Source organism: Micromonospora sp. NPDC049102, from assembly GCF_043197485.1.
GTDB lineage: Bacteria > Actinomycetota > Actinomycetes > Mycobacteriales > Micromonosporaceae > Micromonospora.
This window is the reverse complement of sequence record NZ_JBICTE010000015.1, coordinates 55,244-112,914: the sequence shown is the minus strand read 5'-3', so window position 1 is coordinate 112,914 and position 57,671 is coordinate 55,244. Positions and strand designations below refer to the sequence as shown.

The window sequence follows — 57,671 nt, the reverse complement described above, 5'->3', positions numbered from 1 at the left end:
ATGATCGCCGCCGAGCGGCCGACCCTGGCTGGCGCGGTGCCGACCATCTGGACCGACCTGCTGGCCTACCTGGACGGCCACGACGTGGACACCTCGTCGCTCACCGAGGTGATCGTCGGCGGGTCGGCCTGTCCGCCGGCGCTGATGCACGCGTTCGACGAGCGGCACGGGATCGACGTCATCCACGCCTGGGGGATGACGGAGATGTCGCCGCTGGGGTCGGTTTCGCGTCCGCCCGCCGGGGTGTCCGGCGACGAGGCGTGGCGCTACCGCTACACGCAGGGCCGCGTGCCGGCCGGCGTGCAGGCGCGGATCGTCGGCCCGTCGGGCGAGCCGTTGCCCGCCGACGGCACGGCCGTGGGCGAGCTGGAGGTCCGTGGGCCGTGGGTGACCGCCCGGTACGTCGGTGAGGACGCCCCTGATCCGGAGAAGTTCCGCGACGGCTGGCTGCGTACCGGTGACGTGGGCACGCTCTCCCCGGACGGGTACATCACGCTGACCGACCGCGCGAAGGACGTGATCAAGTCCGGCGGGGAGTGGATCTCGTCGGTGGAGCTGGAGAACGCGCTGATGGGTCACCCGGCCGTACTGGAGGCCTGTGTGGTGGGCGTACCGGACGAGCGGTGGGACGAGCGGCCACTGGCGACCGTGGTGGTCCGGGGGGGTGCCTCGGTGACCGCCGAGGAGCTGCGGGACTTCCTGGCCGGCTCGGTGGCACGCTGGCAGTTGCCCGAGCGGTGGGCGTTCATCGACACGGTGCCGAAGACCAGCGTGGGCAAGTTCGACAAGAAAGTCGTCCGTTCGCGGTACGCCGAAGGCGAGCTCAGTGTCCGGGAGCTGACAGCACCGTAACGTTTCAACGGGCACCGTCGCCTTTGGGCAGAGGAGTACTCCTGACATTCCTCCCCAGAGGGCGGCCCCGGCGTTCGCACCGCGCCGGGGCCGCCCGCTCCACGCGGGTGACCCCGCACCGTCATTGTTGCGAAAATTGTTCGCCTCTGTCCCGGTGACGGGGAAATCGGGTGTCCGTCGACCCGTTCAGGCGTCGCTGGTGGAGATCAGCACCTTGCCGACCGCCGAGTCCTCGACCGCCTGGTGCGCCGCAGCGGTGTCGGCGAGCGGGTAGCGGTGCAGCGGCAGGCCGGCGTCCGCGCCCACCCGGATGCCGCCCTGGTTGGCGGCCGCCGCCACGTCGACCACGCCCTGCGCCTTGGCCGCCTTCGGCTCGGTGTAGACCAGCACGAACTGCCACCGGGCGTTCACCACGTACAGCGGTCGGATCGGGAGCGTCATCTCGGTTCCGCCGTTGTCGGCGTACACGCAGACCGCCCCGCCGTTGCGGATCATCTGCGCGTCCATCGCCGAGTTCTTCGCCGGAGCGACCTCCACGATCGTGTGGACCCCGTCGGGGGCGATCTTGCCGACCTCCTCGACCACGTCCTGCTCGCGATAGTTGATCACATACGAGGCGCCGGCCGCCGCCGCGAGCTGCGCCTTCTCGGCACTGCTCACCGTGGCGATCACGGTGGCGTCGGCCCAGCGGGCGAGCTGGATCGCCGCGTTGCCGACCGCGCCGGCACCGCCCTGCACCAGCACGACGTGGTCGGCCAGCGCGCCGGCGCGCAACGCGTCCGGCATGAACTCGCCGGCCGTCAGACAGCGGTGTGCGGTGAGGAACGGAATGCCCAGGCTGGCACCCAGCTCGAACGAGGCGTCGCCCAGCGGCACCGCCTGCCGGACCGGCACCAGCGTGTACTCCGCGCTGGTGCCCCACTGCCGCTGCCAGGCCGCCTCCCAGATCCAGACCCGCTCACCGATCAGCTCACGGTCGACGCCCTCGCCGACCGCCTCGACGACGCCCGCGCCGTCCTGCCCCGGGATCTGCCACCCGTCCGGCGGGAAGGCCCGCCGCGACTTCCAGTCCGTCGGGTTCACGCCCGACACCGCCATCCGGACCAGCACCTCGCCCGCGCCCGGCTCGGGCACCGGCCGATCCACCAGCTCCAGCACCGACGGGTCGCCGGTGCGCTCGTACACGATGGCCTTCATCAGTGATCCCCTCGCTGGCCGGCGCGGCACGCCGCCGGCGTGCCGTCTGCTGCGGTACCCCGCACCGTTCCCGTCATGCCAAACCGTCCACCAGCTCGGGGGTCAACTCACCGACCGACCCGAGCGTCACGGCCGCGAGCCCGGCGGCGTCCGGATCGAGGGGGTACGACCCGTGCGGCACCGCCACCACCCGCATTCCCGCCGCCGCGGCGGAACGCACGCCGTTGGACGAGTCCTCCACGGCCGCGCAGCGGGCCGGGTCGACGCCGAGGCGCTGCGCCACGCTCAGGTACACGTCCGGTGCCGGCTTTCCCCGCTCGGTCTCCTCGGTGGACAGGGTCGCGCCGAACGCGTCGGTCAGGCCGGTGGCGTCCAGCGCCGCCGCGATCAGCCGCGTCGGCGACGAACTGGCCAACCCGAGCGGCCACCGCGCGGCCAACCGGCGCACCACGTCGTCGGCGCCGTCGATCAGCGGCACGTGCTCCCGGTAGCGCTGCGCCATCTCCCGTACCACCTCGTGGGCGACCTGCTCGGCGGTGCGCCGCACGCCCAACTCGCCGCTGAGGTAGTGCGCCCACTCGCCGGTGCTCATGCCCATCAACCGGCGCTGGGTGTCGGGCTGCCACGTGCCACCGTGTGCCGCCACGTACGCCCGCCGGACCTCCTCCCACACCGGTTCGGAATCCACGATCACGCCGTCCAGGTCGAAGACCACCGCATCCACCACGCGCCCATCCTGCCCGACGGAGGGGCCGACGGTCAGGTGGCCAGCGCAGGCAGCCCGATCGGGCTGTCGGGCGGGATCACCCCGTGACAGGCCCGGGCCATCGGCTCCAGCAGGTCACGCAGGCGTCCGGTGTCGTCCGGGCCGAGCGCCCGCCACGGATGCTCGGCGGCCAGGTCGGTGGCGTCCTCGATCGCCCGGAACCCGGCACGCCCGGTATCGGTGGGCGTGCCGTCGCCGGCCAGCCAGCCGCGCCGCGTCAGCCGCTCCCGGGCGGCCCGCCACTGCTCCTCGGACCAGCCCCGCCCGAGCAGGCTCTGGGCCGACATGTCCACGGCCACGCGCCAGGCCAGCGTCTCCACCGGGTCCAGGCCGGCGGCCACCAGCGCGGCGATGTGCCCGTCACCCCGTAGTTCGCGCAGCGTGGTGGCGGCCTGCCAGAGCCGGGCCAGGGGGTACTCCCCGACCGGCAGCGCCGCGTTGGCCGCGCCGAGCACCCGACCGGCGGTCTGCGCTGCCGAGGCGGCCCGCTCCAACAGGTCGGCGGCCTCGGCCAGGTGCCCCTCGGGCAGTTCGTAGGTCAGCTCCGCGAGGGCCTGCACCGCGCCGGTGAGCCGGGCGCGCAGCGCCTCCTGCGGGGTGGCGAGCTGCCAGATCGCCGGCAGCGCCCGGCTCACCATCGGCGGTGCGAAGCTGAAGAACGCGGCGATCACCGGAGGTGCCTCGGCGGCGCCCAGCGGCGCGGTACGGCCGGCGAAGTAGCCCCGCCAGTAGCCGCGCAATCCGACAGCCTCGTACGCGGCGCGGGCCCGGGGGTGGAAGTAGGTGACCGCGTGCACCGGCTCGAAGTACGTCCACATCACCCGGGCGGTCCGCCCCGGCTCGTCCAGCGCCGTCACACGCACCTCCGCCGTTCCGCGTCCGCATGGTCACCCCGGACGGCGGGCCGCCCGGGGTGACGCCGAACCTACTGCCGGAGGGTGACGGGCAGGAAGCCCCATGTGAACAACTCCATCGCGCCGCGGCGACAACCGGGACGATCCGGGCGGGTCACTGGGCGGCGAGCACGTCCACCACGAAGCGCAGCGGACCCTCCGGCTGACCCTTGGCGGCGGCATCCTTGCCAAACGCCAACTCCGTTGGGATGTCGAGCTGCACGCGGCTGCCCACTGTCACACCGACCAGGCCCTGGTCCCAGCCGGGGATGACCTGGCCCACGCCGATCGGGAAGGTGGCCGGCTGCCCACCCTTCCAGGACGAGTCGAACTCCTTGCCGTCCTTGTAGAAGACGCCCACGTAGTTGGTGGTGATGTTCTGCCCCTTCTTGACCGCCGGGCCGGTGCCCTTGATCACCGGGGTGACCGTGAGCTTCTTGAGCTCGCCGGTGCCCGCCTTCACCGTCGGCTTGGTGCCCAGCGCCGGGTCGGAGCCCTCGGGCAGCTGCGGTGCGGGCGGCGCGGTGGGGGCGTCCGGGGCCGCGGCGGAGGCGGACGGGCTGGCGCCGGAGGCGGTGGAGGGCTTGTCGTCCCGGTTGCTGTCGATCCAGACGAAACCGCCGATCAGCAGCGCCATCACGGCGACACCGGCGAGCCCACCGGCCCACGCCTGGCGGCGGCGCTTGGCCTCGGCCGCCTTCTGCGCCGCCAGTTGGGCGGCCAGCCGCCGCCCCGCCTTCGTCGCCGGGCTCTGGCCCTCCGACCGGTTCTCCTGCGTGCGCTCGCTCACGTCGTCGACTCCCTGCTGCGAAGGTGTGGCCGGCACCCGGTGCCGGGGGGAAAGCCGACGCACACGGTACCCGCCCAGCGGCCCGCCGTGCCCGCCCCGGACGTCTCGGATCGCCCAGGAGCACCTTCGCCGGGGCGTTACTCCGGGATGACCATGAAGTCGGTAACGAACGAGGTGGGCCGCCCGTCGGCGGTCCGGCCGATCCAGGTGCCGTAGCAGCCGTCCCCCCAACCCGTGGACACGGTGACGACGTTCGCGCCGGTGGCCTCGTCGACGACGGCCGTGATCAGCCCCGGAACCGGTGACGACGGCAGCTCGGCGGGGATGAAGACGTCCTCGATCCGCTCCTCGTCCCAGTTCTCCAGGGCGGCGAGCGCGGTCGGGTCGGCCAGGGTGCCGGCGCCGGCGTCCACGCCGTACCCGAAGTAGTCGTCGACACCGAGCGCGGCGACGTCCTGGTCGCCCACGATGGCGGGCTCCCAGCGGGTCGTCGGCTCGTCGGAGATCACCAGTTCCAGCGCGGCGACCCGCCGGTCCACCTCGGCGTCCTCCCGCAGCACCACGGCCACCCAGGCACGGGCGCGGTACCGCCCCGGCGTCACCTCGACCGTGTACGGCTCGGCCTCCGGGCAGACCAGCGGATCGCATCCGACGACCCGCCCGGTCGGCAGGACGACGTCGCCCACCGGGTGGGGCTCGACGAGGTACGCGCCGTGCTGGTCGGTGAAGCGCGCCCCGGGCGTCAACAACCGGTCCAGGTCAGGGGTGTACGGCATGGGTCTCCTCCGGTGGCCGACGGCCGGCGGAGCGTACCCGGTGCGGCGGACACCGGCGGTGCCGCGTACCTCAGGCGCTCTTGCGGGGTGTGGTCTTGCGCGCTGCGGTCTTCTTCGCGGGCTCGGCCTTCTTCGCGGGGGTCTTCTTGGCGGCGGTCTTCTTCGCCGGCTCGGCCGCCTTCTTCTCGGCGGTCTTCTTCGTCGCGGTCTGCTTCGCGGGCGCCTTGGCGGCCTCCTTCTCGGCGGCCTTCTGCGCCGAGCGGGCCGACGAGATGGGCGTCGGTTCGCCGCCGCCCCCTCGGGAGGGCTGCTCGCCGCGGGCCGCCCGGGCCCGGTCCACCGACGCCTTCAGCGCGGCCATCAGGTCCACCGCCGCGGCCGGGGCCTCCTCGGCCTCCTCCGGCTGTACGACCTCCCGACCCTCCACCTTGGCGTCGATGACCTCCTGCAACGCGGCCCGGTAGTCGTCGGTGAAGACGTCCGGCTCGAACTCGCCGGTCATCGAGTCGATCAGGGAGCTGGCCATCGCCAGCTCCGGAGGACGGACCTTCAGGTCCTCGTCGAGGAAACCGAAGTCGGGGTTACGAATCTCGTCCGGCCAGAGCATGGTGTTGAGCAGCAGCACACCCTCGCGGACCCGCAGCGTGGCGAGTTGCTCGCGCTGGCGCAGCGCCACCTTGACGATGGCCACCCGCTCCGAGTCGAGAAGCGCGTCGCGCAGCAGCACGTACGGCTTGGTGGCGGTGCCCTCCGGCTCCAGGAAGTACGCCTTGTTGTAGAGGATCGGGTCGACCTGCTCGGCGGGGACGAACTCCAGCACGTCGATCGCCCGGGAGCTGGTCAGTGGCAGGTCGGCGAAGTCCTCGTCGGTGAGGATCACCATCTCGCCGCCGCCGATGTCGTAGCCCTTGGCGATGTCGTCGTAGGTGACCTCCTCGCCGCAGACCGAGCAGGTGCGCTTGTAGCGGATGCGCCCGCCGTCCTCGCGGTGCACCTGGTGGAACCGGATGTCCTTCTCCTCGGTGGCGGAGTAGAGCTTCACCCCGATCGAGACGAGCCCGAACGACACGGCTCCCTTCCAGATGGCACGCATCCTGCGCTCCCTTCCCCGGTATCGACCATGCTCGCATCCGGAAGAACCTGACGCGAGGTGTTCGGCCTGCTACTACAGTCGGGTCGTGCCCGGCGCGCCGCTCAAGCCGATGCTCGCGATGACCGGGCCGCTCCCGGCGGGTGACGGCTGGGCGTACGAGTTCAAGTGGGACGGCGTCCGTGCGCTCGCCGACATCTCCGGCGGAGCCCAGCACCTGTATGCCCGCTCCGGCGTGGAGATCACCGCCGCGTACCCGGAGTTGGCCACCCTGCCCGAGCAGGTCGACGACGCGCTGCTCGACGGCGAGGTGGTGCTGCTCGGCGAGGGTGGGCAGCCGTCGTTCACGGCGCTGGCCGAGCGGATGCACGTGCGGGACCGCACCAAGGCGGCCCGGCTGGCGGCGGTCATGCCGGTCACGTACATGATCTTCGACCTGCTGCGGCTGAACGGCGACGACCTGACGGGTTGGCCGTACGAGCGCCGCCGGGAGGCCCTGGACGCGCTCGCGCTCGGCGGCGCGCGGTGGGCGGTGCCGCCGATGTTCGCCGACGGTCCGGCGACGTACGAGGCGGCCGGCGAGCACGGCCTGGAGGGGGTGATGGCCAAGCGGGTCGGCGCGGTCTACCGCCCCGGGGTGCGTTCCCCCGACTGGGTGAAGGTCAAGCTGGAGGTGACCGGCGACTTCGTGATCGGAGGCTGGCGGCCGGGCGCGCGGCGCATCGGCGGGCTGCTGGTCGGGGTGCCCGGCCCGGACGGCCGGTTGATCTACCGGGGTCGGGTCGGTGGCGGGATCGGGGCGGCCATCGAACGGCAGCTCCTCGCCGAGTTGGAGCCGCTGCGCTCGGGCGCGTCACCGTTCGCGCCCGGGGTGCCGCGCGAGGATGCCCGGGGCGCCATCTGGGTAGAACCACGGGTGGTGGTGGAGGTGAAGTACGGCCAGCGCACTCCCGACGGCCGGCTGCGCTTCCCCCGGGTGCTGCGCCTGCGCCCGGACAAGCCGCCGGAGGAGGTCGACGATGCCGGCTGAGAAGCTGCGGGTGGACGTCGAGGGCCGCGCGCTTGAGCTGTCCAACCTGGACAAGGTGCTCTATCCGGCGGTCGGCTTCACCAAGGGCGAGGTGATCGACTACTACACCCGGATCTCGCCGGTGCTGCTGCCGCACCTGGCCGACCGGCCGGTCACCCGCATCCGCCTCCCCAACGGGGTCGACGACAAGTCCTTCTTCGAGAAGAACAAACCGGCCGCGACCCCGGACTGGGTACGCGTCGAGACGCTGCCCGCGCCCGGGTCGACCAAGGGCCGGGAGACCATCGACTACGTGGTGGCCGACGACCTGCCCACCCTGGTCTGGCTGGCCAACCTCGCCGCGCTGGAACTGCACACGCCCCAGTGGAAGGTCGACCAGCACCCGGACATGATGGTGGTCGACCTGGACCCGGGGCCGCCGGCCGGGCTCGCCGAGTGCTGCCCGGTCGCCGTGCTGATGCGTGACCGGCTCGCCGACGACGGCATCGAGTCGTACCCGAAGACGTCCGGCAAGAAGGGCATGCAGCTCTGCTGCCCGATCGCCGGCACCCAGTCCGCCGACGACGTGTCCGCCTACGCGCGTCGGGTCGCCCAGGAGTTGGAGAAGGCCCACCCGAAGCTGATCGTGTCGAAGATGGCGAAGAACCTACGCCCCGGCAAGGTCTTCATCGACTGGAGCCAGAACAACGCGGCGAAGACCACCGTCGCGCCGTACTCCCTGCGCGCCCAGCGGACGCCGTCGGTCTCGACGCCGCTGACCTGGGATGAGGTCGAGGCCGGCGCGCGCGGCCGGAAGCCGGCCGTCCGCCAGTTCACCGCCGCCGAGGTTCTGGACCGGGTCGAGGAGTACGGCGACCTGCTGGCCGGGCTCCTCGACGGCGGCCCGGAACTGCCGTTGGGCTGACGGGACAGGTCCTCATGCCGCTGTGGTACGGGTAGCCGGGGATCGTGCAGGTAACGGCCTACCTCACATTCGGGGGGGGGTAGCAGGGCGTGGCGGTCCACTCCGGCTGTTAATTCGACGGACCCGATTTCGGCGGGCAGTCGAGGAGGCCTTCAACTAGCAGTTCGAGTTGTTGGTGGTGGTCGGGCATGACGGCTGCCAGTTCGGCGACAGAGTCGGCCAAGAGCAGCTTCTCGTTGACGTGCAGTTTGCGGGCGTTGTTGGTTTTGAACAGTTCAGCAGTGTTAAATTTGCCGGCTTTGATGTCGTCGAGAGCGGCGAGTAGTGATTGTGATACAGAGGTCAGGTCAGCGTTGCCGCCGACCACGGTGACCATCTTTCCGAGGATGGTGGTGGGGTCGGCGTCGGGCGATGCACCGGGAAGGTTGGCCTCTTCGAGGCGGTGTACCGCGCTGAGTAGTGCTCGGGGACGGTCGGTCTCTGGGGTGTTGGCGTAGTCGAAGAAGGTGTTGGCCTCGCCGCGTACGCCGAGTTCCAGTATGGGTTCGAGGGCTATCAGGTGAGGGTGTTCGCCGGCTCGTTCGATGATCTGTTTGACGTGGGTCAGACCGCTCGTCAGTTGTTGCGGAGACCATTGCGTGTTGAGCCTGTCGAAGGCCGTGCGAGCTTGAGTGAGGTCGGCGGCCCAGACGAGCGCGCCGAAGGTGTCGTCGATACGGGTGACGATTTTAGTGGGCTCGGCGAGTTTGGCCGCGGCGTGCAGGACGCCGGCCGTGATGCGGGGCCAGAGCTCGTCAGAGGTGCCGGTTGAAGCGCGCTGCCCGGTGCGGGTGGCTTTCCACAGGGCTGCAAGGTGAGCGGTGCTGTTGTTCTGGGATTTCCCGAGAGTTTGATGCACGGTGACAGCGCCGTACTCCTTTGTCACGACGAGCACATCATCGGCGGCGGCGGGAGTGACCACGACGGGCAGTTGTGGTAGGCCGCGTTGGGCGAGTTGTTCGAGTAGGTATCTCAGTGTGGCGAGGTGCGACGCAAGCGGCGGCCGACCGGCTTTCGCGTCCAGGAGGATTACGGAATGCCGGTGGTCAGCGGCGGCGATCAGATCACTGCGTAGCGGCCACTGTTCGCGCTCGCCGTTGTCGGAAATCACGTAGACGTGACCATGTTTGGTGACGGCGTCAGTCAGCCGCAGCGGCCAACTCGGCTCACCGAGCGCCTCGACCTTGACACCCGCCTGGGATGGATCCGCATGGGAGTGGATCAGCGTAGTAGGAGCCAAACCTCCGATTTCACCGTCGTTGCCCACGACCTCAGTCTTGGGCTGCGGGCGGGATACTACGGAGCGTATTCGATCGCCCAATTCCGCGCCGCCGCGTAGGCGGATCGGATGTTGCGCGTCACGAAAATACGCGACAGTCTTTGAGACCTGATTGCTCAGGTTCGTGTCCCGATGCTTGTTAGCTACCTCGAGGATGGTGGCCGGGGTCTGTGGAATTCCGTGTTCCGACAACCTGTTGTTGACCTCGGTGACCATGTCCTGATCAGCGCGACTGAGAGGCGCGAGCGGCTGCAGACGTGCGCGGATCAGCACCGTGTCGCTGGGCAGCGTGGCAGGTGGCCCGAGCTCCGCGACGGTCACGGCCTTCGCGCGTTGGTGATCCGGGAGGTTGTTGATCACCTCCGGCATCAGTTGCTTCAGCACTCCCCGCACCTGTTCGCGGGTCCTGGCGGCTACCTGCAGTTCCAGCGCGCCGTCGGCCGCGCTCTCCACGACGGCGGAGGCCAGGGCTCGCAGAGCCGACTTGGCCGGTTCCAAGAGTCCGCCGTCGGGGTCGACCTTAACCTGCACCGGGTCGATGAGCGGTGGCAGCCGGCGCGACCACCAGACGGCAACCCGGCGTCGACCCTGCTCGGAAGCATTGATAACCGCTGGCCCGGCCGACTCCCCAGCGCCTCGAGAGAAAGGAGTGTGAAGAACCACTTGGCCCGGCACGTTCCGGAAATGGTCGCTGAGCTGACGGTGCACGGTGGTTGCGCGAGCCAATCCGACTTTCTCCGCTCCTCGGCTCATGCCATAAAAGCCGCCGTTCCCGCCGCCCTCGATGAAGACATCGACCTGGAATCCGCGACGCTGGTCAGCGGCCACCGAATCGACCATCTGTCCAAGTTTTCTCAAAGAGATGTCGTCCAGAGTGGTGTGCTTCTCGCCGAAGTCGATCGTCAGCCAGGGCCGGTAGCGCAGCTTGACCGGCACCTGAAATGCGCCCCGCCACATGTGGGTGCCGGGCAATCCGTGGGGCTGCGCCGGGATTCCGAGGGCCTTCCCAACTGACTGTGGAAGTTCAATGGTGTGGCGCTCAATCTTGGCCGCCTCACCCGATCTGTCATTCAGGTTGACAAAGTGTGAGTAGGTGGCTGTCCGGATCCTGTCCGGGAAGTCGGGTGACGTGAGAAGGAATCCGACGACTGCCTCCCAAGCAGCGGTAGGATTCGGAAGATCCTTGATCAGCGGCTCGACAGCCAGCAGGTGAAGGTCACCCTTACGGTTTGCCAGCTCGCGAATGAGATATGTGACGGCCCGCTGCAGAGCCGGCAACACGCGGGCTTGCGCCGCCCCGTTGTTCACGTTACCTAAAACTTCCGGTTCCCTGTGCTGCTCAGGCAGCCAGGTGTGCGCTCTGCCCATCTTGAAATGGCGTGTGTCGATAGCTGGTATGCTATCGAAGTGGTGTCCGGTTGGTGGTCCCAGGAGTAGCGTTATATTGTCCGGCCCACTGCGTTCCATGATAGACCGTGCTCGGTATCTGGAAGACCTATCTTTGGCGTAAAACTTGCTCTGATCGGCTTCATTGTCGGCGATCCGGTGGAAACTCGGACTTAGTTGGTCGACGTGCAGAGTGTAGTTCTTCCGCAGCAATTCGATCAGCTTAACGGTGACCGGATGCCACCGCGCGGACATCATCGCCGAGTTACCTACGCCGCCCAAAGTAGATAGGGCTTCGAGGGCGAATCCGTAGTGGCTGAACGCCGCGCGCAACCCCCTCGTGTTGTGCAGAACGTTGTCACCGTCCATGCCGATGCCACCGAAACGGTGGAGGATCTCCGGGAGGGAAATGTCTTTGCCCTCGGCGTACCCACCGGATGTTCCCTTCGACAGTGCGAGCTGGAACTCATCCATCAGGTGCATCGGCGTGGCGACATTGAAGACCTCGTGCACGTTGATCAGTATGATCTCGTTGCGCTTTGCCCAGTCACGCATATTTGCGACCGATGAATCAGGGAAGCGGAACTGCTCGCGGGTCACCGTCGTCCACAGCACCGTGGCGAATCCTAGATTCTTGGCGTTCTGCGCCGACTTTGAAATTGTCTGCTGAAAAGCCGAGGTTGTTCTGTGTAAATCGTCCAGTACGCTTCCGTACCAGAACGTGTGCACGATCCTGGGCATCTCTGCCTCGTCTAGAGTGCTGCTGTCCGATTCGGCGGGATCGGCCAGCGGACCCATCCACGTCACATCCGACTCCCGCCAGACCTTTCCGTCTTCTCGCTTCAGCGATCTGAGGTTCACAGGCAAATCTGCGACGGTCAGGTCGAGCCGGTGAAACATGTCGAGCAATTTATTTGTGGGGACGGCGTCGAAGGAGTTGAAAGACGGCGGCAGGAAGTCTGGCTTGGGTGGTAGGTCACGCAGCCCAAACGGATCACGACCCCACAATCGGAGGCGGTCCAGCCGCTGCCCCTGCCAATCTGGACGCCGCCGCCGCTGCCGGTGCTCCTGCCACAGCCGATCCAACAGCAGCTGTCCGGGCCCCGACCACTCCGTGCTGAGCACAGCGGACGCGTTGTCGAGCGACCTGCCTGCCGGCGCGTCTGACTGGCTTGTGACAAAGGCGCTACCGACGGCACCGTGAACCCGCTCCATGAACGAGGAGCCGCCGCGTAGACGCAGCAATGCGGCAGTCGGGGTGGCGGTTGGCGGTTTAGCTTCAGTCGCTTTCTGGGCCGGGGCAGGTGCGTGGAGATCGGCGGACATCTTGACGACCACGCTCTCGTGCTGCAAACCCCCGAACTCGCCGAGCCTCGACGCATCCGATTTGACCCGATGCGGGTCGCCGGCGGGGCCCGCGGTGGCAGCGGCGCGTTCAGCGACCAAATGGCTAGCCGGCAGCACGAGCCCATAGTCCGCGTTATCTGGGGAGACGCGACGCCCCAGAGCATCGATCGGGCGGACTCGGACGTGATCCGTGCCCGTAGCATTTGCAGAAAGAAGGACCGGCAGACGCAGCATGTCGGCGCGGGCGATCGCCCCGGCCAGATCGAGTTCGGCGCCTACCGAAGCCGGCGGGACGTCCACCATTCGCTCGATCACACTCGACGGCTGCGCCAACAGGGCCTTCACCGCCAGCGCAGATCCGGCCGTTCCCGGCGTCGTATGGACCAGAAGCAAAGTGGGCATCCGGGCAGCCGAATGCACCTCGGGTGGAACCGGCGTCCGCGTCAGACTTAGAAACACGCCGGACGGAACGAACGTGATGAGGTCTTCGGGGCAGCCCGCGTCCACGATCTCCGGCATCCGTACCGCTGCCCCTCTTGACGTTCCAAACCGGGACGCACCCCACGAACGAGAGATCACGCGGGGTGCGTCCCGGTCATCACCCGCGTCAAGCATTCAGACTGGGGCTGGACAATGAGCGGATCACAGCCCGCGTGGCGGCTGGCTTCGGCGCGGACGACGAGGACGGCCTACACGATCGCGGTGCGCTGCAGGGACAGTAGCGCAGCGAATAGGTGACGAGGTCCGGAGGTTTCGAAGAGTGTGTGTCAGCTCCCAGCTCAAGCCGGCTCCGTCGTCGAAGGTCGACCCGGTTATTTCCTACAGGTGAGCGGCGTGACGTCCGCTGGTGTCGAGCACCTGCTGCGGGGCGCCCGAACTCGTCGGCTCGACGGAGGTCGTCGGTCACCGTGCGCGAGCCATCCAACCAGTCGCCACGGCCATCGGCCGGCGGGGACGGTGACCACAGTCGTTTGCGTAGGGTGGGGCGGACGTCGTCACCACCGGGAGCACGCGGATGCAGCCACACGCCACGGCCGAGGAGTCGGTCCCGCCCACCGCCACTGAGAGCCCGCTGCTCAGCTACCGCGACGAGGCGACCGGTGAACGCGTGGACCTCACGACACAGCAGGTCGGCGCCTGGTCCGCGCGCAGCGCGAGCCTGCTGCGGGACGGCTGTGGGCTTGGTCCAGGCAGCCGCGTAGCGGTGTTACTGCCGCCGCACTGGCGTACCGCCACGGTGTTGTTGGGCGCGTGGGCGTGCGGCCTGGCGGTGTCGTTCCGGCCGCGCGCCACGGCGGGCCTGGCGGTGCTGGAGCCCGGCGGCGACCGGCCGTTCGACGCGGTCTTCGTGACGCCCGAACGCCAGAACGACTGGTTGGAGGACGTGCCGGACGCGCCGCACCGCTACCTGGTCGGCACCGGACCGGGCCGGCTCGCCGACGTGCCGCTGGGCTGGTTGGACTGGTCCGCCGAGGTGCTTCGCCATGCGGACGTCACGCCCAACCACACCGCGATCCGCCCGACGGACCCGGCGAGCGCGGACGGCACCACCTACGGTCAGTGGGGCGCGCTCGCCCGGGAGGTAGCCGGAATGCTCGACCTGCGGGCCGGTGACCGACTGCTGGTCGACGCGGCCGAACACGAGCAGCCGCTGAAGTGGCTGCTCGCGCCGCTCTCGGCCGGCGCGTCGGTGGTCATCAGCGCCAACCTCGACCCCGCGCGCCAGGACGCGGTCGTCGCCGCCGAGCAGGTCACCCGAATCCTCTGACCCGCCTAGATGTGGGATCTCGCCTCTTCGACCTGTCGAACGATGACGTGGGCGCCGTGCGCCTGGGCGATGGCGGCCGCCTCGTCGAGGGTCGCGAGCGCGTCCGCGTGGCGGTCCTGGGCGGCGGCGACGTAGGCCAGCCCGACCATGTTGGCGGCCACGCCCGGCAGTGCTCCCACCTCTCGACGCAGCCGCGACGACTCCTCCAGGCGTTCGCGCGCCTCATCCAGCCGACCGGCCATGTGCGCCGCGATGCCCAGGTGACGCAGTGCCTCGGCCTGGGTCGACCGGTCGCCGACCTGCGCCGCCAACTGACGGGACCGATCCAGGTACGGAATGGCGGTCTCGTTGTCGCGCCGGACGATCTGGTGCAGGCAGCCGATCCAGAACAGCGCCTCGGCTTGGCCGCGGTTGTCGGCGAGCGCCTGGTACAACTCGCTCGCACGCTCGAACAGCGGCAGTTCGGCCGCGTCCTCGACGGGTGAGGTGCCGCTCCTGGCGCGTTCGTCGAGAAAGCGGGCATGCAGGATCCGCCCACGGGCCAGCGCGGCCGCGCGGAGTGCCCCCATCAGCGCTGGCTGATCAGGTCCCGCCACACTGTCGAATCTAGCTGTCGCTGCTCACCTGCTTCTCCTGCGTCAGTTGTTGCCGCTCTTTCACCTGTTGCTCGATACTGGGAGGGCCAACCGACTGCAAGGGGCCTTCACGTGCCGATTCCGCCGACGATGGACGAGTTGATCAATGATCTGCTGAGGCGGATCGAGGTGGGCGAGTTCCAGCCCGGGTCGAAGATTCCGTCCACTCAACAGTTGTCCGACCACTACGACGTGTCGGTGTCGACGATCCACCGGGCAGTGGCGGTCCTGCGGGAGCGGGGTGTGCTGGTTGGCCGACCGGGACGCGGCGTCTTCGTGGCCGAGGTCACCAGGCGCTGACGAGGCCGGTGGCCTTTTGACGGCGCCGTCTGACGTGCCGACGGCCGTGGCTTCTCGCCCCCCAGGCAGCGTCAGCCGCGCGCTGGTCTGATCTGCACCGAGCTTGCTGTCCTATGCTCGTCGGGTGAAGGCGGTAGCAGCGGAGATGCGACAACTTGTGCTCGGCGAGACGCTGTCGTCGCTGACCGCGATCCCGGCGGAGTCCGTCGAGCATGGCGAGGTCTTCACCCGTCGCTGGGTAGTCGACCTGATCCTCGATCTTGCCGGCTACACGGCTGACCGTGATCTTGCCGCGCTCGTTGCGGTCGAACCAGCCTGTGGGGGCGGTGCCTTCCTGGCCGCGATGGCCGCCCGGGTCAGCGCCTCGTGCCGGAAGTACGATCGGCCCCTGCTCGACGCCAAGCGGGCAGTCCGGTCCTACGACCTGTTGGCCTCGAACGTGACGGCCAGTAGGCGGCTGGTGCGGGAGGTACTGGTCGATGAGGGCTGGTCGCTCCCGGAAGCACGCGAGGTGGCAACGGCTTGGCTGCGGCAGGGGGACTACCTGCTCGATCCGCATGTCCATGAGGATGTCGACTTCGTCGTAGGTAACCCTCCGTACGTCCGGCTGGAAGATGTACCTGCGGATCGTATGCTCGCCTACCGTGCTGCTTGCCCAACCATGACCGGCCGCGCTGACCTATACGTCGGTTTCTACGAACGGGCTCTGCGTTCTCTCGGGCCGGGCGGAGTCCTCGCGTTCATCTGTGCCGACCGCTGGATGCGCAATCAGTACGGCCGGCAGTTGCGGGAGCTCATCAGCGCCGGCTACAGCGTCGACGTCACGGTGACCATGCACGACGTCGACGCATTCGAGGAACAGGTATCAGCCTATCCAGCCGTCACCGTGGTCCGCCGCGCCCGGCAGGGCGGCGCCGTAGTGGTGGATACCCGGCGAGGCTTCGGGCCTCAGGATGCCTTGGAGTTGGTGGAGTCGATCTCGGCCACGGATCTGGCGACCCTGGCGAACGACCGGTACGAGGTCGCGCGACTGCCCCACTGGTTTACCGGAGGCGACTCCTGGCCAGCTGGATCTCCATCCCGCCTGGCCTTGATCGACGAACTGAATGACCGCTTTCCCCCGCTCGAGGACGCCAACACCGGGACCCGGGTCGGTATCGGCGTTGCCACGGGTGCCGACAGCGTCTTCATCACCACGGACGCTGACGTCGAACCGCGGCGGCTACTGCCGCTGTCGATGGTCAAGGACACGACCTCGGGGAGTCACTCCTGGTCCGGCCAATATCTCGTCAATCCATGGGACTCCGGCGGTCAGCTGGTGGACCTGGCCGCGCTTCCACGCCTCCGGGCGTACTACCAGCGGCACGCGGCAGCCCTCAAACGCCGGCACGTTGCCAGCAAGCGCCCTGCCCACTGGTACAGGACCATCGACAAAGTCGACCATTCCCTGATCGAGCGCCCGAAACTCTTGCTTCCGGACATGAAGACCACCATCCACCCTGTCCTAGACGAGGGTGGTTTCTATCCGCATCACAACCTTTACTACATCGTCTCGGACGCATGGGACCTCAGAGTCCTAGGTGGACTCCTGCTCTCGGGTGTCGCACAGGCATTTGTCGAGGCATACGCCGTTAAGATGCGGGGCGGCACCCTTCGATTCCAAGCTCAGTACCTGCGTCGAATCCGCGTCCCGAGGCCAGAGGCGATCTCGGCCGGCGACCGTGCTGCGCTCGCCGCCGCCTTCGATGATCGGGATACCCGCGCGGCGACGGAGGTTGCGCTGCGTGTGTACGGGATCGAGGCACTGGAGATGTGATCGGTGGATCAGCGCTCGTTCGAAGAAGCGGTTCGTAGCTCATGGGTGGTGCGCGAGTCGCAGGCCGCTAAGAAGCTTTTGTCCGGCAGGGCCGATACCGGAGGGCGGGGCGCGGTCACTGGCGGAGCGCATCTCGACGCGATGACAGAGCTCCTCGCGAACGTGTTCCGGAATGCGGGGTTTCCGTCCGGTGCCGTGCGCTGTAAGTCCGGGGTCGAGCTGCCGGGCCATTTTCGGCCCGCCAAGAAGTGGGACCTCGTCGTGTTTCACGAGGGCCAGTTGGTGGCGGCGATCGAGCTCAAGTCGCACGTTGGTCCGTCGTTCAGCAACAACTTCAACAACCGGAACGAAGAGGCAATCGGCAGCGCAGTCGACTTGCGGCAGGCGTACGACCATGGCCTACTGGGTCGGTTGAGGCCGTGGCTCGGCTACCTGCTGTTGGTGGAGGAGGCGCCGGGCTCGATCCGCAAGGGTCGCCCTCGGAGCGGCTCGTTCCCGATCGATCCCGCGTTCGCCGAGACCTCATACCTCGACCGCTACGTGATCCTCTGTAAGCGCCTACGGAGCGCCGGCCTGTACGACGCCACCTGCCTAGTTACCTCATCGCCGGAGGTCGATGCGCCCGTTCGACAGCCGGATCTGGAGATCGGCTTCGCCGCCTTCGTCGGGGCCATCATGGCCCGCATCGAGGAAATTGGATTCCTTCCACGCGGGAGCAACTGAGCGTGGTCGCAGGGTCGACGTTGGTCACGAGACCTGCGGCCGCATGTCCCGTGGTGTGCCCTGAAAGGCTCAGTTGATCAACTAACTGTTCACCCTCGCTGCGCCCGTTTCTCATCAAGCTCGCCTGGCGAGTTCGCCAACGGCCGGCAGGGTCACTGAACGGCCGCGCCCACCGGCGTGCCACAGCCCTGTAGACCGGAGCGCTGGCATGCCCGAAACCGCTCGGTGGCCCCGCCGCGTCGTGATGTCGGCGGCGGCCACCCTCGCCCTGCTCGCTCCGGCGGTCCCCGCCGCAGCCCACCCGTACGGCTATCCGCAAACCGTGACCATCACGCCGGACACGGCCCGCCCCGACGTGGTGCACCTGAGGTGGAAGCCGGGCGGTGTCGACGAGCTGACTCTCCTCGGCGTCCGCCTCGGCCTGTTGCCGCAGGACCGCGTCCTGCTTGACGGTGCCGTCGACACTCGAGAGAAGGACGCGACGATCCTCGCCGGATCTAAGCCGTTCGCGGACTACCTGCGAACACAGATGACCGTCAGCAGCGACGGGCACGCGTGCGCCGGCGTCGTCGGAAAGGCGAGCGACTCCGGTGTGGACGTCGACTACACCTGCCCCGGCCCGCTCGGCGTCGCGCGCATCGAGATCCGGATGCTGACCGACCTCGACCCCGCGTACCGCACGGTGGCGACCGGACCCGAGGGCAAACGCCAGGTGTACGGCCCCGACGAGTATTCCCACGACTGGCTGCTCGGCGACGCTCCACCGCCAGCGGCTGCCGACAGCGGGACGGGCCACGACCGCGGCGCGGCCCAGCGGGCCGCCCTGGCCGTCGGCCCCCTCCTGCTCGTCGCGGCCGCTGTCTCGATCCTGCGACGCCAGGTACGTCGCCGACGGGTCACCCGCGTCCGACCGTCGTCCTGAGACCGGCCGCCACCAGGGCGGCCCCCTCTGCCCGCCGCAGTCGGCATCACGGCGTCGGCGGTTCCTTGCACCCAACAAAGGAGAAACCCCGCCATGACGCACGAACAACGTGCGCGCCGGAAGCGAACACGCGGACTGCTGTCCGCGATGGCGCTCGTCCTCATCGCCGGACCGGCGACGACCCTGCATCCGGCGCTGGCCGGAGCGGAGGCCGTGCCGGCCAGCGCGACCACGCCGCTGATCAGCCTGAGCGACGGGCAGAACGTCGAGGGCAAGGTGCCTGTCGTCGTCGAGCCGGTCACCGAGAACGACTCGGTGACCACGCTCGCGGTCGACGGCGACAAGATCGCCGCCGACAAGACCGCGGGCACCGCCCACTTCGCGTTCGAGATGGGTGGCAACGGCACCGAGGCCCGCTACCGCAACTACCTCACCGTCAACGGGCACACGGCCGACGCCGACCGGGTCTACTTCCCGGACGTCCCGGGCGGGCGGGTGGGCACCCTCGACTTCCCGGGCGACTGGTTGAAGCCCGGCCCGAACACCGTCTCGGTGCACGCCGGAGCGAACTGGGTCGACACCACCACGAAGACCACCGTCGGCTACGAGGAACTGCCGAACGGCGAGGGTGGCCGCTGCCCCAACTACGACGACTACGCGCTGAGCAGCATCAGCCTCAGCCTTCTCGGCGTGGTCGCCGACGGTGAGCAGAACCTGTTCAGCTACAACTTCGGTGACGGCACCTGCGGCAGCTCGGCGAAGCTGCTCAACCAGGACCTCACCTTCGTCATCTCCGGTGAGCCGGGCAGCACGTCCGGCCTGCGGACCGACCTCGACACGACGAAGCTCACCAACGGTACGCACACCGTCAGCGCGACGGCCCTGTCGGGCGCGAAGACGAGCGTGGCGGTCGACGTCAACAACGCCCCGGCCGGCGCGGCCGTCGTCACGCCCGATGACGGTGCCCGCGTACGCGGAACCCAGCCGGTCATCGCCGCGCTCGCGGCCGACGGCAAAGACCGCGTCGAGTCGCTCGCCATCGACGACAAGCCCGCCGAGAACGCCGAGACGCTGGCTGCCGGCACCGCCACCCTCGGCCTCACGGTCGAGGCCGGCAACTCGATCGAGGCCCGCTACCAGAACTACGCGCTGGTCAACGGTCACCGGGTCGACCTCGGCGGTGACTACGGCGCGCTCGGCGCGGAGGCCGTGAAGCTGGCGTTCCCGAACGGGTTCCTGCACCTCGGCGACAACGTCGTACAGGTGCGCACCGGCGACTACAACGGCACGCTCAACGGCGCCACCTGTGCCAACCACGACGACTTCAAGATCACGCGGGAGGCCACCAGCCTCACGCTGAGTACGGCGGGCACGGTGACGGCAGGCACCACGTACCTGGTCACCACCAGCGGCACGACCGTGACGAAGGCGGAGACGACCGCCGCGTCCCTGTCGCTGGGCGACGGCACCTGCGGCGCCAACAAGGACGCCGAGTTCCACTTCACCGTCGCGGACGCGCCGACGACCCGCACCGTCGACACCCTCGCCAGCGGCGGCGACGCGCACCTGACGGTGTTCGTCGGTGGCAACGGCAGCGACAACGGGTACGACAACAAGGTGCTGGTCAACGGCATCCCGCTGGAGATCGGGATGTGGGAGAAGGAGGTCGCCGACCTCGCCTTCCCAAACGAGTGGCTGGTGCCCGGCGTCAACGCCCTGGAGTTCGTGGCGGGCAGCGACCACGGCAGTGCCAAGCCGGGTGGCTGCGACAACTACGACGACTTCACGCTGCGGGACTTCGAGCTGCTGCCCACCGGCGCGAAGGCCACCCGGTTGACCCGCTCGGTCGGGCAGACGACCGTCACCATCGGCTCGGCCACCTACCCGGCCGGCTCGCCGGTGACCACGTATGTCGGTGACGGCACCTGCGGCAGCAGCTTCAACGGTGGCCTCACCACGATGGTCCTGTTCGACGTCACCGCCCAGGACGGCTCGGCGCTGCCGGCGCTGGGCAAGCGCGCCGACGTGGACACCGCGACGATCGCGGACGGCGCCCACACCATCAAGGCGGTCGTCGGCGACAAGACCTCGACGCGGCGGTTCACCACCGACAACACCGCGCCGGAGATCGCCAGCAGCGTCCCTGCGGCCGGCCAGCGGCTGACCTCGACAGTGGCGCTCAACCTCACGGTCAAGGACGCCAGCGGGGTTGTCGGCACGCCGGCCATCACGCTCGACGGCGCGGTGGTGAAGCAGGGCGACCAGATCGGTCACGGCCTGCCGGCCGGCCAACACGTCATCGCGATGACGGCGACCGACGCGCTCGGCAACACCGCGACCCGTGAGGTGCGCTTCAGTAGCGCGAGCATCCCGGACATCCCGACCGAGCTGAACGCCACGGTCCGGAACACCGACCCGCTCTCGGCGGAGCTGTCCGCCCGGATTCCCGGCACCGACGGTGTCGGTCTGACCGCGACCTTCACCAAGGCCGACGTCGTCCTGCCGACCAAGGGTTACCAGGGTGGGGCGACCGACGTGCCGACCACGCTCGACGTCCAGCACGACCAGAGCGTGGACGTCACCTCGCTGCGTCCGCTCGACGGCTCGACAATCGACAGCCCATCCGGCCGCGGTATGGTCTTCCAGCGGTACGACCTGCCGCTGGGCGCCACCAAGCAGGAGCCGACGTTGCGCTGGTCGGGCAGCATCGACCCGGCGCGAATCGTGGCGCTACGGGCGTGGAACCCGGCCACCGGGAAATGGGTCGTGCTCACCAGTTCGCGTGGCAAGGCCGGTCAGGACACCGTCCTGACCGCGTCGGTCGAGGCCGGTTACCGCGACGGCGGTGTCGTGCACGTGCTGGTCACCGGCGAGGACCCGTTCGCCGACGATCTGTCGCCGCGCGACTCGACGGCGCAGAACGACAAGGACCGCTTCGAGGACCCCGCGTCGTACGACTTCTCGTTGGCGCACTTCACCGACACCCAGTACGTCACCGAAGGTGCGGCCGGCGGCACGTACGACGACTTCGACGGCAACGCCGAGCCCTCGGACGTCGAGACCGCAGAGGAGCAGGCGATCTGGTCGGCCGCGTACCGCGACCAGATGCAGTGGATCGCCGACAACGCGGACAGCCGCAAGATCGCGTACACCGCGCACACCGGCGATGTCATCGAGAACGACTACTACGACCCGCTGGCCAAGAACCCGGACGGCTCGCTGAAGCGGCCCGGCCTGAACGGGCAGGTGGAGAAGGAACTCGCCACCGCCTCGGGCTTCCAGAAGATCCTCGACGACAACGGTGTCGTCAACCAGGTCATCGCGGGCAACCACGACGACCAACTGGGCGCCGAGACCGGCCCCACCTCCCGGTTCAGTCGGACCTTCAGCGCCGACCGGTACTACGGGACGGCGAAGGCCTGGCCGAAGGGCACCGAGTACCACGCCTGGGACGAGAAGACGAACGCCGACGGCTCGGTCACGCCGGGCAAGGACAACCAGAACAACTACCTGCTGTTCTCCGCCGGTGGCCTGGACTTCGTGGCGGTCGGTCTGTCGTACGGCGTCACGCCGGCCGAGGCCAAGTGGGCCGACTCGATCTTCAAGCGGTACAAGGACCGCAACGGGATCCTGCTCTCGCACGACTACCTGAAGCCGTCGGCCAACCCCGACGGTCGCGGCGCGGACTTCTCCGCCCCGGACGGCTCGCCGTTGTTCAAGCAGGTCGTCGAGACCAACCCGAACGTCTTCCTGGTGCTCGCCGGGCACGAGCACGGCGTCGGCACCAACCTGAAGTCGAAGATCGGCGTGACGGTCAGCCACGATGTCGTCGAGCTGCTGGCCGACTACCAGTTCTACACGGTGACCGCCGCCGAGCTGTGGCCGAACCAGGTCGCCGCCGACGGCACCATCGACGTCAACGGCGACGGCACGCCGGACCACAAAGGGACCGACCGGTTGCAGTTCGGGGCGAGCTTCCTGCGGCTGCTCCAGTTCGACGTGGACCGGGCCGAGATGCACATCGACACGTACTCGCCGTTCCTCAAGAACTTCGGAGCGACCGAGTACGACGTCCGCCAGGACGGCAGCCAGCCCAAGCCGCGCTACAACGGCTCGGAGGACAACCTGACCCTGCCGGTGGACCTCAGCACCCGCAAGACGTCGTTCACCACCGACTCGCTCGCCGCGTACGTGCCGGCCGGCACGATCGGCACCGACGAGGTCACTTCGAACGACGTGGCCACGACGACGTGGGACCAGCTCCAGCCGGGCACCTCGTACGGCTGGATCGTGTCGGCGAAGAGCGCCGACGGCGGCGAGGCGGTGGCCCAGCCGGCGGTGTTCACGACCGCCAAGAAGGTCCCGACGATGACCGTCACCACCACCCCGACCGCCTGGGGCACGGCGGCGACGGTGACAGTGCAGGTCGCCGCCGGCAGCACGCCGGCCACCGGCGCGGTGGAGTTGCGCGAGGGCACGACAGTGCGCGGCTCGGCCACGCTGACCAACGGCACGGCGACGTTCACCCTGCCGGTGGGCCTGGCCGGAGGCCAGCACGCGCTGACCGCCTCGTACCCGGGTGACGACCACCTCACCGCGGCCGAGGCCACCGCCACCCTGACGGTGAACCTGCCACCACAGTGGAGTTCGTCGACGGTCTACAACGACGGTGACCGGGTGACCTACCAGGGTCGGATGTTCCGGGCCTCCTGGTACACGAAGAACCAGAAGCCGGGCGCGGACGCCAACGGCGCGTGGCAGGAAATCGCCATGACCGAGGACGGTACGGCGATCTGGACCGCGTCGCGGATCTTCACCTCGGGCGACATCGCGATGTACGACGGTAGGAAGTGGCGGGCCCAGTGGTACACCCGCAACCAGAAGCCGGGTGACCGCAACGGGTCGTGGGAGGAGATCGCCCCGACCCCGCCGGACAACAGCCCGGCCGCCTGGACGCTGACCAGGGTGTACAACGCCGGCGACCGGGTGTCCTTCAAGGGGCACGTCTACGAGGCGAAGTGGTGGACGCGCGGCCAGCAGCCGGGCGACACGAACGGCCCCTGGAAGCTGATCAAGTAGTCAGATCCGCGTGAATGCCGGCCCGGGACCGATGCTGGTCCCGGGCCGGTGCGCTCTTCACCCTTGATCGACTCGGGGAAGCGTGGGGCGTTACAGGGCGAACAGGAGGGCGGCGTCGAGGAGGACCACTGCGGCCGTCGCGAAGTGGATGCCGAACGCTACGGCCTTCGTTCCGCCGCTGCATAGCACGATGAGGGTGTCGCCCAGGAGGACGAGCGCGACGATCAGCATGAACCACGCGACCGCGTCGGCAGTGGTGAAGGCGATCAGGGCGAGGCCGATCAGCCCGAAGGTGAGGTCCTTCAGTCCTTTGACGGTGAGGTAGGCGGGATCGCCGTCCGGTCGGGCCGGTACGCCGTACCCGGCTGCCGCGGCCTGCGGCACCAGCAGGAACCGCGCGCCGATGAAGACGACGAAGAGGCTGAGCACGATGGCGAGTCCGTAGGCCAGGGGTGACAGATCGAGTACAGCCAGCCCGTCCTCTACAGCCACTTCAAGGGCAAGGACGCCATCATGGCGGCGGTCGCCGTCGAGGGCTTCGCCGAACTGGCGACCAGGCTGGTGACCGCCCGCGCGTCCGCCGCCGACCCGCGACAGGCGGTCGCCGACGTCGCGGCCGCGTACGTCAGGTTCGCCGAGCAGCGGCCCGCGCTCTACGACGCGATGTTCACCCTCGCCGTGGACCTGCCGTTCGCCAGCTCGGACGTGCCGACCGACCTCGCTCGCGGCTTCGCCGAGCTGGCCGAGACGGTCCGCCCGTTCGCCGGGGACGGTGACCTCGAGGTCCTCACCGAGACGTTCTGGAGTGGCCTGCACGGTCTGGTCACGCTCATGCGCAGCGACAGGCTTCGCCGGGAAGGCCACGACCGCCGGCTCGCGGTGCTGGTCGGCCGCTTCTCCCGCTGACCGAATCTCAATCAACTCGGGTTCCAGGATGGCGGGGTGTCGGGGCGCTCGGGACACCCCGGTTTCCCGGAAATCGAGTCGATCAAGCCGCGCGACCAGGGCCGCGAGGGCGTCAGTCGAAGGACGGCAGGGACGGGCCGAGGACGTCGTCGGCGTCGACGATCGTGTACGCGTACCCCTGCTCGGCGAGGAAGCGCTGCCGGTGAGCGGCGTACTCGGTGTCGATCGTGTCCCGGGAGACGACCGTGTAGAAGTGCGCCTGCCGGCCGTCGGCCTTCGGGCGCAGCACCCGACCCAGTCGCTGGGCCTCCTCCTGGCGTGACCCGAACGTGCCGGACACCTGGATCGCCACCGCCGCCTCCGGCAGGTCGATGGAGAAGTTGCCGACCTTGGAGATCACCAAGGTGCGCAGCTCGCCGGTGCGGAACGCGTCGAACAGCCGTTCCCGCTCCTTGTTCGTGGTGGAGCCCTGCACGATCGGGGCGTCCAGGTATTCGCCGATCTGGTGCAACTGGTCGATGTACGCGCCGATCACCAGCACCTGGTCGTTGGGGTGCCGGTCGACGAGCGCCTTGACCACCGGCAGCTTAGTGCGCGCGGTCGCCGCCATCCGGTAACGCTCCTCGGCCTCCGCCGTCGCGTACGACATGCGCTCCGCGTCGGTGAGCGTCACCCGGACCTCGACACACTCGGCCGGGGCGATCCAGCCCTGCGACTCGATGTCCTTCCACGGCGCGTCGTACCGCTTCGGCCCGATCAGGCTGAAGACGTCGCCCTCGCGGCCGTCCTCGCGTACCAGAGTCGCCGTCAGGCCCAGCCGACGGCGGGCCTGGAGGTCCGCCGTGAAGCGGAAGATCGGCGCGGGCAGCAGGTGCACCTCGTCGTAGACGACCAGGCCCCAGTCGCGGGCCCCGAACAGGTCCAGGTGGGTGAACGCGCCTCCCTTGCGGGAGGTGAGCACCTGGTACGTCGCGATGGTGACCGGGCGGATCTCCTTGCGCTCGCCCGAGTACTCGCCGATCTCCTCCTCGGTCAGCGACGTGCGGGCGATCAGCTCCCGCTTCCACTGCCGGCCCGCGACCGTGTTGGTGACCAGGATGAGTGTGGTCGCCTTCGCCTCGGCCATCGCCGCAGCACCGACGAGGGTCTTGCCGGCGCCGCAGGGCAGCACCACCACGCCCGACCCGCCGGCCCAGAACGCCTCGACGGCCTCGCGCTGGTACGACCGCAGCGTCCACGGTTTGCGTCCGTCCTTGCCGGCCTCGGCCAGCTCGATCGGGTGCGCCTCACCGTCGACGTACCCGGCCAGGTCCTCCGCTGGCCAGCCCAGCTTGAGCAGCGCCTGCTTGAGCCGGCCACGCTCGGACGGGTGCACCCGGATCGTGTCGTCGTCGATCTTGTCGCCGAGCATCCCGGCGAGCTTCTTGCTCTTGGCCACCTCGATCAGCACCAGCCGGTCGAGCGCCCGCAGCACCAGCCCGTACGCGGGGTCGTTGGCGAGCTGGAGCCGGCCGTACCGGTCCATCGTCTCGGCCACGTCGACAAGCAGCGCGTGCGGCACTGGATAGCGCGAGTACTTGATCAGCGAGTCGACCACGCCCTCGGCGTCGTGGCCCGCGGCCCGCGCGTTCCACAGCCCGAGCGGGGTCAGCCGATACGTGTGCACGTGCTCCGGAGAGCGCTCCAACTCGGCGAAGGGCGCGATCGCCATCCGGCAGGCCTGCGCATCGGGGTGGTCGATCTCCAGCAGCAGGGTCTTGTCCGACTGCACGATCAGTGGTCCACCACTCACGCCAGCGTCCTCTCCTCGGTTGGCCGTCGGGGCTGCGGCGGTCACTTACCCGCCGCTGGCCGACCAACCAGTGTTACACGACGGAGGACGTGGAAAGAAAGATGCTCACCGGACGCAACCAGGACGGCACGCACGAACGTCTAGTAGTGGGACAACTGTCCAGGGGAGGTGCCATGAGGCGTGTCCGGAGCATTCCCCGACTTGTTGCCCTGGTGGTGGTCGTGCTGGTCGGCGCTGGCGCGTGCACGTTCGATCCGCAGTCCGGTGGGAGTGGTGGCGGGGGAGCCGCCCCGGTCGGTGCGGCGGAGCAGGCATCGGGGGCGAGCGGCACGTCCGGGTCGGCCCAGCACGGCCGGCCCACACCGGCGTCGCCCGCCCCACGCCCGGTGAAACCCTGATCGGCCGCCGCCCCGGCACCTGAGCGACACGCCCCCATTTCCGGGTTTCATCCCCTGTCACACCGGTCGCAGGAGTGTCACGCTGGGAGTCCAGGGCCGTACCGGGCGGGGAGGCTGGGCATGACGGTCGACCGTGACGTGATCGCAGAACATGACCAGGCACCACCCGACGAGGTGTCCCGCGCGACCGTGTTCGCGTACGCCTTCGCGGCGACGCTCCTCCTCGGATGGTTCCTCTTCGGCTGGCTGGTGCTGCGGCAGGGCTTCGTCGACTCGGTCGGCGAGTCGGCAGGTGCCGGATTCGCCCTGCTGCTGATCGTGTCGGTGGTCGGCACCGTACGACGCAGCCGCCGCTGACCGACCGCGCCGGCGCGTCACTCGGCTCAGTCCGCCAGCACCGCCGCGGTGATCCGGTGCAGCGCGAAGGTGTGCAGCATCTCCGTCCGTTCGTCCTCGGCGCGCAGGTAACCCGCACCGATCGAGACCGGCTTGACCAGCCGTGACGCGGTCGCCCCGTGCGCATCCACGTACCCGACCCAGACCAGTGCCCGGTCGCGGACCGCCTGCTGGAGCACGGCGAGCGCCTCGCTGTGCGTGTGCGCGGGCGCTGGGCCTCCGCCCAGCCCCGCCGCACCACCCCGGACGACTGCCGGAGCCCGGCGGGCCGCCCGCGCCGCCGCCTCACCCCGCCGGATATGGTCCACCACCCCGAGCAGCCGGGGCATCGGCAGCTTCGGTGCGGCCAGCGGGTCGAGCGACCTCGTGGTCACCGAGACCCGCGCCGGAGCACGCCGGACCCGTGGCCGCGTCAGCACCGTGCTGCCCATGCCGTCCTCCTGCACCGGCGCGTACCCGGCGTCCCGCAGCGCGCCGAGCATCCGGCTGACCTGGTACGGGGTGGTCAACACGGTCGGCGCGAGCCGGCGCAGCGTCAACGACTCCAGCCGCCGGTCGGCCAGCACCTCGGTGAGGAGCGCCTCGTCGTCGCTGCGCAGATACGCCCCGGCCCCGCCGGCCCGGAGCCCACCGTGCTTACGGGCGACGTCGTCCACCAGATAGCTGAGCCCCTGCGGAATCGGGGTACGTGACCGTCGACGGAACAACTCGTGCAGGTCGTCGGCCGTGTAACCGGCGTCCAACGCCCGACGCACGCTCGCCGTGGTGACCCGGTGCACACTCGCGCCGCCGGCCGACTCGGGTTCGGTCGTCGCCTCCAATTCGGCGGCCAACGCCGGCTCTGGTGGCCCCGGCACCACCACCGTCAGGTCGGCCTGCACCAGGAAGTGGTCGACCGGGGCGGGCAGCAGCGCGTCCAACGCCCGAGCGGCACTGGACGGGTCGCCGCTCTCCGCGTCCGCGTGCAACCCCAGCGGATCGCCCGGCTCATCGGTCGACGTCAGCTCGGTCAACAACAACCGCCCGTACGAGGTGAGCGCCCCCAGCCCGGTCATGCCGAGCTGCGCCGCCTCGGCCAGCACCTCCCGGTGGGCGGCCTCCCGACCCCGGCTGCGCCGTGGCGCCCGCCAGTCCAGCAGGGCCTGTAGCTCCTCCGGAGTGGGCGCGGTCGCCGGCTCCAGATCGGCGAGCACCCCGAGCACCGCCCGCCGGGTCGCCGGCGCACCGGCCCGCTCGGCCTCCGCGGAGAGCGCGGTGATCGGCCTGTCCCGGTCGTCACGTCGTCCGACCAACCCCACCTGCCGGGTCATGCTCATCCAGGCGCGGGCCAGGTGCTCCCACCGTTGGGCCAGGGAGCCGGCCCGCCACACCTCGTACCCGCCGGTCGGTAGCACCTGCTGGTCCGCCCCGTACCGGCCGGTGACCGAGCCGGACAGCTCCATCTCACCGGCGAGCCCGGCCGCGTACGCGACCTCCAGCAGCAACGCGGCGGTCGGCTCGTCCAGGCCGGCCGTACGCGCCAGCCGGCGCAGGTCCCGAACCCCGATACCGCCCGAACGCAGCACCGGGGCGGGCTCGACGCCGAGCTGTTCCAGCAGCCCCTCGGTGTGCCGCACCACCTCCATGGTCTGCCCGGCGCCGGCCGAGTCGACAGCCTTCGGTTCGCGCGGGGCGGCAACCACCGACGGCGGGCTGGTCTGCAACGGCCCGAGCGGACCGCTGTCGCGCCGCAGCAGGAGACCGACCTCGCGGGGTAGCTCGACGGTGCCGCCGGCCGTCGACGAGCCGGCGGAGACGGTCACCAGCAGCCGGTTGTCGACCAGCCAGCGCACCGGCGAGCCGGTAGGCGCGCCACCGTTGGTCGGGTCGGCGAGAGCGGCGTCCTGCGCGCCGATCGGCGGTGCCTGCAACGCGCCCGGAGGCACACTGCCGACCGGCGGCCCGGCCGCCAACCGGTCCAGGATCGCCCGGGCCGACGGGGGCGCGGCGAGCAGCGTGCGGCGGAGTTTCGCGGCGTCCGCGCAGAGGGCGGCCGTGCGGTGGTCCAGGTCCGCGGCAGGTCTGCCGAGCCCAGCGGGGTACGGGGACACTTCGTCGACGGCTGCTGCCACGTGCAGCGCGTGCTCCGGCCCGTACAGCAGGAACAGCGCCCTGAGCCGGTCCACGGCGGCCCGGACGGCCGTCGGGGCTGGTGGATGCGGCCCGGCGGTCGCCATGGCGAGCACCGCGTCGGTGGCCGTGGTGCCGTCGTCCGGGCTCCGGGTGAGTCGGGCGGCGTCGAGAATCAGCAGGGTGAACTGGTCCAGCCCGTCCAGCGCGCGGGCCACCGAGACCCGGGACTGGGCACGGATGGCCAGCGCGGAGATGTCGGCCGGAACGGGCACGACGAGGTCCGGCCGCAGTTGCAGGAGTGCGGCCAGTGACTCGTCGGGCAGCGACCGCAGGTGGTCGGCGAGTGAGGTGGTCATCGTCTTTCCACGCTAGCCCGGGATCGGGCCGTCGCGCCCCTCGGACGTCCGGTCGGCTGGGCGTCGGCGGGTACGTTTCTCGGCATGTCTGCACTGACCGTCGGATTCGATCTCGACATGACCCTGGTCGACTCCCGCCCCGGCATCGCCGCCGCCTACCGGGCGCTGACCGCCAGGACGGGCGTACCTGTCGACGCTGACCTGGCGGTCTCCCGGCTCGGTCCGCCGCTGCGCACCGAGATCGCGCACTGGTTCCCGCCGGAGCAGGTCGAGTCGGCCGTGCAGGTGTATCGGGAGCTGTATCCGGCGTACGCCATCACACCGACGGTCGCGATGCCTGGCGCGCGGGAGGCGATCGACGCGATCCGTGCCCGGGGCGGAAGGGTGCTCGTCGTCACGTCCAAGATCGGTCGACTGGCCCGGCTGCACCTGGATCACCTCGGCCTCGCGGTCGACGAGCTGGCCGGTGACCTGTTCGCCGAGCAGAAGGCGACCGCCCTGCGGGAGCACGGCGCGACCCACTACGTCGGCGATCACGTTGCGGACATGGTCGCTGCGGGTGCCGCCAGCGTGCCCGGAATCGCCGTGGCGACCGGCCCCTGCTCCCCTGATGAGCTGCGCGCGGCGGGGGCGAGCGTCGTGCTGGACGATCTCACCGGATTCCCAGCGGCGCTCGACGGCATGATCCAGCTAGCCTTGAAGCAGTAGCGGCTCAAGTGAAGCAGGGGTTTTCAGGTGCCTACGGGTCGAGTGAAGTGGTACGACACGGCCAAGGGATACGGCTTCGTCACCAGCGACGAGGGCGGTGACGTGTTCCTGCCCAAGGGCGCGTTGCCGGCGGGCGTCACCGACCTCAAGGGCGGTCAGCGGGTCGACTTCAGCGTGGTGGACAGCCGTCGCGGCGCGCAGGCCATGGGCGTCAAGCTGCTGGACGCACCGCCGTCGATGGCGGAGCTGCGTCGCCGGCCGGCCGAGGAGCTGCACGGCCTCGTCGAAGACATGATCAAGGTGCTGGAGGCGAAGGTCCAGCCGGACCTACGTCGCGGCCGGTACCCGGACAAGAAGGCCGCGCAGAAGATCGCTCAGCTGGTCCACGCGGTCGCCCGCGAGCTGGAGGTCTGAGGCACCAGCCCAGCGGTGGCGGCGCGGTCGAGGAGCGCCGTCACCGCGGCGAAGCCGGCCTCGCCCAGGTCGGCCGTGAACTCGTTGACGTAGAGGCCGATGTGCCGGTCCACCACGTCGAGTTCCATCTCCTGGGCGTGCGCGAGCACGTACTCCCGGCTGACCGTCGGGTCCGCCCAGGCCTGCCGGACCGACTCGCGGATCCAGCCGGCGGCGGCCTCCGGGTCGACCGCGCCCCGCCGGGCCAGGATGGCACCGAGGGGGATGGGCAGGCCCGTGTCGGCCTCCCACCACTCGCCGAGGTCGACCAGGGCGGTCAGATGGTGCCGGTGATAGGTGAAGCGGGCCTCGTGGATGACCAGCCCCGCGTCGTAGCGGCCGGCAGCCACGCCCGGCATGATCTCGTGGAACGGAACCACCTCGATCCGCGCCGGCGGCCGTCCTGCCGACCAGAGCCGGAACAGCAGGTACGCCGTGGTCCGGTCGCCCGGCACCGCCACGGTGGCGCCGGTCAGATCGGTGCGGTCGCCCCTGGTGAGCACCAGCGGCCCGCACCCGCGACCGAGCGCGCCGCCGCAGGGCAGCAGGTGGTAGTCGTCGAGCAGCCAGGGCAGCGCCGCGTAGCTCACCTTCACCAGGTCGAACGCACCCCGCTCGGCCGCCGTGTTGGTCACGTCCACATCGGCGTACGTCACCTCGACCGGCGGGGCGCCGGGCACCCGCCCGTGCACCAGGGCGTCGAAGACGAACGTGTCGTTGGGGCAGGGCGAGATCGCCAGGGAGAGCGCCACGCCTTCACGTTAGCCCTGCGCCCGGTCGGCAGCCCGCGCACACCCAGCCCACTGTGATCCACGACGGACTGGCCGCCGTGCCTCCCATCCAGCTCGGGCGGGGTGGTGCGCTCCCTGTAGAGCTGGGCCCAGACATGGGGCAAGGTGGCGCGCGGACTTTCTCCGGCCTGGTGAGCACCGTGCCTCGGTCGTCTGCCCGTCGGTCGGCCTGGGCGTCGCCACGCTGGCCGCCGCGGTCGACGCGGCGCTCGGCAGGCGCGCGCAACACAAGCGGCAGCCAAGTGTCGCCTCCGCTGAAGCAGAGCAAAGGACCCGCGACAGGTGGGTGAGGGCGGTCACGGGCGGCGGCGGGCGGCGTGAGCGGGCCACGAGAGAGGACCGGCACCGAGCGAGGCCGGTGTTACGCGCTGCCCGCGAATTATGGGCAGCTCGACAGGGATCGACGTAGGGGGATACCCACAGCAGCGTGGAGGTTGTCCACAGGGTTATCCACAGACGGGGTGCGGCGCTCGACGTCCGAGGTGTGCCCGGGGTCAGCGCAGCGCCGGAGCCGCCTTCGTCAGCGCGCTGAGTGCCTCGCGCAGCCGCCAGGCGTCGCGGTCGCGCGGGCCGATCGGGTTGGAGATGGTACGCAGCTCGGCGAACGGCACTCCGGCCTGTGCGGCGGCGACTGCCACCCCGTACCCCTCCATGGCCTCGGCCACCGCCTCCGGATGCCGCCGGCGCAGCTCCTCGGTGCCGGCGGCGGTCCCGGTGACCGTGCTGACCGTGAGCACCGGGCCGACCGTGGCAGTGGGCAGGGCGGCCCGCAGCGTCGCCAGCAACGCCGCGTCGGCCGGTACGACGCTGCCCGAGCCGAGCAGCGCAGGTGGCATGCCCAACTCGTCGATGCCGATGAAGCCGTCCGGTGAGTCGGCGCCCAGGTCGGCCGCGATGCTCGCGGTGCCGAGCACGGTGTCGCCGACGGCTGCGCGCCCGGTGAAGCCGCCGGCTACGCCGGCGCTGACCACCGCGCGGTACGGGCGACCGGCCGCCTCTGCCAGGGCCAGCAGCCGTGCGGTGGCGGCGCCCGCGACGGCCGGGCCCACCCCGACCGGGGCGACGGTGACGGTGGTGGCGGTCAGCCCGGCGCTTACCGCGTCCGCCTCGGCCGGAACCGCGGTCACCACCAGCAGGCCGGTCACGGGAGTGAGCCGGGGGACTCGCGGCGGGTCTCGTCGTCCGCGCCCCCGCCCGGGCCGCCGACCGACGAGGAGGGGCGGTAGATGTGGTAGCCCGGTGGCGCGAGCCCCGGTTCCTCGTGCCGTTGCGAGGTGGCCCGGGGTGGCGCCGGCGAGACGGGCGCGACGGTCTCGTGCTCGATCGTCGGCTCGGGCTCTACCGTCGGTTCGTCCTCGACCAGTTCGTCGTCACCCAGCGGTCGGCCGGCCAGCTTCTCGGCACGCAGCCGGGCGGCGACCAGCACCCCCCGGACGGCGGCCACGATACCCACGCCCGCGGCGACCGCGATGCCGGTCCGGCCGTCGAACGGCACCAGCCCGAGCCCACCGCCGACGACGAAGGCGAGCATGAGCACCGTCTCGGAGTGGGCGAACGAGCTGGCACGAAGCCGCTCCGGGATGCGCTCCTGGATCGAGGCGTCCACGGCGAGTTTGGCCACCCCGCTGACCAGCGCGGTGACCAGGCAGAGCAGGGCCACCATCAGCAGCGAGAACTGGATGACGGCGAGCACCGCAACCCCTGCCACGATGATCATGCTGCTGGACTGGATGGCGGTCGGTCGGTGGATGCGCAGCCGGGTGCCGACGGCCGTCGCCAGGAAGCTGCCGACGGCCAGCGCGCCGCCGACCAGTCCCAGCGCCCATTCCGCGCCCAGGTCCCGCCCGAACACGTCGGTGGTCAGGTCGCCCTTCTTGATGGCGAAGGCGAGGAAGAGCAGCAGGAAGCCGTACAGGGCGCGCAGGGTCGCTGCGCCGACCAACGTGGCGATCACCAACCGCCCGGCGGGTCGGCCCCGGCCCAGCGGCCGGTCCGTGCGGCGGCTCAGCGCGCGCAGCGCGCGGGGGACGCGCTCCGGTGGCTCCGAGTCCGCCTTCGGGGGCAGGCGCAGCGAGATCACCATGCCGATCAGGAAGATCACCGACGCGACGCGCAGTGGCCACTGCGGCCCGAACCAGAAGGCGGCCAGCCCGATCGGCGCCACCAGCGCGCCCGCCACCGTGCCGTAGACGCTGGCCCGCGCACCCACCTGGGACAGGCCCAGCCCTTCCGGCAGGAGTCGGGGCACCGCCGCCGAGCGGGCCACGCCGTAGGCGCGTGACAGCGCGAGCACCCCGAACGCCGCCGGGTAGAGCCCGAAGCCGTGGATGTAGTCGGAGATCAGCCAGGCCAGGAACGCCCGGCCGAGCATGGTGGCTGCCAGCGCGTACCGCCGGCCATGTCGGAAATGGTCCAGTAGCGGGCCCACCACGGGGGCGAGCATCGCGAACGGCACCATGGTCACCAGCAGGTAGAGCGCCACCTTGCTGCGCGCCTCACCCAGCGGCACGTTGAAGAAGATCGTCCCGGCCAGGCCGATGGCGATCAGGGTGTCACCGGCGCAGGAGACGGCGTGCAGGTCGAACAGCCGGACCATGCCGACCTCGCCGCCGGCGCCCCGCGTCCGGGCCCGACCGGCCCGGCGGGTCACCCAGCGGCCGCTGCCCACCGAACCGCGCAGGAGCAGGCGAATGGCCCGGATGCCGGTGCCGACGGTCCGCCCGAGGAGGGATCGCCCGGAGCGGGAGTACGGCGGCATGTGCACCATCCTCGCCCATCTGATCCAGGAGTGCCGCACCACTGCGGTGAAACGTTCCCCGGGAGTCCCTGTCACCCCTGCGGGGAGCATAGGGAACAATGGTTAGGTGACCAGGCCTGTCTCCACCCGTGCCGCCCGCCTCGACCAGGTCTGCGCCGCCGCCGTCGAGGTGGCCCGCGCTGGCATCACCGAGGTCGACGCCGACGACGTCGGCGACCACCTGCAGGTCGTCGCTGAGGGTGAACGGATGGTCACCCACTACTTCGAATGCCGCCTGGCCGGCTACCGCGGCTGGCGGTGGGCGGTCACCGTCACCCGCGTCTCGCGCAGCCGCACGGTGACCATCTGCGAGACGGTGCTGCTGCCCGGCCCGGACGCGCTGCTCGCTCCCGGCTGGCTGCCCTGGCAGGAGCGCCTCAAGCCGGGTGACCTCGGCCCGGGCGACCTGCTGCCGACCGCCCCGGAGGACGAGCGGCTGGCCCCCGGCTATCTGCTCTCGGACGACCCGGCCGTCGAGGAGACGGCCTGGGAGTTGGGTCTCGGTCGGGCGCGGGTGCTCTCCCGGGAGGGCCGGACCGACGCGGCGCAGCGCTGGTACGACGGCGACCACGGCCCGTCGGCGGCCATCTCCACCGCTGCTCCGGCAGCCGCCCGCTGCGGCACCTGCGGCTTCTACCTGCCGTTGGCCGGGGCGATGCGGCAGGCGTTCGGCGCGTGCGGCAACTTCTACGCCCCGGACGACGGCCGGGTGGTGAGCGCCGACCACGGTTGCGGCGCCCACTCCGAGACGCTGATCGAGGCCGCCGAGACCGCGGTCGAGGACCTTCCGACGGTGTACGACGACAGCGCGATGGAGGCCATGTCGGTCAGCCGTGCGCCGGGTTCGGTCGAGGCGGGGGAGCCGGCGGAGCCGTACGGGCACTCCTGATCGCCCGTACCGCGGGCGGTCGGCGCGTTCAGCTGGCTCGGCGGCGGCGTCGGTTGGCGTCGTGACGCATCATGGCGGCGAGGCCGGGGAAGCCCCACAGGAAGCCGGCCAGGCAGGTCCACAGCCAATTCTCGTGGTGGTGCTCGGTCAGCCAGCCCCGGAAGAACACCAGCAGCACCAGCCCGACGACCGCCCACACGATCAGGCCGGCGACGGCGAACGGCACCATCGGCGGGTCCAGCGGCGCGGGGCGCGGTGGCTGGTCGTTCGGCATCGGGCAAGCGTACGCGATCCACTTCCCCTGCCCGGCGGCGATCTGGGACGATGCGCGCGACAACCGTAAGATCACCTGCGAGGTCCTCATGGCAGTAGCGCCGCCCGAGAACGACACACCTCCCAACCCCGCTCAACCGCGTAACAGCTTCGACCGGTTCTTCGAGATCTCCGCCCGCGGCTCGACGTTGAATCGTGAGGTACGAGGTGGCCTGGCGACCTTCTTCACGATGGCGTACATCGTGGTGCTCAATCCGTTGATCCTGGGCGGTGCCGTCGACGGTGACGGCAAGTCCCTTCCGATTCCTGCGCTGGCCGCGGCGACCGCGCTGGTCGCCGGCCTGATGACCATCCTGATGGGTGTGGTTGGCCGGTTCCCGCTGGCGCTCGCCGCCGGTCTGGGCGTCAACGCCCTGGTGGCGTACGAGATCGCTCCCGAGATGACCTGGGCCGACGCCATGGGTCTCGTGGTGATCGAGGGCGTGATCATCACCGTGCTGGTGTTGACCGGTCTGCGGACCGCGGTGTTCCGCGCGGTGCCCACCCAGATGAAGACCGCGATCGGCGTCGGCATCGGCCTCTTCCTGACCATCATCGGCCTGGTGGACGCCGGCTTCGTCCGCCGGATCCCGGACGTCGCGAACACCACCGTGCCGGTCGGCCTGGGCATCGGCGGCAAGCTGGTGAGTTGGCCGCTGCTGGTCTTCGTCCTCGGCCTGCTGCTCACGCTGGTGCTGGTGGTGCGCCGGGTGAAGGGCGCGATCCTGATCGGCATCCTGACGTCCACGGTGCTGGCCGTCATCGTCGAGGCGATCGGCAACATCGGCCCGTCGTTCGTGGACGGGAAGCCCAACCCGAAGGGCTGGGCACTGAACGTGCCGGAGCTGCCCAAGACGGTGGTGGACGTGCCGGACCTGTCGCTGCTCGGCAAGTTCAACGTGCTCGACTCGTGGGGCCGGGCCGGCTGGGTGGTCGTGCTGATGTTCGTCTTCACCCTGTTGATCACGGACTTCTTCGACACCATGGGCACGATGGTGGCGGTCGGTCAGGAGGGTGGACTGCTCGACGAGCGGGGCACCCCGCCGAAGGCCAAGGAGATCCTGCTGGTCGACTCGATCGCGGCGGCGGCCGGTGGTGCGGCCAGCACCTCCAGCAACACGTCGTACATCGAGAGTGCCGCCGGTGTCGGGGAGGGTGCCCGGACCGGCGTGGCCAGCCTGGTCACCGGCGTCCTCTTCCTGCTGGCGATGTTCCTGGCGCCGCTGGTGGTGATCGTGCCGTTCGAGGCGGCGTCGACGGCCCTGGTGGTGGTCGGCTTCCTGATGATGACCGCGGTGCGGACGATCGACTGGTCGGACTACGAGATCGCCATTCCGGCGTTCCTCACCATCGTGCTGATGCCGTTCACCTACTCGATCTCCAACGGCATCGGCGCTGGTCTGATCACCTTCGTGGTGGTCAAGCTGGCCCGGGGTAAGGCCCGGGAGATCCACCCGCTGCTGTACGGGGTGGCAGTGCTCTTCGTGCTGTACTTCCTGCGCGGGCCCATCGAGTCGCTGGTGCTCTAGACGCGTCCGGGCGGGGGTCGACCGTGATTCCCCGCCCGGAGCAGCACAAACATCCTCGTGAGCCTGGTCATAACGGATGTCGTTAGCCAGGCTCATTAGTTAAGCTAACTAACGTGACGGAGCGGACGGTGACGGCGGAACGCGTGCCACCGGCGCAGCTGGCTCCCCAGTTGCGAGATGCGATCACCCGACTCAACCGGCGGGTCCGACGGGCCCGGCCGGTCGGCGACCTCACGGTCACCCAGGTCTCCGCGCTCACCAGCCTGCGGCTGGCGGGCGGGATGACGCCCCGGGAACTGGCCGAGGTCGAACGGGTGCAGCCACCGACGATGACCAAGATCGTCGCGAAGTTGGAGGACCGTGGCCTCGTGCGGCGGACCCCCCATCCGACCGACGGCCGGCAGGTCATCCTCGCGGCGACCGAAGGGGGGCAGGCCGTGCTCGACCAGTTCGAGCGGGCCCGCGACGAATGGCTGGCCCACCGGTTGGCCGCGCTCGACGAGGACGAACGGGAGACCCTGCACAGGGCTGCCGAGATTCTCCAGCAGCTCGCTCGCGCCTGAGCCCGCGCCCGCGCCACCGGGCCGTGCCGTCACCTGTCGATGACGCGTACGTCCTTGAGGAGGCGCACCGAGAGTGCAGGCCAAGCTGAGCACGATGTTCCAGTCCCTACAGGTCCGCAACTACCGCCTTTTCGCATCCGGGCAGCTGATCAAACTGATCGGCGTCTGGATGATGTTCATCGCCCAGGACTGGCTCGTCCTCGAGCTCTCCGACAACTCCGCGACCGCGCTCGGCGTGGTCACCGCCTGCCAGTTCACGCCGGTGCTGCTGCTCACCCTGTTCTCCGGCCGCCTCGCCGACCGGTACGACAAGCGGGTCCTGCTGTTCGCCGCCAACGCCTTCTGGACGGTGCTGGCGCTCGGGATGTCCGTGCTGGTCCTCACCGACCTGGTGCAGCTCTGGCACGTCTTCGCCTTCGCCGCGCTGCTCGGCGTCGCCAACGCCGTCGAGACCCCGGTCCGCCAGGCGTTCGTCTCCGAACTGGTCGGCACGCCGCTGCTGCCCAACGCGCTGTCGCTGAACGCCGCCGTGTTCAACTCCGCCCGGATCGTCGGTCCGGCCGTCGCCGGTCTGGCCATCGCCGCCTTCGATGTCGGCCCGGTGTTCCTGTTCACCGCCGTCAGCTCCATCGCACCGCTGGTGAACGTCGTCCGGATGCGGACCGCCGAACTGCAGCGCGACGCGCTCCTACCGCGTGACGAGCGGGCGTCCGCGAAGGTCGTCGACGGCCTCCGGTACGTCTGGCGGCGACCCGACCTGCTGCTGCCGATGGCGGTGATGTCGGTGATCGGCATGTCGCTGTTCAACTTCCAGCTCACCCTGGCCGCGCTCGCCAAGACGGTCTTCAACACCGGCGCCGCCTCCTTCGGCCTGTTCAGCACCGCCCTCGCTGTCGGCGCGCTGGGCGGCGCGCTCAGCGGTACCGGCCGGCGGAGCCGCCCGTCGGTGTGGCTGGTGCTCGGCGCGGCGATCGGCTGTGCCAGCTTCGGCACCCTGGTCGGCTTCGCGTCGACGTACTGGCTGGTCGTGGCGCTGCTGGTGCCCACCGGCTTCTTCATGGTCTTCTTCGCCCAGGCCGCCAACCAGCGCGTCCAGCTCGGCGTGGACGCCGCGTTCCGGGGACGGGTGATGGCCCTGTGGGTGCTGGTGTTCCTGGGCACCAACCCGGTCGGCGCACCGCTGATCGGCTGGGTGGCCGAGCACTTCGGCGCTGGCGCGAGCATCTGGATGGGCGGACTGATCTCGCTGGCCACCGCGCTGATCGCGCTCACCTGGCAACTGCGCCGCTCCGGTGCGCGACTGCGCTTCCGTGTGCTGCCCCTGCCGCGCTTCTACGTCACCTCCGCCGACTGCTGAGCTGCGCGCCCCGGGTCCCCGCCGAGTTGGGCTGGGGCCCGAGCGCGTGGCGGGAGTCCCGATCGGCGGATAGCGCGGATGCGGCCAAATCGGTGGCGAGGCGGTACGACAGGGCTTAGCGTCGATATGTGGGAGTCGGACGCGCGCTGATGCTGGCCCTGGCGTTCCTCGCCGTGGCCAGCATCCCGGCGGTGTTCGCCCTGCTCTTCTGCTATGACGAGATTCTCGACCGGGTGGTCTGCGGCTGGGCCGAGTGGCGCGAGCGCCGGCGGGAGCGACGCACGGTCGCCCGCCTCGACCGGGCCATCGAAGCCGAATCGCTGACCCGCGACATCGACCTCAGCGAGTTCGACAGTGCCGACCGTCGTCCCCTGGAACAGCTCGCCGCCGACCTGCGCCGCCTCGGCGGTCAGCGGCTCGGCGGCATCGGCCGACCGATGGTCTGGCACGGCGCGGTGGTCCAGGCGTACGACGATCGGCTCCGGCTGGCCTGCCGCGCCCTCGGGATCACCGAGCATCTGGCCGAGCTGACCGGTGTCGACCAGGAGATCGAGCGGGTACGCGTCGAGGGCGTGCTGCACGCCGCCGGGCTGACCCTGCCGGCTGCCCGGGCCGGGCACCGGCAACGGCACCGCTGAACGGTCGGACGGTTGCGGCTCTTCGTCGCGGTCTATCCGCCCGTGGAGGCGGTCAACCACCTCGGCGCGCAGGTCGCGCGGCTGCGGGTCGGCGCGGCGGCAGCCGCCGGCCACGTCCGGCTCGCCGACATCGCGCACCTGCACGACTCGTTGATCCACTCGGGTCCTCGAAAGCCGGGGTGTCCGACACGCGCCGACAGCGCGGTTTCCGAGGACCCGAGTCGATCAAGCAGTGAGCCGCCCGCCGACGCCGAGCGTCAGGAGGACTCGCGGGCGGCCGGGCCGCTGCCGAAGAGCACGTCGTCCCAGCTCGGCAGGCGCTTACGCGGCTTGCCGCTGGCGTCGGTGGTCTCGCCACCGGCCGCCGCGGCGGCCGTTCCGGTGCGGCGGGGCCGCAGCACCGCCAGCGACGGCACAGCCGGGACCTCCTTGGGCGCGTCCGAGTCGTCGTCGAAGGCCGAACCCTGGCCGCCGCCGAGCAGCGCGGCAGCGCCGCCGCCGACCGGTCGCTGCCGGGGCGCGTCGGACCCGGCCAGAGCCGCCGGCGTACGTGGTTCGAGCCCGCGACCCGACGAGGCACCGAGTGGACGGTCCAGTGAGGCGAGCAGGGCGTCCCGGCCGGCCCGGATCGGATCGCGGCCCGAGCGCGGGTGCTCGGACGCCGCCGGCAACCCGTGCCCACCACGGCTCGGCTCACCGCGCGACGGACCGGGCAGGCCGTGCCCACCCCGCTCCGGCGCCGGCTCCTGACCGAGGATCGGCGTGGGCCGCTCGGCGCACAGGTACTGCGCCATGTCGTCGTGCGGCGTGACCACCTGCCGGGCCTTGTCCATGTCCCAGATGGCCTGCGCGGTGGCCTTGCCCGACGGCCAGGTGGCGATGATCCGCCAGGTGCCGTCGTCGCGCCGGTACGCATCCCAGGAGATCTTCTCGGTGTCGATGCCGTGCTGGCTCAGTCGACCGTTGACCACCTCGGCGAGCGGGGTGGGCTTCTCCGCGCCCTTGAGTCGGGTGCGGCGGGCGTGCTGGGCGAGCATGGCCCGCTCCTGGAGCACCGGGCCGGCGTAGCGCAGGACCCGGTCGACCGGCACCCCGGCGATCCGGGCCACGTCCTCGGCCGACTCACCGGAACGGATGCGGGCCTGGATGTCCCGGGGGGACAGCGAGGGAATCGGGTCGACGCTGGTCGGTGCCACCGCGAGCGGCGGGGCACCTGGCTCGGGGTGCATCACACCGGCGATGCGCTCGTCGATCGGCAGGGCGAGCAGTCGCCCGACCTCGTCGGCGAGCACCAGGGCCTGGCCGTCCTCGGAGAGGGCGACGAAGCGTACTGGGCGCATAGCGTTGCCTCCGTCCCGCTTCGCTGGCCGCACGCCACGAGTCGGCCACCCAGGCGTCTCGGACCACCGTACGCGCATCTGTCTCAGGGTGGGGGAAGCGACACCCCGCAAGTCGTGACTGAGCTGCGGCAATGATCACGGTGGGTGTCCATCGAGGCGTCAACGGACACCCACCGTGACGAAGCTCAGAGGCGCTCGACCACGTAGTCGATGGACGCGGTCAGCGCCTCGACATCGGCCGGCTCGACGGCCGGGAACAGCGCCACCCGCAACTGGTTGCGGCCGAGCTTGCGGTAGGGCTCGGTGTCGACGATGCCGTTGGCGCGCAGCGCCTTCGCGATGGCGGTGGCGTCCACCCCGTCGGCGAAGTCGATGGTCGCGACCACATTGGACCGCAGCGTCGGGTCGGTGACGAACGGCGTGGCCACCGTGGACCGCTCCGCCCAGCCGTACACCGTGGCGGCGCTCTCCGCCGTGCGCTTCGCCGCCCAGGCCAGGCCACCCTGCCCGTTCATCCAGTCGGTCTGCTCGGCGGCCAGGAAGATCGTGGCCAGCGCCGGGGTGTTGTAGGTCTGCTCGAGCCGCGAGTTGTCGATCGCGGTGACCAGGTCGAGGAAGGCCGGGATGTAGCGCCCGGAGGCCTTGATCTCGGCGGCCCGGTCCAGCGCGGCCGGCGACATCAGGGCCAGCCACAGGCCACCGTCGGAGCCGAAGCACTTCTGCGGCGCGAAGTAGTAGACGTCGGTCTCGCCGACGTTGACGTCCAGGCCACCCGCGCCCGAGGTCGCGTCGACCAGCAGCAGCGAACCTTCGTCCGCGCCGGCCACCCGGTTGATCGGCACGGCCACGCCGGTCGAGGTCTCGTTCTGGGGCGTCGCGTAGACGTCCACCCCCGACTCGGCCGCCAGGGTCGGGGCGCTGCCCGCGTCGGCCTTGCGGACCGTCGGCTCACCGAGGAACGGCGCGTCCTTGACCGACTTGGCGAACTTCGCGCCGAACTCGCCGAAGCTGGCGAACTGCGCCCGGTCGCGGACCAGACCGAAGGTGGCGACCTCCCAGAACGCGGTTGTGCCGCCGTTGCCGATCACGACCTCGTAGCCCTCGGGCAGGGAGAAGAACTCGGCGATCCCGGAGCGCAGCCGGGCCACCTGGTCGCGGACCGTCTTCTGCCGGTGCGACGTACCCAGGTAGCTGGTCGCCACCTCGGCGAGCGCGGACACGGCCGCCGGACGGACCTTGGACGGGCCGCAGCCGAAACGGCCGTCGGCGGGCTTGATCTCGTCGGGAATCCGGATGATCGGTGCGTCAGCCACGGTTCTGAAGATCCTTCCGCAAGGGCGAGGGCGGGCCCGGCGACACTGCCGGCCCTCATCCTCGCACCCGGGGTTGGCGGCGACGGCTGCGGTCCCGACGGCCGGGCTGAGTCCTTCGCCACACCGTCGCGCCCGGCCGGGCCGGGACACGCAGAAGGCCCCTGCCGACGCGGAACGTCGGGCAGGGGCCCCTGGCTGTCAGCTCAGACGCCGTGCTGGACGGTGCCCCAGCCCTCGACGTCGGAGGGCTTGCGCGTCTCCGGGCCCACGTAGCGGGCGGACGGCCGGACCAGCCGCTGGAGGCGCTTCTGCTCCAGGATGTGCGCGCTCCAACCGCCCATCCGCGCGCAGGTGAACATCGACGTGAACATGTGCGCCGGCACCTCGGCGAAGTCGAGCACGACGGCCGACCAGAACTCGACGTTGGTGGCCAGCACCCGGTCCGGGCGGCGGGCCTGCAACTCGGCCAGGGCGGCCTTCTCCAGCGCCTCGGCGATCTCGAAGCGCGGCGCGCCCAGCTCCTTGGCGGTGCGCCGGAGCACACGGGCGCGCGGGTCCTCGGCACGGTAGACCCGGTGGCCGAAGCCCATCAGCCGCTCGCCGCGGTCGAGGACGCCCTTGACGTACCCCTCGGCGTCGCCGCTGCGCTCCACCGCCTCCAGCATGGTGAGCACGCGAGACGGCGCGCCACCGTGCAGCGGGCCGGAGAGGGCGCCGATGCCCGACGAGATGCAGGCCGCGGCGTCCGCGCCGGTGGAGGCCACGATGCGCGCGGTGAAGGTGGAGGCGTTCAGGCCGTGCTCGGCGGCCGAGATGAAGTACGCGTCGACGGCCTTGACGTGCCGCGGGTCCGGCTCGCCCCGCCAGCGCTTCATGAACCGCTCGACGATGGTCTGCGCCTTGTCGATCTCCTTCTGCGGCACGGCCGGCAGGCCGAGGCCGCGAGCGGACTGGGCGACGAAGGAGAGCGCGGTCACCGACACCCGGGCCAGGTCCTCGCGGGCCTGCTCGTCGGAGATGTCCAGCAGTTGGCTGAGGCCCCAGTACGGCGCCAGCATGGCGACCGCCGACTGCACGTCGACCCGGATGTCGCCGGAGTGCACCGGCACCGGGAACGGCTCCGCCGGCGGCAGGCCGGGCCCGAACCGGCCATCGACCAGCAGCGCCCAGACATTGCCGAATGAGACCTGGCCGATCAGATCCTCGATGTCGACCCCGCGATAGCGCAGCGCGCCACCCTCGCGGTCGGGTTCGGCGATCTCGGTCTCGAAGGCTACGACGCCCTCCAGACCGGGTTTGAAGTCGGCCATGTCGCTCTCCTGGATCTGGTCGGTACGCCCGAACAGCTGATCCGGCCGGTCGGCCGAGCGCCTTAGGCGATCCTCAGGGATGTGTTCGGAACATCTTGCCTGCTGTGTAACCGGATATGCGACCCAGTGCGACTGTGCTGCACACGACATCTCAGGGCGCGCATTCTCCGCGTCGGTCGGTGAGACTGGGCGAAGCGGGCTGGCCAGCGCGGGAGGGCGCTGGTCGGGACGCCGAGAAGGAGTGGGGACGTGACGGGCGACACACCTGCCCCGGCCGCGATGCGTAACGAGTACGCCGCGGACCTGGGACTGACCGAATCCGACCTGGCCGCCGACTGGCACACCCAGTTCGACAGGTGGTTCGCCGACGCGGTGGCCCACGGGCTACCCGAACCCAACGCCATGGTGGTGGGCACGGCCGACGCCGCCGGCCGGCCGAGTGGGCGGACGGTGCTGCTCAAGGGGTACGACCCGGAGGGCTTCGTCTTCTTCACCAACCACCTGTCCCGCAAGGGTGTCGAGGCGTCCGACAACCCGTACGCCAGTCTGGTCTTTCCGTGGTTTCCCATGCAGCGGCAGGTGGTGGTCGCCGGATCGATCGCCCCGGTCGAGCGGGCGGTGACCGAGTCGTACTTCGCCAGCCGGCCACGCGGCTCCCAGTTGGGCGCGTGGGCCAGCCCGCAGTCGTCGGTGGTGCCGGACCGGGCCACGCTCCAGGAGAGCTACCGGGAGGTGGCCGAGCGGTACGCCGATGCGGATGTCATCCCGGCTCCGCCGCACTGGGGTGGGCTACGGGTGCGGCCGGACTCGGTCGAGTTCTGGCAGGGCCGGGCCGGTCGGCTGCACGACCGCCTGCGCTTTCGTCGCGCCGACGCGGGCGACTGGATCGTCGAGCGGTTGGCGCCGTGACCGGTGTGCAGGAGGCCCGGCCGCGCGGAGCGCGCCGCTGGGCGATCGACGTCCGCCCGCTGCGCGTCCCGGAGTACCGGCGGTTGTGGCTCGGCAACACCGTGGCGATGTTCGGCTTCCAGTTCACCGCCGTCGCGGTGCCGGTGGAGATGTACGCCCTCACCCGGGACTCGTTCTGGGTCGGCCTGCTGGGCGTGGCTGCCTTCGTACCCCTGCTGATCTTCGGGCTCTGGGGTGGCGCGGTCGCCGACGCCCGCGATCGCCGTGCCGTGCTGCTCGGCGGCTCATTGTTGCTCTGGGCATCCACCCTCGGGCTGCTCGTCCAGGCGCTGCTGGACGTGGGTAGTCCGGTGCTGCTGCTGGCCCTGATGGCGGTGCAGTCGGTGGCCTTCGCGATCACCTCGCCGGCCCGCAGCGCCATGCTGCCCCGGCTCGTCCCGGACGACCTCGTCCCGGCCGCCAGCACCCTGAACTACACGACCTTCACCGCCGCGTCGGTCGCCGGCCCGCTCGCCGCCGGCCTGATCCTCGCCGCCTCGTCGGACACGCACGTGGTGCTGCCGATCGCGTACGGCCTGGACGCGGTGCTGTTCACGGCGATGCTCTGGGCCGCGCTGCGCCTGCCGGCGCTGCCGCCCGAGCCGAGCCCCGACGGCCAGGTCCAGCGTGCCGGCCTGGCCAGTGTGATCGACGGCTTCCGGTATCTGGCCACCACACCCGTCCTGCTGCTCTCCTTCGGCGTGGACCTGATCGCGATGATCCTGGCCATGCCGAGGGCCCTGTTCCCGGAGATCGCGAACGAGCGGTTCGGCGGGGGTGGCACGGTCGGCCTGCTCTACAGCGCCATCGCGATCGGCTCCATGATCGGCGGGCTGACCTCCGGCTGGATCGGCCGGCTCCGGCGGCAGGGGGTCGGCCTGGTCGCCGCGGTGGTCGGCTGGGGTGTCGCGATCGCCGCCGCCGGGCTGGCCCAGCAACTCTGGCTGATGGTCCTGCTACTCGCCGTGGCCGGCGCCGCCGACCTGGTCAGCGCAGTGCTGCGCCAGTCCATGCTGCTGGTGTACGCGCCGGACCGGATGCGCGGACGGCTCCAGGGCGTCAACACGGTGGTCGTGGCCGGTGGGCCACGCCTCGGTGACCTGCGGGCCGGCACCATGGCCACCGGATTCGGCGGCGGGGTGGCCTGGGTTGCCGGTGGACTCGCCTCGGCGGTCCTCGTCGTGGTGCTCGCGGTCGCCTTCCCGGCGCTGTTGCGCTACCGGGCCACGACGGCGTCGAGCGGCGACCGGTCGTGACCGGTTAGGGTCGCCGGCATGGAGAGCCCTGAGCAGCGCCCCTTCTCCGGCGCACAGTGGACCATCGCCGCCGCGGGCCACGAGGCCGTCATCGTGGAGGTGGGCGGCGGGCTGCGGACGTACCGGCACGACGGCGTCGACCTGCTCGACGGGTACGGCGTCGACGAGGTCTGCCCCGGCTGCGCCGGACAGGTGCTCGCGCCCTGGCCGAACCGCATCCGCGACGGGCGCTACGTGTACGGCGACCGGACGCGCCAACTCGCGCTGACCGAGCCGGGGCGGCACGTCGCCATCCACGGGCTGGTCAACTGGGTGCCGTGGCGGCTGTTGGAGCAGTCCACGGACGCGGTGACCCTCGGCTACGACCTGCCGCCGCAGCCCGGCTACGAGTGGCCGCTGCGGCTGGTCAGCCGGTGGAGCGTGAGCGCTGACGGCCTGCGGGCCGAGCACGAGGTGACGAACATCGGCACCGAGGTCGCGCCGTTCGGCTTCTCCGTGCACCCGTACCTGCAACTGCCGGGCGTCGCCGTGGACGACCTGGTCATGCGGCTGCCGGCGCGTACCCGGATCATGGTGGACGGGCGGTTGCTGCCGGTCGGTGCGACGCCGGTGGCCGGCACCGAGTACGACTGGACCAGCCCGCGGCGGATCGGCGAGGCCGAGCTGGACCTGTGCTTCGGCGAGGTCGTCCGCGACGCCGACGGCGGCTCCTCGGTGAGCCTGGCCGCGCCGGACGCCTCGTCGGGGGTGAGCATCTGGGCGGACGCCGAGTTCGGCTGGTGGCAGGTCTTCACCGGCGACGCGCTGACCGGCGAGCGACACCGCCGGTCGGTGGCGATCGAGCCGATGACCTGCCCGCCGGACGCGTTCCGCTCGGGCAAGGACGTGCTCGCGCTGGGGCCCGGCACGACCTGGCGCGGTGCCTGGGGCATCCGTCCCGGAGCCTGATGGAGTTCGCCGAGGTCGTCCGCCGTCGACGGATGGTCCGCAACTACGACCCGGACCGTCCCGTCCCGCCCGACGTGGTGGACCGGCTGCTCGACCACGCCGTACGCGCCCCGTCGGCCGGCTTCGCCCAGGGCTGGGGTTTCCTGGTGCTGGAGGAGGCGGCCGACCGGGAGCGGTTCTGGGCGGCCACCACCCCGGACGGCGGTGGACGGGAGCGCTGGCTGGCGGGCATGCGCCGGGCGCCGCTCATCGTGGTGCCGCACGCCAACGAGTCGGCCTACCTGACCCGGTACGCCGAGCCCGACAAGGGCTGGACCGACCGCTCGGCGGACCGCTGGCCGGTGCCCTACTGGTACGTGGACACCGGCTTCGCCGCGCTGCTGATGCTGCTCACCGCCGTGGACGAGGGGCTGGGTGCGTGTTTCTTCGGCATTCCGCCGCAGCGGCTGTCCGCGTACCGGGAGAGCTTCGGCGTACCGGAGGAGTACCAGCCCATCGGGGCCGTCACAATCGGTTACCGTGCACCCGACCATCGGTCACCGTCGTTGCGTCGTGGGCGTCGCGGAGTGGACGAGGTGGTGCGGCGCGGCCGGTGGAGTTGAGCACGGTGTCCCGTTCGTCGGGTTGAGGATCGGACGAGCGGTGGCGAAACTGACATCAGGGAGCAGAACGCCGCGTGCGCGGGGCCGCTAGGCTGACACGGTCATCGGTGCCGCGCCGCGGTGCCCGCCGCGGCCCGGCTCGGCGCCGTCGGTCGGCCCGGTCACGGGGAGGGGAGCGTGCCGTCGTGATCTTCAGAGCGGTCCGGGACGGGCGTCCCTACCCGGAGCACAACCTGACGCTCAAGCAGTGGGCGGAGATCCCGCCCCGTCCGCTGCGCCTGGATCAGTTGATCACCACCAAGCGCGAGTTGGCGCTCGACAAGCTCCTCGCCGAGGACTCGACCTTCTACGGCGACCTCTTCCCGCACGTCGTGCAGTGGAGCGGTGGGCTCTACCTGGAGGACGGCCTGCACCGCGCGCTGCGCGCCGCCCTGCAACAGCGCAACCAGATCCACGCCCGGGTGCTGGTGCTCTCCGAGCCCGTCGACTGAGCGGCCCGGCCGTCGAGTGAGCGGCGCGGCCGTCGAGTGAGCGGCGCGGCCTGAGCCTTCACTAAGGTGACGGCATGACTGTCCTCGATCTGCTCGACCTGGACCCGTCGCTCACCGAGGAGGAGCGGCAGATCCGTGACGTCGTCCGCCGACTCGTCGACGACCGGGTCCGCCCGTACGTCGCCGACTGGTACGAGGAGGGTCGCGTGCCGGCCCGTGAGCTGGCCCGGGAGTTCGGCAAGCTCGGGCTGCTCGGCATGCACCTGAACGGGTACGGCTGCGCGGGCGCCTCCGCCGTCGCGTACGGGCTCGCCTGCCAGGAGTTGGAGGCCGCCGACTCCGGCGTCCGCTCGCTGGTCTCGGTGCAGGGCTCGTTGGCGATGTACGCCATCTGGCGCTACGGCAGCGAGGAGCAGAAGCAGCGCTGGCTGCCCTCGATGGCCACCGGCGAGTCGATCGGCTGCTTCGGCCTCACCGAGCCCGACCACGGCTCCGACCCGGCGTCCATGGCCACCCGGGCCCGCCGCGACGGTGACGACTGGGTGCTCACCGGCGGCAAGATGTGGATCACCAATGCGCCGATCGCGGACGTTGCGGTGATCTGGGCGCGCACCGACGACGGGGTACGCGGTTTCGCCGTACCCATGGACACCCCCGGTGTCACGGCCCGGGAGATCCGCCGCAAGATGTCGCTGCGCGCGTCTCTGACCGGCGAGATCGTGCTCGACGACGTCCGGCTCCCGGCCGACGCCCAACTGCCCGAGGCCGTCGGGCTCAAGGCCCCGCTGAGCTGCCTGACCGAGGCCCGCCACGGCATCGTCTGGGGGGCCGTCGGGGTGGCGCGCGACTGCCTGGAGACCACCCTGGCGTACGCCACCACCCGGACCCAGTTCGGTCGACCGCTCGCCGGGTTCCAACTCACCCAGGCCAAGCTCGCCGACATGGCCGTCGAACTGGTGAAGGCGCAACTGCTCGCGCTGCACCTCGGGCGGCTCGCCGACGCCGGCCGGCTGCGCCCCGACCAGGTGAGCGTGGGCAAGCTGAACAACGTGCGGGAGGCCCTGGCCATCGCCCGGCAGTGCCGCACCATCCTCGGCGCCAACGGCGTCTCCGGTGAGTACCCGGTGCTGCGGCACGCGAACAACCTGGAGAGCGTGCTGACGTACGAGGGCACGTCGGAGATCCACCAGCTGATCGTCGGGCAGCGGCTCACCGGACTCTCCGCCTTCGCCTGACCTGCCCGTTTACGCATTCCGGCCGCTCGCCGCGCGGCTGTCGTACGGGGGCCGTACCGTCATTGATAGACGACGTGTCTGACGAGGACGGTGAGTGTGATGGCCCGCGACGCTGGCATCAACGAGCCCACGAGGGAGTTCCCCGGTTACCCGACCGGCGACGACCTCAAGGAGCGCTCGGCCGGGACACCCGACCCGACTCCGGACGGGCCGGGTGGCACCGACGGCCCCCCGAGCGGCGGAAGTGGGGGTGGAGGTGCGGCCCGTGGGCTGCTCCTGCTGCTCGGCGCCGCCGCGCTGGCCGTGGTGGTGCTCCTGGGCGTGCAGGTGACCGGCTTCCTGCCGGACTTCCGCAACCCGTTCGCCAAGGAGCAGACCGACCGCAGCCAGCCACCACTGCTCAAGTCGATCCAGGACCTGAGCCGTTACGTGGCCGCCGAAGGCAACTTCCAGGTCGTGGTCGACACCCAGAACGACCGGCGCAACGTCCCCGACTTCCTGCTCAACGAACGCACGCTGTTCGTCGGGGCTGGCAGCGTCGAGGCGTACGTCGACTTCACCAAGATCGGTGAGGGTGCCATCGTGCAGTCCGCCGACGGCAAGTCCGTCGAGATCAAGCTGCCCGCTCCACAGCTCGGCGAGACCAACCTCGACATGGAGAAGAGCTACGTCTTCGCCGAGCAGCGCGGCCTGCTCAACCGGCTCGGTGACCTGGTCGGCAACGACCCCAACCGGCAGCAGCAGGTCTACCAGTTGGCCGAGGAGCGGATCACCGCCGCCGCCCGGGACAGCGGCCTCTCCGCCCGCGCCCAGGAGAACACCCGCAAGATGCTGGAGGGGTTGCTGCGCTCGCTGGGCTACCAGCAGGTGACGGTCACGTACACGGCACCCTGACCCCGACGCCAGGGCCCCCCGAGGCGCTCTGACATCTCGACAGCGCCCGCCCCGACCACCATCGGAGCGGGCGCTGTCACGTCTGCCGCGCTCGCCAGGCTGGCGCGCTCGCGGCCGGCTCGTGCAGGGCTGTTAGTGGCCGGTGGAGGCCAGGTAGCGGTCCTCGTTGGGCATGAGGACCCAGAGGATCAGGTAGACGATCACCTGGGTGCCGGGCAGCAGCAGTGACAGCAGGAACAGCAGCCGAACCATCCCGGCGGACATGCCGAACCGCTGTCCGAGGCCGGCGCAGACACCGGCGAGCATGCGCCCCTGGCGGGGCCGAACCAGTTTGCGACTCATCGTCGTACTCCCACTCTGCGGCGGTGCGCCGCGTCTGCAATCCACGGTAGAAAGGGGTGGCGACCCTGCCCTCGGTCCCGAGGAGGATCGTCGACCCGTGGACCCGTAGGTACTTACCCGTGCGGCCCCGTCCGACGCCTCCGCGCCCGCCCGGCCCATCCGCGCCCCGCGCCCCGCGCCATGATCGTGCTCGATCCTGGATGTAGTGGCTTCCGGCCGCTCCCGAGGCCACTACAACCAGGGTCGAGCGCGATCATGCGGGCTGCGCGGCATCGCGGGCTGCGTGGGGTGGCGGGGAGGTGGCTGGCAGCCGGCGGTCGGATGGTCGCGTTGCCATGATCGGGTGGCCGGGCTGCGGTGCTCGGGTAAGGGGTGAGCAGGGCAGGTAGGGTGACAGCTCGGGCACCCACACCCCGGGTGACGGCGGCCACCCGCCCGGGCGGCCACGAGCGGGGCTGCCGACCGGCGGCCACGAACCGGGCGGTTTCCCGTACGACGGGAGGACGCCGAGGAAGCGCAGCCATGATCAGTGTTTTCGACCTCTTCAGCGTCGGCATCGGGCCGTCCAGCTCGCACACGGTGGGGCCGATGCGGGCGGCGCGTATGTTCGTCGCCGGGCTCAAGGCCGACGGCCTGCTTGCCGACACCGCGCGGGTGCAGGCGGAGCTGTTCGGTTCGCTGGGGGCCACCGGGCACGGGCACGGCAGCGGGCCGGCGGTGCTGCTGGGGCTGGCCGGCGAGTCTCCGGAGACGGTCGACACGGACACCGTCGGGCCTCGCGTCGAGCGGATACGTGCCGAGCGGCGGATCAGCCTGCTCGACGCGCACGAGATCGACTTCGACCCGGATCGGGACCTGACGCTGCACCGCCGCCGGTCGCTGCCGTACCACCCGAACGGGATGACCTTCGTGGCCTTCGACGCGGCCGGGGAGCAGGTCAGGGCCCGCACCTACTACTCCGTCGGTGGCGGTTTCGTGGTGGACGAGGCAGCGGCGGGCGCGGACAAGATCAAGCCGGACACGACGCGGGTGCGGTACCCGTTCCTGACCGGGGCGCAGCTCCTCGACGTCACCACCCGCACCGGGCTGTCGATCAGCGAGGTGATGCTGGCCAACGAGGGCTCGTGGCGCAGCGAGGCGGAGATCCGGGCGGGCCTGCTGGAGATCTGGCGGGTGATGCAGGAGTGCGTGCAGCGTGGCTGCGAGCGGGACGGCGTACTCCCGGGGGGTCTGAAGGTCCGACGGCGCGCGGCGGAGCTGCGGCGCGGCCTGGAGGCGGACGCCGGGACGCCCGATCCGCTGCACGCCATGGACTGGGTGACGTTGTTCGCCCTGGCGGTGAACGAGGAGAACGCGGCCGGGGGTCGGGTGGTGACCGCCCCGACGAACGGCGCGGCGGGGATCATCCCGGCGGTGCTGCACTACTACAGCCGGTTCGTCGACGGCGCCGACGACGACGGGGTGGTGCGGTTCCTGTTGGCGGCCGGTGCGATCGGGGTGCTGTTCAAGGAGAACGCGTCGATCTCCGGGGCGGAGGTCGGCTGCCAGGGTGAGGTCGGTTCGGCGTGTTCGATGGCGGCGGCGGGGCTCGCCGAGGCGCTCGGTGGCACCCCGGAGCAGGTGGAGAACGCGGCCGAGATCGGGATGGAGCACAACCTCGGGTTGACCTGCGACCCGGTGGGTGGCCTGGTCCAGATCCCCTGCATCGAGCGGAACGCGGTGGCTAGCATCAAGGCGATCACGGCCGCCCGGCTGGCGCTGCGCGGCGACGGGGTGCACAAGGTGTCGTTGGACAAGGTCATCAAGACCATGCGGGAGACGGGCGCCGACATGAAGGTCAAGTACAAGGAGACGGCGCGTGGCGGTCTGGCCGTCAACGTGATCGAGTGCTGAAGCCGGTCGATTCGGGGCATTCGTTCACCGACTGCTAACCTGGCGTCCGTTTTCAGGAGGCGGGAGGCGGCGGTGACCTCTGGCGTCGCGGCCCTGTGGTCGCACCGCAACTCGCTGCGCATCCTGGTCAGGCGTGATCTGGCGGTCAAGTACCAGCAGTCGGTGCTGGGCTACTTCTGGTCGTTGATCGAGCCGCTCGGCATGGGTGCGATCTACTGGTTCGTCTTCGGCGTGCTCTACTCCCGCGACACCGGGCGGCACCTCGGTGAGGCCGCCGGGTCGTACCCGCTGTTCCTGATCACCGGCATCTTCGCCTGGATGTGGACCAGTTCGGCGCTGAGCGAGGCCACCAACGCGTTGACCGGCCAGTCCCGGCTGATCACCACCATGAACGTGCCGCGTCAGGTCTTTCCGATCGGCCGGGTCACCGGCCGGTTCGCCGAGTACGCGGCCGGCCTGCCGATCCTCGCCGCCATCGCGGTGATCTACGCGGCGCACGGGCGGGTGCACCCCGGCTGGTCGCTGCTCGCCCTGCCGCTGGCGGTGGCCGTGCAGGCCGTCCTGTTGATCGGGCTCGCCCTGCTGCTGTCGGCGTGGAACGTGCTGATGCGCGACGTGGAACGGTTGATGCGGCTGATCATCCGGGTGCTCTTCTACGCCACGCCGATCATCTACCCGCTCAGCCTGGTCCGGGAGTCCGGCCTGCCGCACTGGTTGAAGGTGGTGTACGAGCTGAACCCGCTGGTGGGGATCTTCCAGCTGCACCACGCGATCTGGTACCCGGACGATTTCCCGGACGCCCGGCTGCTCGCCACGACGATCGTCGGCAGTCTGCTGGTGCTGGCCGCCGGCTGGTGGTCGTTCCGCCGGTTGGAGCCCGCCGTGCTCAAGGAGCTCTGACGTGGCCGCGCCGATCATCGAGGCGGACGGGCTGGGCATCCGGTTCGTCCGTAACCGTCGCCGCCAGCTTCGGCTGCGTGAGCTGTTCATCCATCGGGGCGGGCGCAGTGCGCTGCCGGGTCAGTTCTGGCCGCTGCGGGACGTGTCGTTCACCGTGGAGCCGGGCGAGACCGTGGGGGTGATCGGCCGCAACGGCACCGGCAAGAGCACCCTGCTGCGGCTGATCGCCGGGGTGCTCATCCCGGACGAGGGCGACATCCGGGTACACGGCGCGGTGGCGCCGCTGCTGGAATTGTCGGCCGGTTTCTCCAACGACCTGACCGGCCGGGAGAACCTGCACCTGGTCGGCGGGCTGCACGGGCTGTCGACGAGCTACCTGAAGCGGCACTTCGACGAGATCGTCGAGTTCGCCGGTGAGCAGGTGGAACGGGCCATCGACACGTCGGTGCGGCACTACTCGTCGGGGATGAAGGTACGGCTGGGTTTCGCGATCATCTCGCACCTGCCGCACCCGATCCTGCTGATGGACGAGGTGACCGCGGTCGGGGACGCGGAGTTCCGCAAGAAGTGTTACGCGACGATTGACCGTCTGCTCGGGGAGGGGCGCACGCTCGTGCTGGTGTCACACAACGAAAAGGACCTGACCCGGTTCTGCCGTCGGGGGTTGTACCTCGACGCGGGCCGGTTGACGCTCGACGGCACCATCGCCGAGGCGCTCGACGCGTATCACGCCGCGGTCCCGCGGTGACGCTCGCGATCGTGCTCGCCGGCGGAACGACCGCGGCGGGCCTCACCACCGCGACCGGCGAGCCGCTGGCCGACCGGCTCGCCGACCAGTTGCGCCGGGCCGGCGCGGCCGAGGTGCGCTTCGCCGCCACCCTGGACGAGCTGGCCGCGCTGGCCGACGCCGCCACCGGTCCGCTGCTGATCACCGGCACCGACCTGGTGGCGCACACCGCCGTCCTGCGGCACCTCGCCACCAGCCCGGTCGGGCCGACCGTGGCGTTGGTACTGACCGATCCGCCGGTGCCCGGACGGACGGCCGTGCGCGAGGAGCGCGGTCAGGTGGTCGACGCCGGCCCGCTGGGAGCCCTCGACGGCGACGCCACGGGCGTGTTCGGCGGCGCGCTCCGGGTCGGTGTGGACGACCTGCCGACCCTCGCCGCCGCCGCGCGGGCCGCCGCCGTCGGCGCGCGGCCGGTCGCCGCCCCGATCGGCCCGGCCGGTGACGTGTCGCCGCTGCCGGCGGGCGGGCGCGCCGGCCACGACGACAGCGGGTCCGCCGTGGACCGGCTCGTCGCGGGTCTCGCGGCGCTCGGCACCCTGATCTTCGCCCAGCGGGTACGTCTGCTCGTGGCGCACCGGGTCGAGGACGGTGCCGGCCTGGTCGCCGCCGAGGCGGCGGTGACCGCCGTCGACGAGGACCGGGCCGAGCTGCGGCTGTCGGTGAAGGAGCGCGACGACTTCTTCTCCACCTACTTCGTCAGCACCTGGTCGCCGTACGTCGTGCGGTTGGCGGCCCGGCTGCGGCTCACCCCGACCGGGGTCACGGTGATCTCGGTGCTCTTCGCGTTGGGTGCGGCGGTGCTGTTCGGGGTCGGCGGCCGGCTCGCGCTCGTCAGCGGCGCGGTGCTGCTCTACCTCGGCTTCGTGCTGGACTGCGTGGACGGCCAGTTGGCCCGCTACACCCGGCACTTCAGCGCGTGGGGCGGCTGGCTGGACACGATGGCGGACCGGGCCAAGGAGTACCTGGTCTACGCCGGGCTGGGCTTCGGCGTGAGCCACGCCGGACTGGGCAACGGCTGGGCACTCGCCATCGCCGCGATGACGTTGCAGACCGTCCGGCACATGACCGACACCTGGTACGGGGCGCTGCACGACGAGGCGGCCCGCCGACCGCGTACGACGACGGGTGCCAGCGGCGGGATCGGCGACCGGCTCAACGCGGCATCCACGCGTGTGCAGGCGGACACCGGCTCGCTGTCGTACTGGCTGAAGCGGACCGTGGTCTTCCCGATCGGGGAGCGCTGGGCGCTGATCGCGCTGACCGTGGCACTGTTCAACCCGCTGGTCAGCCTGATCGCGGTGCTGGTGTGGGGCGGGTTGGCGTTCGCGTACACCGGTGCCCTGCGGACGCTGCGGGCCCGCTGGATGTGGGTGCCGGTGCTGGACACGGTCGACGCCACGCTGCACCGCGACGACGGTCCACTGGCCCGCCGGCTGCCCGTGGTGCGCCCGATGGGGCCGCTCACCCTGGCGGTGATCGCCGCGCTCGGCCCGGCGGTGCTGCTGGTCGCCGCCGCAGTGGGCGACGAGCCGGCCGGACTGCGCTGGGCGGTGCCGGTGGCGTTACTGGTGCTGCTGGCCGGCGGCCTCGGCGCGGGCGCGGCGCACAACGGCCCGCTGGACTGGCTGGTACCCGCCGCGTTGCGGGCCGCCGAGTACCTGTTCGCGATCGCGGTCGGGGTCGTCGGCGGCGCGCCGGGGTGGCTGATCTTCGGGTACGTCTTCGTGCTCACCGTGCACCACTACGACCTGACCGCCCGACTGGAGAAGCGGCAGGCGGCGCCTCCGCTGCACACCGCCACGCTGGGCTGGGAGGGGCGTTCGGTGCTGCTGGCGCTCGCGGCGATTACCGGCGTCGTGAGTATCGGCATGGCTACACTCGGTGCGTACCTTCTCGTGGTTTTCGTGGTGAGCGTCGTCCTGGCCTGGTTCGTCCGGCCGGCCCGTAGCGCGCGGGCCTCGGCCGCGCCGGTGGGCGCGGGAGGTGTCGCGCCGCGCTGACGAAGGGGACGGCCGGATGACGCTGATCAGCTTCGTGGTGCCGGCCTTCCGGGTGCAGGGTTATCTGCGCGAGTGCCTGGACTCGATCCTCGGCCAGCCGGAGACCGACCTCGAGGTGATCGCCGTCGACGACTGCTCGCCCGACGCCAGCGGCGAGATCATCGACGAGTACGCGGCCCGCGACCAGCGGGTCCGGGCCGTCCGACTGTCGGAGAACGTCGGCCTGGGTCCAGCCCGCAACATCGGGCTGGACCGGGCCGTCGGCGAGTACGTGTGGTTTCTCGACGGGGACGACTGGCTGGTGCCGGACTGCCTGTCGGAGGTGGCCGAGCGACTTCGGGTGACCCGGCCGGACGTGCTGCTGGTGGACCACGTCCGGACACACTGGAACGACACCGCCACCCGCAGCGCGATGGCCGAGGTGTTCCCGGAGTCGCCCGGCCCGGAGACCTTCGCGCTGCGAGGGCGACCGGAGGCCATGCGGCTGCTGCACACCGCGTGGAACCGGCTGGTGCGCCGCGAGTTCCTGGTCGACCTGGGCCTGCGCTTCGCGGACGGCTGGTACGAGGACGTCCCGTTCAGCTACCCGGTGCTGATGGCGGCGCGCCGGATCGGCGTACTCGACCGGGTGTGCGTGAACTACCGGCAGCGCCGCGCGGGCGCGATCACGAAGACCCGGGGGGACCGGCACTTCGAGGTGTTCTCCCAGTGGCACCGGGTCTTCCACCTGATGGATGCCTGGTCACCGGCCGTGGACGCGCTGCGTCCGGCGGTCTTCGAGCGGATGATCTGGCACTACCTGACCGTGCTGGGCAACGGCCAGCGCATCGCCCCCGAGCTGCGGCCGGCGTTCTTCGCGCAGATCACCGCGGACTACGAGCGGTGGCTTCCGGTCGGCGGGTACCCCGTACCGGAGGGTGTGGAGGGGGTGAAACACCGGCTGGTCGCGGACGGACGGTGGCGGACGTTCAGCGCCCTGCGGGCGGCCAGCCGGGCTCGTGACACGGCCCGTCGGCAGGCACGTACCGCCCGGCGTCGGCTGGGGCCGGTGGCCCGACGGGGTGCCCGGCTGACCCGCGACGGTCTGCTGCGTGAGTACTACCGGGCCGAGCTGCGCCGGCCGGTGGACCCGACGCTCGCGGTGTACGCGGCCTACTGGTTCCGGGGATACTCCTGCAACCCGGCGGCGATCTACGAGGCTGCCCGCCGGCTGGCCCCCGAGGTGCGCGGGGTGTGGATCGTGCGCCGCGACCGGGTGGACGCCGTGCCGGACGGGGTGGAGTACGTGGTGGCCGGTACCCCGGCCTACTACCGGGTGCTGGCCCGTGCCCGGTGGCTGGTCAACAACGTGAACTACCCGGACTTCGTCCGCAAGCGGCCGGAGCAGGTGCACGTGCAGACCCACCACGGCACCCCGGTCAAGGTGATGGGGCTGGACCAGCAGCGCTACCCGGTCGGCGCGGGCCGGATGGACTTCGCCGGCCTGTTGCGCCGGGTGGACCGCTGGGACTACAGCGTCAGCGCCAACAGCTTCTCCACCCAGATGTGGGACCGGGCCTACCCGGCCACGTACACCACGCTGGAGGTGGGTTACCCGCGCAACGACCGGCTGGTCACCGCCGGCCCCGACGAGGTACGCCGACTGCGTGCCGAGTTCGGTCTCTCCCCGGACGAGCAGGTGGTGCTGTACGCCCCGACGCACCGCGAACACCTGCCCGGTTACCGACCGCCGTTCGACCCGGACCGGTTCGTCGAGGCGCTCGGCGACTCGGGACGGCTGCTGATGCGCAGTCACTACTTCCACGACCGGGAGCGCCGGCCGG

General features: G+C 70.7%; 50 protein-coding genes and 1 pseudogene (2 of these 51 running past the window's edge). 32 read left to right on the top strand and 19 right to left on the bottom strand.

What is annotated here, in order from left to right; all coding sequences use genetic code 11:
- Positions 1-852: the 3' portion of a fatty acid--CoA ligase gene (locus ACGFH9_RS17130; protein WP_393219981.1), read on the top strand. Its footprint begins 783 nt before the window's first position; the window shows 852 of its 1,635 coding nt (coding positions 784-1,635); its start codon lies beyond the left edge, outside the window; it ends in the stop codon at positions 850-852.
- A 186-nt stretch (positions 853-1,038) separates the two neighbouring features.
- Here the strand turns inward: ACGFH9_RS17130 and ACGFH9_RS17125 are convergent, their stop codons facing one another.
- The 6 genes from ACGFH9_RS17125 to ACGFH9_RS17100 all read right to left on the bottom strand — a co-directional run bounded on the left by ACGFH9_RS17125 (position 1,039) and on the right by ACGFH9_RS17100 (position 6,367).
- Positions 1,039-2,049, bottom strand: a complete 1,011-nt coding sequence (locus tag ACGFH9_RS17125; RefSeq protein ID WP_355235390.1) for an NADPH:quinone reductase — start codon at positions 2,047-2,049, stop codon at positions 1,039-1,041.
- Positions 2,050-2,122: 73 nt separating this feature from the next.
- Positions 2,123-2,776 carry an HAD family hydrolase gene (locus tag ACGFH9_RS17120; RefSeq protein ID WP_393219945.1) on the bottom strand — a complete coding sequence of 218 codons (654 nt, stop codon included), beginning with the start codon at positions 2,774-2,776 and terminating at the stop codon, positions 2,123-2,125.
- Positions 2,777-2,808: 32 nt separating this feature from the next.
- The gene (locus ACGFH9_RS17115) at positions 2,809-3,633 is read right to left on the bottom strand and encodes a hypothetical protein (protein WP_393219978.1); all 825 of its coding nucleotides are present in this window, start codon (positions 3,631-3,633) and stop codon (positions 2,809-2,811) included.
- A gap of 190 nt (positions 3,634-3,823) precedes the next feature.
- The gene (locus tag ACGFH9_RS17110; protein ID WP_393219942.1) at positions 3,824-4,534 is read right to left on the bottom strand and encodes an FKBP-type peptidyl-prolyl cis-trans isomerase; all 711 of its coding nucleotides are present in this window, start codon (positions 4,532-4,534) and stop codon (positions 3,824-3,826) included.
- A 101-nt stretch (positions 4,535-4,635) separates the two neighbouring features.
- The gene (locus ACGFH9_RS17105) at positions 4,636-5,274 is read right to left on the bottom strand and encodes a DUF4241 domain-containing protein (RefSeq protein ID WP_393219939.1); all 639 of its coding nucleotides are present in this window, start codon (positions 5,272-5,274) and stop codon (positions 4,636-4,638) included.
- 70 nt (positions 5,275-5,344) lie between these two features.
- Positions 5,345-6,367, bottom strand: a complete 1,023-nt coding sequence (locus ACGFH9_RS17100) for a Ku protein (RefSeq protein ID WP_393219937.1) — start codon at positions 6,365-6,367, stop codon at positions 5,345-5,347.
- A gap of 85 nt (positions 6,368-6,452) precedes the next feature.
- Here ACGFH9_RS17100 and ligD (ACGFH9_RS17095) point away from each other — a divergent pair, with 85 nt between their 5' ends.
- Entirely contained in the window at positions 6,453-7,394 is a 942-nt protein-coding gene (gene ligD / locus ACGFH9_RS17095) for a non-homologous end-joining DNA ligase (RefSeq protein ID WP_393219934.1), read from the top strand.
- On the top strand, positions 7,384-8,298 hold the full coding sequence (ligD, locus tag ACGFH9_RS17090; protein WP_393219931.1) for a non-homologous end-joining DNA ligase: 915 nt from the start codon (positions 7,384-7,386) through the stop codon (positions 8,296-8,298). Before ligD (ACGFH9_RS17095) ends, ligD (ACGFH9_RS17090) begins: the two co-directional genes overlap by 11 nt.
- A 109-nt stretch (positions 8,299-8,407) precedes the next feature.
- Here ligD (ACGFH9_RS17090) and ACGFH9_RS17085 read toward each other — a convergent pair whose 3' ends face one another.
- On the bottom strand, positions 8,408-12,868 hold the full coding sequence (locus tag ACGFH9_RS17085; RefSeq protein ID WP_393219929.1) for a hypothetical protein: 4,461 nt from the start codon (positions 12,866-12,868) through the stop codon (positions 8,408-8,410).
- Positions 12,869-13,364: 496 nt separating this feature from the next.
- Here ACGFH9_RS17085 and ACGFH9_RS17080 point away from each other — a divergent pair, with 496 nt between their 5' ends.
- Positions 13,365-14,117, top strand: a complete 753-nt coding sequence (locus tag ACGFH9_RS17080; RefSeq protein WP_393219926.1) for a TIGR03089 family protein — start codon at positions 13,365-13,367, stop codon at positions 14,115-14,117.
- Between the two features lie 5 nt (positions 14,118-14,122).
- Here the strand turns inward: ACGFH9_RS17080 and ACGFH9_RS17075 are convergent, their stop codons facing one another.
- Positions 14,123-14,686, bottom strand: coding sequence for a tetratricopeptide repeat protein (locus ACGFH9_RS17075; RefSeq protein WP_393219924.1), 564 nt, complete (start codon positions 14,684-14,686; stop codon positions 14,123-14,125).
- A gap of 138 nt (positions 14,687-14,824) precedes the next feature.
- Here ACGFH9_RS17075 and ACGFH9_RS17070 point away from each other — a divergent pair, with 138 nt between their 5' ends.
- The 5 genes from ACGFH9_RS17070 (at position 14,825) to ACGFH9_RS17050 (ending at position 23,592) form a co-directional block, all read left to right on the top strand.
- On the top strand, positions 14,825-15,052 hold the full coding sequence (locus ACGFH9_RS17070; protein WP_393219921.1) for a winged helix-turn-helix domain-containing protein: 228 nt from the start codon (positions 14,825-14,827) through the stop codon (positions 15,050-15,052).
- 124 nt (positions 15,053-15,176) lie between these two features.
- Entirely contained in the window at positions 15,177-16,868 is a 1,692-nt protein-coding gene (locus tag ACGFH9_RS17065; protein ID WP_393219919.1) for an Eco57I restriction-modification methylase domain-containing protein, read from the top strand.
- Positions 16,869-16,871: 3 nt separating this feature from the next.
- Entirely contained in the window at positions 16,872-17,591 is a 720-nt protein-coding gene (locus ACGFH9_RS17060; RefSeq protein ID WP_393219918.1) for a PaeR7I family type II restriction endonuclease, read from the top strand.
- Positions 17,592-17,799: 208 nt separating this feature from the next.
- A complete protein-coding gene (locus ACGFH9_RS17055; protein ID WP_393219915.1) occupies positions 17,800-18,513 on the top strand; it encodes a hypothetical protein in 714 nt (237 codons plus the stop codon).
- Positions 18,514-18,606: 93 nt separating this feature from the next.
- The gene (locus ACGFH9_RS17050; protein ID WP_393219913.1) at positions 18,607-23,592 is read left to right on the top strand and encodes a carbohydrate-binding protein; all 4,986 of its coding nucleotides are present in this window, start codon (positions 18,607-18,609) and stop codon (positions 23,590-23,592) included.
- 90 nt (positions 23,593-23,682) lie between these two features.
- Here the strand turns inward: ACGFH9_RS17050 and ACGFH9_RS17045 are convergent, their stop codons facing one another.
- Positions 23,683-24,084 carry a DUF4267 domain-containing protein gene (locus tag ACGFH9_RS17045; protein ID WP_393219910.1) on the bottom strand — a complete coding sequence of 134 codons (402 nt, stop codon included), beginning with the start codon at positions 24,082-24,084 and terminating at the stop codon, positions 23,683-23,685.
- Between the two features lie 21 nt (positions 24,085-24,105).
- On the opposite strand from ACGFH9_RS17045, the gene ACGFH9_RS17040 reads away from it, so the two are divergent.
- Positions 24,106-24,498 (top strand): TetR-like C-terminal domain-containing protein, encoded by a 393-nt coding sequence (locus tag ACGFH9_RS17040; protein ID WP_393219907.1) that lies wholly within the window; start codon positions 24,106-24,108, stop codon positions 24,496-24,498.
- 112 nt (positions 24,499-24,610) lie between these two features.
- On the opposite strand, the gene ACGFH9_RS17035 is transcribed toward ACGFH9_RS17040, so the two are convergent.
- Entirely contained in the window at positions 24,611-26,290 is a 1,680-nt protein-coding gene (locus tag ACGFH9_RS17035; RefSeq protein ID WP_355235330.1) for a DNA repair helicase XPB, read from the bottom strand.
- 173 nt (positions 26,291-26,463) lie between these two features.
- Between ACGFH9_RS17035 and ACGFH9_RS17030 the strand changes: the two genes are divergently transcribed.
- Both ACGFH9_RS17030 and ACGFH9_RS17025 read left to right on the top strand, forming a co-directional pair.
- Positions 26,464-26,688, top strand: coding sequence for a hypothetical protein (locus ACGFH9_RS17030; RefSeq protein WP_393219905.1), 225 nt, complete (start codon positions 26,464-26,466; stop codon positions 26,686-26,688).
- 120 nt (positions 26,689-26,808) lie between these two features.
- Positions 26,809-27,045, top strand: a complete 237-nt coding sequence (locus ACGFH9_RS17025) for a hypothetical protein (RefSeq protein WP_355235326.1) — start codon at positions 26,809-26,811, stop codon at positions 27,043-27,045.
- A 26-nt stretch (positions 27,046-27,071) separates the two neighbouring features.
- Here ACGFH9_RS17025 and ACGFH9_RS17020 read toward each other — a convergent pair whose 3' ends face one another.
- Positions 27,072-29,552, bottom strand: a complete 2,481-nt coding sequence (locus ACGFH9_RS17020; RefSeq protein ID WP_393219902.1) for a helicase-associated domain-containing protein — start codon at positions 29,550-29,552, stop codon at positions 27,072-27,074.
- Between the two features lie 84 nt (positions 29,553-29,636).
- On the opposite strand from ACGFH9_RS17020, the gene ACGFH9_RS17015 reads away from it, so the two are divergent.
- Complete coding sequence (locus tag ACGFH9_RS17015; RefSeq protein WP_393219899.1) at positions 29,637-30,260, top strand: HAD family hydrolase; 624 nt, start codon at positions 29,637-29,639, stop codon at positions 30,258-30,260.
- A gap of 27 nt (positions 30,261-30,287) precedes the next feature.
- Positions 30,288-30,674 carry a cold-shock protein gene (locus tag ACGFH9_RS17010; protein ID WP_074316242.1) on the top strand — a complete coding sequence of 129 codons (387 nt, stop codon included), beginning with the start codon at positions 30,288-30,290 and terminating at the stop codon, positions 30,672-30,674.
- Here the strand turns inward: ACGFH9_RS17010 and ACGFH9_RS17005 are convergent.
- The 3 genes from ACGFH9_RS17005 to ACGFH9_RS16995 form a co-directional block, all read right to left on the bottom strand.
- Complete coding sequence (locus ACGFH9_RS17005; protein ID WP_393219895.1) at positions 30,635-31,465, bottom strand: 1,4-dihydroxy-6-naphthoate synthase; 831 nt, start codon at positions 31,463-31,465, stop codon at positions 30,635-30,637. The two genes, ACGFH9_RS17010 and ACGFH9_RS17005, sit on opposite strands and share 40 nt — an antisense overlap.
- 533 nt (positions 31,466-31,998) lie before the next feature.
- Entirely contained in the window at positions 31,999-32,649 is a 651-nt protein-coding gene (locus ACGFH9_RS17000; RefSeq protein ID WP_393219893.1) for a futalosine hydrolase, read from the bottom strand.
- Positions 32,646-34,262, bottom strand: a complete 1,617-nt coding sequence (locus tag ACGFH9_RS16995; protein ID WP_393219891.1) for an MFS transporter — start codon at positions 34,260-34,262, stop codon at positions 32,646-32,648. The genes ACGFH9_RS17000 and ACGFH9_RS16995 overlap by 4 nt, the downstream gene beginning before the upstream one ends.
- A 106-nt stretch (positions 34,263-34,368) precedes the next feature.
- Between ACGFH9_RS16995 and ACGFH9_RS16990 the strand changes: the two genes are divergently transcribed.
- Positions 34,369-35,190 carry a DUF3027 domain-containing protein gene (locus ACGFH9_RS16990; protein ID WP_393219889.1) on the top strand — a complete coding sequence of 274 codons (822 nt, stop codon included), beginning with the start codon at positions 34,369-34,371 and terminating at the stop codon, positions 35,188-35,190.
- Between the two features lie 28 nt (positions 35,191-35,218).
- Here ACGFH9_RS16990 and ACGFH9_RS16985 read toward each other — a convergent pair whose 3' ends face one another.
- Complete coding sequence (locus ACGFH9_RS16985; RefSeq protein ID WP_355235306.1) at positions 35,219-35,464, bottom strand: DUF2530 domain-containing protein; 246 nt, start codon at positions 35,462-35,464, stop codon at positions 35,219-35,221.
- Between the two features lie 88 nt (positions 35,465-35,552).
- Here ACGFH9_RS16985 and ACGFH9_RS16980 point away from each other — a divergent pair, with 88 nt between their 5' ends.
- The 5 genes and pseudogenes from ACGFH9_RS16980 to ACGFH9_RS16960 all read left to right on the top strand — a co-directional run.
- Entirely contained in the window at positions 35,553-37,031 is a 1,479-nt protein-coding gene (locus ACGFH9_RS16980; RefSeq protein ID WP_393219887.1) for an NCS2 family permease, read from the top strand.
- Positions 37,032-37,144: 113 nt separating this feature from the next.
- Positions 37,145-37,594 (top strand): MarR family transcriptional regulator, encoded by a 450-nt coding sequence (locus ACGFH9_RS16975; protein WP_355235301.1) that lies wholly within the window; start codon positions 37,145-37,147, stop codon positions 37,592-37,594.
- Positions 37,595-37,667: 73 nt separating this feature from the next.
- The gene (locus tag ACGFH9_RS16970; protein ID WP_393219885.1) at positions 37,668-38,951 is read left to right on the top strand and encodes an MFS transporter; all 1,284 of its coding nucleotides are present in this window, start codon (positions 37,668-37,670) and stop codon (positions 38,949-38,951) included.
- Between the two features lie 128 nt (positions 38,952-39,079).
- Entirely contained in the window at positions 39,080-39,589 is a 510-nt protein-coding gene (locus ACGFH9_RS16965; RefSeq protein ID WP_393219883.1) for a hypothetical protein, read from the top strand.
- 12 nt (positions 39,590-39,601) lie between these two features.
- Positions 39,602-39,742 (top strand): annotated as a pseudogene (locus ACGFH9_RS16960) (RNA 2',3'-cyclic phosphodiesterase); the annotation flags it as partial.
- Between the two features lie 104 nt (positions 39,743-39,846).
- Here ACGFH9_RS16960 and sepH read toward each other — a convergent pair.
- From sepH to ACGFH9_RS16945, 3 genes are all read right to left on the bottom strand, one after another.
- Positions 39,847-40,929, bottom strand: coding sequence for a septation protein SepH (gene sepH, locus ACGFH9_RS16955; RefSeq protein ID WP_393219881.1), 1,083 nt, complete (start codon positions 40,927-40,929; stop codon positions 39,847-39,849).
- A 185-nt stretch (positions 40,930-41,114) separates the two neighbouring features.
- On the bottom strand, positions 41,115-42,242 hold the full coding sequence (gene serC, locus ACGFH9_RS16950; RefSeq protein ID WP_393219879.1) for a phosphoserine transaminase: 1,128 nt from the start codon (positions 42,240-42,242) through the stop codon (positions 41,115-41,117).
- Between the two features lie 203 nt (positions 42,243-42,445).
- On the bottom strand, positions 42,446-43,552 hold the full coding sequence (locus ACGFH9_RS16945; protein WP_393219877.1) for a citrate synthase 2: 1,107 nt from the start codon (positions 43,550-43,552) through the stop codon (positions 42,446-42,448).
- Between the two features lie 279 nt (positions 43,553-43,831).
- Here ACGFH9_RS16945 and pdxH point away from each other — a divergent pair, with 279 nt between their 5' ends.
- The 7 genes from pdxH to ACGFH9_RS16910 all read left to right on the top strand — a co-directional run bounded on the left by pdxH (position 43,832) and on the right by ACGFH9_RS16910 (position 49,926).
- The gene (gene pdxH / locus ACGFH9_RS16940) at positions 43,832-44,461 is read left to right on the top strand and encodes a pyridoxamine 5'-phosphate oxidase (RefSeq protein ID WP_393219975.1); all 630 of its coding nucleotides are present in this window, start codon (positions 43,832-43,834) and stop codon (positions 44,459-44,461) included.
- Positions 44,458-45,756, top strand: coding sequence for an MFS transporter (locus ACGFH9_RS16935; RefSeq protein WP_393219874.1), 1,299 nt, complete (start codon positions 44,458-44,460; stop codon positions 45,754-45,756). The genes pdxH and ACGFH9_RS16935 overlap by 4 nt, the downstream gene beginning before the upstream one ends.
- Before the next feature lie 18 nt (positions 45,757-45,774).
- Positions 45,775-46,704, top strand: a complete 930-nt coding sequence (locus tag ACGFH9_RS16930; protein WP_393219871.1) for an aldose 1-epimerase family protein — start codon at positions 45,775-45,777, stop codon at positions 46,702-46,704.
- Entirely contained in the window at positions 46,704-47,306 is a 603-nt protein-coding gene (locus ACGFH9_RS16925; protein ID WP_393219869.1) for a nitroreductase family protein, read from the top strand. The genes ACGFH9_RS16930 and ACGFH9_RS16925 overlap by 1 nt, the downstream gene beginning before the upstream one ends.
- A gap of 185 nt (positions 47,307-47,491) precedes the next feature.
- The gene (locus ACGFH9_RS16920) at positions 47,492-47,797 is read left to right on the top strand and encodes a type II toxin-antitoxin system VapB family antitoxin (protein ID WP_393219867.1); all 306 of its coding nucleotides are present in this window, start codon (positions 47,492-47,494) and stop codon (positions 47,795-47,797) included.
- A gap of 74 nt (positions 47,798-47,871) precedes the next feature.
- Positions 47,872-49,032, top strand: a complete 1,161-nt coding sequence (locus ACGFH9_RS16915) for an acyl-CoA dehydrogenase family protein (RefSeq protein ID WP_393219864.1) — start codon at positions 47,872-47,874, stop codon at positions 49,030-49,032.
- Positions 49,033-49,131: 99 nt separating this feature from the next.
- Positions 49,132-49,926 carry a DUF4230 domain-containing protein gene (locus ACGFH9_RS16910; protein WP_393219862.1) on the top strand — a complete coding sequence of 265 codons (795 nt, stop codon included), beginning with the start codon at positions 49,132-49,134 and terminating at the stop codon, positions 49,924-49,926.
- Between the two features lie 132 nt (positions 49,927-50,058).
- On the opposite strand, the gene ACGFH9_RS16905 is transcribed toward ACGFH9_RS16910, so the two are convergent.
- Positions 50,059-50,268 (bottom strand): PspC domain-containing protein, encoded by a 210-nt coding sequence (locus ACGFH9_RS16905; RefSeq protein WP_234589045.1) that lies wholly within the window; start codon positions 50,266-50,268, stop codon positions 50,059-50,061.
- Between the two features lie 522 nt (positions 50,269-50,790).
- Between ACGFH9_RS16905 and ACGFH9_RS16900 the strand changes: the two genes are divergently transcribed.
- The 5 genes from ACGFH9_RS16900 to ACGFH9_RS16880 form a co-directional block, all read left to right on the top strand.
- Complete coding sequence (locus tag ACGFH9_RS16900; protein ID WP_393219859.1) at positions 50,791-52,161, top strand: L-serine ammonia-lyase; 1,371 nt, start codon at positions 50,791-50,793, stop codon at positions 52,159-52,161.
- Positions 52,162-52,233: 72 nt separating this feature from the next.
- Positions 52,234-53,061, top strand: coding sequence for an ABC transporter permease (locus tag ACGFH9_RS16895; protein WP_393219856.1), 828 nt, complete (start codon positions 52,234-52,236; stop codon positions 53,059-53,061).
- 1 nt (position 53,062) lies between these two features.
- Positions 53,063-53,809, top strand: coding sequence for an ABC transporter ATP-binding protein (locus ACGFH9_RS16890; protein WP_393219853.1), 747 nt, complete (start codon positions 53,063-53,065; stop codon positions 53,807-53,809).
- Positions 53,806-55,848, top strand: a complete 2,043-nt coding sequence (locus ACGFH9_RS16885; protein WP_393219850.1) for a DUF5941 domain-containing protein — start codon at positions 53,806-53,808, stop codon at positions 55,846-55,848. Before ACGFH9_RS16890 ends, ACGFH9_RS16885 begins: the two co-directional genes overlap by 4 nt.
- A 16-nt stretch (positions 55,849-55,864) precedes the next feature.
- Positions 55,865-57,671, top strand: partial view of a CDP-glycerol glycerophosphotransferase family protein gene (locus ACGFH9_RS16880; protein ID WP_393219848.1) — the 5' portion only. It continues 404 nt past the right edge of the window; only the first 1,807 of its 2,211 coding nucleotides appear in the window; the start codon lies at positions 55,865-55,867; its stop codon lies off the right edge, out of view.

What these genes read in the sequence shown, in the direction of transcription:
- ACGFH9_RS17125 (WP_355235390.1), bottom strand. Translation starts at nt 2,049, where the DNA reads ATGAAGGCCATCGTGTACGAGCGCACCGGCGACCCGTCGGTGCTGGAG.
- ACGFH9_RS17115 (WP_393219978.1), bottom strand. Translation starts at nt 3,633, where the DNA reads ATGTGGACGTACTTCGAGCCGGTGCACGCGGTCACCTACTTCCACCCC.
- ACGFH9_RS17105 (WP_393219939.1), bottom strand. Translation starts at nt 5,274, where the DNA reads ATGCCGTACACCCCTGACCTGGACCGGTTGTTGACGCCCGGGGCGCGC.
- ACGFH9_RS17100 (WP_393219937.1), bottom strand. Translation starts at nt 6,367, where the DNA reads ATGCGTGCCATCTGGAAGGGAGCCGTGTCGTTCGGGCTCGTCTCGATC.
- ligD (WP_393219931.1), top strand. Translation starts at nt 7,384, where the DNA reads ATGCCGGCTGAGAAGCTGCGGGTGGACGTCGAGGGCCGCGCGCTTGAG.
- ACGFH9_RS17085 (WP_393219929.1), bottom strand. Translation starts at nt 12,868, where the DNA reads ATGCCGGAGATCGTGGACGCGGGCTGCCCCGAAGACCTCATCACGTTC.
- ACGFH9_RS17080 (WP_393219926.1), top strand. Translation starts at nt 13,365, where the DNA reads ATGCAGCCACACGCCACGGCCGAGGAGTCGGTCCCGCCCACCGCCACT.
- ACGFH9_RS17075 (WP_393219924.1), bottom strand. Translation starts at nt 14,686, where the DNA reads ATGGGGGCACTCCGCGCGGCCGCGCTGGCCCGTGGGCGGATCCTGCAT.
- ACGFH9_RS17055 (WP_393219915.1), top strand. Translation starts at nt 17,800, where the DNA reads ATGCCCGAAACCGCTCGGTGGCCCCGCCGCGTCGTGATGTCGGCGGCG.
- ACGFH9_RS17050 (WP_393219913.1), top strand. Translation starts at nt 18,607, where the DNA reads ATGACGCACGAACAACGTGCGCGCCGGAAGCGAACACGCGGACTGCTG.
- ACGFH9_RS17040 (WP_393219907.1), top strand. Translation starts at nt 24,106, where the DNA reads ATGGCGGCGGTCGCCGTCGAGGGCTTCGCCGAACTGGCGACCAGGCTG.
- ACGFH9_RS17030 (WP_393219905.1), top strand. Translation starts at nt 26,464, where the DNA reads ATGAGGCGTGTCCGGAGCATTCCCCGACTTGTTGCCCTGGTGGTGGTC.
- ACGFH9_RS17025 (WP_355235326.1), top strand. Translation starts at nt 26,809, where the DNA reads ATGACGGTCGACCGTGACGTGATCGCAGAACATGACCAGGCACCACCC.
- ACGFH9_RS17020 (WP_393219902.1), bottom strand. Translation starts at nt 29,552, where the DNA reads ATGACCACCTCACTCGCCGACCACCTGCGGTCGCTGCCCGACGAGTCA.
- ACGFH9_RS17015 (WP_393219899.1), top strand. Translation starts at nt 29,637, where the DNA reads ATGTCTGCACTGACCGTCGGATTCGATCTCGACATGACCCTGGTCGAC.
- ACGFH9_RS16995 (WP_393219891.1), bottom strand. Translation starts at nt 34,262, where the DNA reads ATGCCGCCGTACTCCCGCTCCGGGCGATCCCTCCTCGGGCGGACCGTC.
- ACGFH9_RS16985 (WP_355235306.1), bottom strand. Translation starts at nt 35,464, where the DNA reads ATGCCGAACGACCAGCCACCGCGCCCCGCGCCGCTGGACCCGCCGATG.
- ACGFH9_RS16980 (WP_393219887.1), top strand. Translation starts at nt 35,553, where the DNA reads ATGGCAGTAGCGCCGCCCGAGAACGACACACCTCCCAACCCCGCTCAA.
- sepH (WP_393219881.1), bottom strand. Translation starts at nt 40,929, where the DNA reads ATGCGCCCAGTACGCTTCGTCGCCCTCTCCGAGGACGGCCAGGCCCTG.
- ACGFH9_RS16945 (WP_393219877.1), bottom strand. Translation starts at nt 43,552, where the DNA reads ATGGCCGACTTCAAACCCGGTCTGGAGGGCGTCGTAGCCTTCGAGACC.
- pdxH (WP_393219975.1), top strand. Translation starts at nt 43,832, where the DNA reads ATGCGTAACGAGTACGCCGCGGACCTGGGACTGACCGAATCCGACCTG.
- ACGFH9_RS16930 (WP_393219871.1), top strand. Translation starts at nt 45,775, where the DNA reads ATGGAGAGCCCTGAGCAGCGCCCCTTCTCCGGCGCACAGTGGACCATC.
- ACGFH9_RS16925 (WP_393219869.1), top strand. Translation starts at nt 46,704, where the DNA reads ATGGAGTTCGCCGAGGTCGTCCGCCGTCGACGGATGGTCCGCAACTAC.
- ACGFH9_RS16915 (WP_393219864.1), top strand. Translation starts at nt 47,872, where the DNA reads ATGACTGTCCTCGATCTGCTCGACCTGGACCCGTCGCTCACCGAGGAG.
- ACGFH9_RS16910 (WP_393219862.1), top strand. Translation starts at nt 49,132, where the DNA reads ATGGCCCGCGACGCTGGCATCAACGAGCCCACGAGGGAGTTCCCCGGT.
- ACGFH9_RS16905 (WP_234589045.1), bottom strand. Translation starts at nt 50,268, where the DNA reads ATGAGTCGCAAACTGGTTCGGCCCCGCCAGGGGCGCATGCTCGCCGGT.
- ACGFH9_RS16900 (WP_393219859.1), top strand. Translation starts at nt 50,791, where the DNA reads ATGATCAGTGTTTTCGACCTCTTCAGCGTCGGCATCGGGCCGTCCAGC.